General features: G+C 67.0%; 56 protein-coding genes and 1 tRNA gene (1 of these 57 cut by a window edge). 23 read left to right on the forward strand and 34 right to left on the reverse strand.

Features of this window, described 5'->3' with window-relative positions; genetic code table 11:
- Positions 1-43: 43 nt before the first annotated feature.
- From pyrF to mpl, 17 genes are all read right to left on the reverse strand, one after another.
- A complete protein-coding gene (gene pyrF, locus PL79_RS29490; RefSeq protein ID WP_044844182.1) occupies positions 44-871 on the reverse strand; it encodes an orotidine-5'-phosphate decarboxylase in 828 nt (275 codons plus the stop codon).
- Between the two features lie 39 nt (positions 872-910).
- A complete protein-coding gene (locus PL79_RS29495) occupies positions 911-1,975 on the reverse strand; it encodes an aldose 1-epimerase (RefSeq protein ID WP_044844183.1) in 1,065 nt (354 codons plus the stop codon).
- Positions 1,976-2,049: 74 nt separating this feature from the next.
- Complete coding sequence (locus PL79_RS29500) at positions 2,050-2,865, reverse strand: SDR family NAD(P)-dependent oxidoreductase (protein WP_044844184.1); 816 nt, start codon at positions 2,863-2,865, stop codon at positions 2,050-2,052.
- A 23-nt stretch (positions 2,866-2,888) separates the two neighbouring features.
- Positions 2,889-3,905, reverse strand: coding sequence for an L-arabinose ABC transporter permease AraH (gene araH, locus PL79_RS29505; RefSeq protein ID WP_044844185.1), 1,017 nt, complete (start codon positions 3,903-3,905; stop codon positions 2,889-2,891).
- 80 nt (positions 3,906-3,985) lie between these two features.
- On the reverse strand, positions 3,986-5,506 hold the full coding sequence (gene araG / locus PL79_RS29510) for an L-arabinose ABC transporter ATP-binding protein AraG (RefSeq protein WP_044844186.1): 1,521 nt from the start codon (positions 5,504-5,506) through the stop codon (positions 3,986-3,988).
- A gap of 67 nt (positions 5,507-5,573) precedes the next feature.
- Entirely contained in the window at positions 5,574-6,569 is a 996-nt protein-coding gene (locus PL79_RS29515) for an arabinose ABC transporter substrate-binding protein (RefSeq protein ID WP_044844187.1), read from the reverse strand.
- A 102-nt stretch (positions 6,570-6,671) separates the two neighbouring features.
- Complete coding sequence (locus PL79_RS29520; protein WP_044844248.1) at positions 6,672-7,451, reverse strand: SDR family oxidoreductase; 780 nt, start codon at positions 7,449-7,451, stop codon at positions 6,672-6,674.
- Positions 7,451-8,128, reverse strand: coding sequence for a 2-dehydro-3-deoxy-6-phosphogalactonate aldolase (locus PL79_RS29525; RefSeq protein ID WP_044844188.1), 678 nt, complete (start codon positions 8,126-8,128; stop codon positions 7,451-7,453). Before PL79_RS29525 ends, PL79_RS29520 begins: the two co-directional genes overlap by 1 nt.
- Before the next feature lie 22 nt (positions 8,129-8,150).
- Entirely contained in the window at positions 8,151-9,176 is a 1,026-nt protein-coding gene (locus PL79_RS29530) for a 2-dehydro-3-deoxygalactonokinase (RefSeq protein WP_044844189.1), read from the reverse strand.
- Entirely contained in the window at positions 9,173-10,072 is a 900-nt protein-coding gene (locus PL79_RS29535) for an IclR family transcriptional regulator (protein ID WP_044844190.1), read from the reverse strand. Before PL79_RS29535 ends, PL79_RS29530 begins: the two co-directional genes overlap by 4 nt.
- A 347-nt stretch (positions 10,073-10,419) precedes the next feature.
- Entirely contained in the window at positions 10,420-10,824 is a 405-nt protein-coding gene (locus PL79_RS29545; RefSeq protein ID WP_044844191.1) for a hypothetical protein, read from the reverse strand.
- A gap of 84 nt (positions 10,825-10,908) precedes the next feature.
- The gene (locus PL79_RS29550; protein WP_044844192.1) at positions 10,909-12,519 is read right to left on the reverse strand and encodes a S10 family peptidase; all 1,611 of its coding nucleotides are present in this window, start codon (positions 12,517-12,519) and stop codon (positions 10,909-10,911) included.
- A gap of 428 nt (positions 12,520-12,947) precedes the next feature.
- On the reverse strand, positions 12,948-13,685 hold the full coding sequence (mtgA, locus tag PL79_RS29555) for a monofunctional biosynthetic peptidoglycan transglycosylase (RefSeq protein WP_044844193.1): 738 nt from the start codon (positions 13,683-13,685) through the stop codon (positions 12,948-12,950).
- A gap of 14 nt (positions 13,686-13,699) precedes the next feature.
- Positions 13,700-14,566, reverse strand: a complete 867-nt coding sequence (gene aroE, locus PL79_RS29560) for a shikimate dehydrogenase (protein WP_044844194.1) — start codon at positions 14,564-14,566, stop codon at positions 13,700-13,702.
- On the reverse strand, positions 14,563-16,662 hold the full coding sequence (locus PL79_RS29565; protein WP_044844195.1) for an RNB domain-containing ribonuclease: 2,100 nt from the start codon (positions 16,660-16,662) through the stop codon (positions 14,563-14,565). The genes aroE and PL79_RS29565 overlap by 4 nt, the downstream gene beginning before the upstream one ends.
- An 81-nt stretch (positions 16,663-16,743) precedes the next feature.
- A complete protein-coding gene (locus PL79_RS29570; RefSeq protein ID WP_044844196.1) occupies positions 16,744-17,313 on the reverse strand; it encodes a YqiA/YcfP family alpha/beta fold hydrolase in 570 nt (189 codons plus the stop codon).
- Positions 17,310-18,695 carry a UDP-N-acetylmuramate:L-alanyl-gamma-D-glutamyl-meso-diaminopimelate ligase gene (gene mpl, locus PL79_RS29575; RefSeq protein ID WP_044844197.1) on the reverse strand — a complete coding sequence of 462 codons (1,386 nt, stop codon included), beginning with the start codon at positions 18,693-18,695 and terminating at the stop codon, positions 17,310-17,312. Before mpl ends, PL79_RS29570 begins: the two co-directional genes overlap by 4 nt.
- Before the next feature lie 232 nt (positions 18,696-18,927).
- On the opposite strand from mpl, the gene PL79_RS29580 reads away from it, so the two are divergent.
- From PL79_RS29580 to PL79_RS29625, 10 genes are all read left to right on the forward strand, one after another.
- Positions 18,928-19,572, forward strand: a complete 645-nt coding sequence (locus PL79_RS29580) for a hypothetical protein (RefSeq protein WP_044844249.1) — start codon at positions 18,928-18,930, stop codon at positions 19,570-19,572.
- Positions 19,573-19,579: 7 nt separating this feature from the next.
- Complete coding sequence (locus PL79_RS29585) at positions 19,580-20,131, forward strand: TlpA family protein disulfide reductase (RefSeq protein WP_044844198.1); 552 nt, start codon at positions 19,580-19,582, stop codon at positions 20,129-20,131.
- 194 nt (positions 20,132-20,325) lie between these two features.
- Positions 20,326-20,778: a type II 3-dehydroquinate dehydratase gene (gene aroQ, locus PL79_RS29590; protein ID WP_040143361.1), complete on the forward strand. Its 453-nt coding sequence runs from the start codon at positions 20,326-20,328 to the stop codon at positions 20,776-20,778.
- Positions 20,779-20,842: 64 nt separating this feature from the next.
- Entirely contained in the window at positions 20,843-21,316 is a 474-nt protein-coding gene (gene accB / locus PL79_RS29595) for an acetyl-CoA carboxylase biotin carboxyl carrier protein (RefSeq protein ID WP_044844199.1), read from the forward strand.
- Between the two features lie 85 nt (positions 21,317-21,401).
- Positions 21,402-22,769 carry an acetyl-CoA carboxylase biotin carboxylase subunit gene (accC, locus tag PL79_RS29600; RefSeq protein ID WP_044844200.1) on the forward strand — a complete coding sequence of 456 codons (1,368 nt, stop codon included), beginning with the start codon at positions 21,402-21,404 and terminating at the stop codon, positions 22,767-22,769.
- 2 nt (positions 22,770-22,771) lie between these two features.
- Complete coding sequence (gene prmA / locus PL79_RS29605; RefSeq protein WP_044844201.1) at positions 22,772-23,674, forward strand: 50S ribosomal protein L11 methyltransferase; 903 nt, start codon at positions 22,772-22,774, stop codon at positions 23,672-23,674.
- A 45-nt stretch (positions 23,675-23,719) separates the two neighbouring features.
- Positions 23,720-25,090 carry a DUF3426 domain-containing protein gene (locus tag PL79_RS29610; RefSeq protein WP_044844202.1) on the forward strand — a complete coding sequence of 457 codons (1,371 nt, stop codon included), beginning with the start codon at positions 23,720-23,722 and terminating at the stop codon, positions 25,088-25,090.
- 72 nt (positions 25,091-25,162) lie between these two features.
- A complete protein-coding gene (gene tpx, locus PL79_RS29615) occupies positions 25,163-25,666 on the forward strand; it encodes a thiol peroxidase (protein WP_044844203.1) in 504 nt (167 codons plus the stop codon).
- Positions 25,667-25,760: 94 nt separating this feature from the next.
- A complete protein-coding gene (locus PL79_RS29620) occupies positions 25,761-26,699 on the forward strand; it encodes a carbohydrate kinase family protein (RefSeq protein WP_044844204.1) in 939 nt (312 codons plus the stop codon).
- 19 nt (positions 26,700-26,718) lie between these two features.
- Positions 26,719-27,192 (forward strand): glycine zipper 2TM domain-containing protein, encoded by a 474-nt coding sequence (locus PL79_RS29625; RefSeq protein WP_011883213.1) that lies wholly within the window; start codon positions 26,719-26,721, stop codon positions 27,190-27,192.
- A gap of 215 nt (positions 27,193-27,407) precedes the next feature.
- On the opposite strand, the gene PL79_RS29635 is transcribed toward PL79_RS29625, so the two are convergent.
- From PL79_RS29635 to PL79_RS29670, 7 genes are all read right to left on the reverse strand, one after another.
- Positions 27,408-28,115 (reverse strand): histone H1-like DNA-binding protein, encoded by a 708-nt coding sequence (locus tag PL79_RS29635; protein WP_044844205.1) that lies wholly within the window; start codon positions 28,113-28,115, stop codon positions 27,408-27,410.
- A gap of 28 nt (positions 28,116-28,143) precedes the next feature.
- Positions 28,144-28,470, reverse strand: coding sequence for a hypothetical protein (locus tag PL79_RS29640; protein ID WP_082088468.1), 327 nt, complete (start codon positions 28,468-28,470; stop codon positions 28,144-28,146).
- An 83-nt stretch (positions 28,471-28,553) separates the two neighbouring features.
- Positions 28,554-29,765: a ribonucleotide-diphosphate reductase subunit beta gene (locus PL79_RS29645; protein ID WP_044844206.1), complete on the reverse strand. Its 1,212-nt coding sequence runs from the start codon at positions 29,763-29,765 to the stop codon at positions 28,554-28,556.
- Positions 29,766-30,128: 363 nt separating this feature from the next.
- Positions 30,129-33,125, reverse strand: a complete 2,997-nt coding sequence (locus tag PL79_RS29655) for a ribonucleoside-diphosphate reductase subunit alpha (protein ID WP_044844207.1) — start codon at positions 33,123-33,125, stop codon at positions 30,129-30,131.
- Between the two features lie 463 nt (positions 33,126-33,588).
- Positions 33,589-34,179, reverse strand: a complete 591-nt coding sequence (gene ampD, locus PL79_RS29660) for a 1,6-anhydro-N-acetylmuramyl-L-alanine amidase AmpD (RefSeq protein WP_044844208.1) — start codon at positions 34,177-34,179, stop codon at positions 33,589-33,591.
- Entirely contained in the window at positions 34,176-34,490 is a 315-nt protein-coding gene (locus tag PL79_RS29665; protein WP_044844209.1) for a PP0621 family protein, read from the reverse strand. The genes ampD and PL79_RS29665 overlap by 4 nt, the downstream gene beginning before the upstream one ends.
- Before the next feature lie 13 nt (positions 34,491-34,503).
- Positions 34,504-35,397: a cytochrome C assembly family protein gene (locus PL79_RS29670; RefSeq protein WP_044844210.1), complete on the reverse strand. Its 894-nt coding sequence runs from the start codon at positions 35,395-35,397 to the stop codon at positions 34,504-34,506.
- A gap of 90 nt (positions 35,398-35,487) precedes the next feature.
- On the opposite strand from PL79_RS29670, the gene ffh reads away from it, so the two are divergent.
- Both ffh and PL79_RS29680 read left to right on the forward strand, forming a co-directional pair.
- Entirely contained in the window at positions 35,488-36,855 is a 1,368-nt protein-coding gene (gene ffh, locus PL79_RS29675; RefSeq protein ID WP_039317379.1) for a signal recognition particle protein, read from the forward strand.
- Between the two features lie 94 nt (positions 36,856-36,949).
- Entirely contained in the window at positions 36,950-37,501 is a 552-nt protein-coding gene (locus PL79_RS29680) for a hypoxanthine-guanine phosphoribosyltransferase (protein ID WP_044844211.1), read from the forward strand.
- Positions 37,502-37,586: 85 nt separating this feature from the next.
- Here PL79_RS29680 and PL79_RS29685 read toward each other — a convergent pair whose 3' ends face one another.
- A complete protein-coding gene (locus PL79_RS29685; RefSeq protein WP_044844212.1) occupies positions 37,587-38,195 on the reverse strand; it encodes a MarC family protein in 609 nt (202 codons plus the stop codon).
- A 21-nt stretch (positions 38,196-38,216) separates the two neighbouring features.
- Positions 38,217-39,953 (reverse strand): proline--tRNA ligase, encoded by a 1,737-nt coding sequence (locus tag PL79_RS29690; RefSeq protein WP_044844213.1) that lies wholly within the window; start codon positions 39,951-39,953, stop codon positions 38,217-38,219.
- A gap of 218 nt (positions 39,954-40,171) precedes the next feature.
- Between PL79_RS29690 and PL79_RS29700 the strand changes: the two genes are divergently transcribed.
- Positions 40,172-40,819, forward strand: coding sequence for an RNA pyrophosphohydrolase (locus PL79_RS29700; RefSeq protein WP_044844214.1), 648 nt, complete (start codon positions 40,172-40,174; stop codon positions 40,817-40,819).
- Between the two features lie 13 nt (positions 40,820-40,832).
- The gene (locus PL79_RS29705) at positions 40,833-41,441 is read left to right on the forward strand and encodes a CNP1-like family protein (protein WP_044844215.1); all 609 of its coding nucleotides are present in this window, start codon (positions 40,833-40,835) and stop codon (positions 41,439-41,441) included.
- Positions 41,442-41,543: 102 nt separating this feature from the next.
- Here PL79_RS29705 and proB read toward each other — a convergent pair whose 3' ends face one another.
- The 4 genes from proB to rplU all read right to left on the reverse strand — a co-directional run bounded on the left by proB (position 41,544) and on the right by rplU (position 44,653).
- Positions 41,544-42,662 carry a glutamate 5-kinase gene (gene proB / locus PL79_RS29710; protein WP_044844216.1) on the reverse strand — a complete coding sequence of 373 codons (1,119 nt, stop codon included), beginning with the start codon at positions 42,660-42,662 and terminating at the stop codon, positions 41,544-41,546.
- Between the two features lie 90 nt (positions 42,663-42,752).
- Positions 42,753-43,865 carry an Obg family GTPase CgtA gene (gene cgtA / locus PL79_RS29715; protein ID WP_044844217.1) on the reverse strand — a complete coding sequence of 371 codons (1,113 nt, stop codon included), beginning with the start codon at positions 43,863-43,865 and terminating at the stop codon, positions 42,753-42,755.
- 188 nt (positions 43,866-44,053) lie between these two features.
- The gene (gene rpmA, locus PL79_RS29720) at positions 44,054-44,317 is read right to left on the reverse strand and encodes a 50S ribosomal protein L27 (RefSeq protein ID WP_006476999.1); all 264 of its coding nucleotides are present in this window, start codon (positions 44,315-44,317) and stop codon (positions 44,054-44,056) included.
- Positions 44,318-44,341: 24 nt separating this feature from the next.
- Entirely contained in the window at positions 44,342-44,653 is a 312-nt protein-coding gene (gene rplU, locus PL79_RS29725; RefSeq protein ID WP_006025184.1) for a 50S ribosomal protein L21, read from the reverse strand.
- A gap of 210 nt (positions 44,654-44,863) precedes the next feature.
- Between rplU and PL79_RS29730 the strand changes: the two genes are divergently transcribed.
- The 9 genes from PL79_RS29730 (at position 44,864) to PL79_RS29770 (ending at position 52,835) form a co-directional block, all read left to right on the forward strand.
- Positions 44,864-45,859: a polyprenyl synthetase family protein gene (locus tag PL79_RS29730; RefSeq protein ID WP_044844218.1), complete on the forward strand. Its 996-nt coding sequence runs from the start codon at positions 44,864-44,866 to the stop codon at positions 45,857-45,859.
- A 148-nt stretch (positions 45,860-46,007) separates the two neighbouring features.
- A tRNA-Pro gene (locus PL79_RS29735) sits at positions 46,008-46,084 on the forward strand.
- Between the two features lie 149 nt (positions 46,085-46,233).
- Positions 46,234-47,520 (forward strand): HlyC/CorC family transporter, encoded by a 1,287-nt coding sequence (locus PL79_RS29740; protein ID WP_082088470.1) that lies wholly within the window; start codon positions 46,234-46,236, stop codon positions 47,518-47,520.
- A gap of 82 nt (positions 47,521-47,602) precedes the next feature.
- Entirely contained in the window at positions 47,603-48,880 is a 1,278-nt protein-coding gene (locus PL79_RS29745; RefSeq protein WP_044844220.1) for a GspE/PulE family protein, read from the forward strand.
- 5 nt (positions 48,881-48,885) lie between these two features.
- Positions 48,886-50,091, forward strand: a complete 1,206-nt coding sequence (locus tag PL79_RS29750) for a type II secretion system F family protein (protein ID WP_044844250.1) — start codon at positions 48,886-48,888, stop codon at positions 50,089-50,091.
- Positions 50,092-50,136: 45 nt separating this feature from the next.
- Positions 50,137-51,048, forward strand: coding sequence for a prepilin peptidase (locus PL79_RS29755; RefSeq protein WP_044844221.1), 912 nt, complete (start codon positions 50,137-50,139; stop codon positions 51,046-51,048).
- Positions 51,049-51,132: 84 nt separating this feature from the next.
- Entirely contained in the window at positions 51,133-51,741 is a 609-nt protein-coding gene (gene coaE / locus PL79_RS29760; protein ID WP_044844222.1) for a dephospho-CoA kinase, read from the forward strand.
- Between the two features lie 109 nt (positions 51,742-51,850).
- Entirely contained in the window at positions 51,851-52,606 is a 756-nt protein-coding gene (zapD, locus tag PL79_RS29765; protein ID WP_044844223.1) for a cell division protein ZapD, read from the forward strand.
- A gap of 28 nt (positions 52,607-52,634) precedes the next feature.
- A complete protein-coding gene (locus tag PL79_RS29770; protein WP_039317342.1) occupies positions 52,635-52,835 on the forward strand; it encodes a DNA gyrase inhibitor YacG in 201 nt (66 codons plus the stop codon).
- 61 nt (positions 52,836-52,896) lie between these two features.
- Here the strand turns inward: PL79_RS29770 and PL79_RS29775 are convergent, their stop codons facing one another.
- The 4 genes from PL79_RS29775 to secA form a co-directional block, all read right to left on the reverse strand.
- Positions 52,897-53,340, reverse strand: a complete 444-nt coding sequence (locus PL79_RS29775) for an NUDIX domain-containing protein (protein ID WP_044844224.1) — start codon at positions 53,338-53,340, stop codon at positions 52,897-52,899.
- Positions 53,337-54,206 (reverse strand): ATP-binding protein, encoded by an 870-nt coding sequence (locus PL79_RS29780; protein WP_044844225.1) that lies wholly within the window; start codon positions 54,204-54,206, stop codon positions 53,337-53,339. Before PL79_RS29780 ends, PL79_RS29775 begins: the two co-directional genes overlap by 4 nt.
- A gap of 19 nt (positions 54,207-54,225) precedes the next feature.
- On the reverse strand, positions 54,226-55,467 hold the full coding sequence (argJ, locus tag PL79_RS29785) for a bifunctional glutamate N-acetyltransferase/amino-acid acetyltransferase ArgJ (protein ID WP_044844226.1): 1,242 nt from the start codon (positions 55,465-55,467) through the stop codon (positions 54,226-54,228).
- A 143-nt stretch (positions 55,468-55,610) separates the two neighbouring features.
- Positions 55,611-56,109: the end of a preprotein translocase subunit SecA gene (gene secA, locus PL79_RS29790; protein WP_135801176.1), read on the reverse strand. The gene runs 2,300 nt beyond the window's last position; the window shows 499 of its 2,799 coding nt (coding positions 2,301-2,799); its start codon lies off the right edge, out of view — the gene reads right to left on this strand; the stop codon is at positions 55,611-55,613.

Genomic DNA, 56,109 nt, shown 5'->3' on the forward strand with positions numbered 1-56,109 from the left:
TTGAAAGGCCGCCCGGGCGGACGGCCTGTGACTCAGCGATATTTCAGCGATGCGCGTTGATCGTATCGCGCGTCTTCTGCGCGGCGAGCGCGGCGGCTTCGGCGAAATCCTCGCCCTTGCTCGCGTACAGGATCGCGCGCGACGAGTTGATCATCATCCCGGTGCCGTCGGCGGTGCGGCCCGCGTTGACGGTCGCCTGCACGTCGCCGCCCTGCGCGCCGATGCCGGGGATCAGGAGCGGCATGTCGCCGACGATCCCGCGCACGATCTCGATCTCCTTCGGGAACGTCGCGCCGACCACGAGGCCGAGCTGGCCGTTCTTCGCATTCCACTTGTTCGCCGCGAGGTCGGCCACGACCTGGTACAGCGGCCGGCCACCCGTTTCGAGGAACTGCAGGTCCGACCCGCCCGGGTTCGACGTGCGGCACAGCACGATCACGCCCTTGCCTTCATGCTCGAAGTACGGCTCGACCGAGTCGTAGCCCATGTACGGGTTCACGGTGACCGCGTCCGCGCGATAGCGCTCGAACGCTTCGCGCGCGTACTGCTCGGCGGTGCTGCCGATGTCGCCGCGCTTCGCGTCGAGGATCACGGGCAGGCCCGGGTGCTGGAGGTGGATGTGCGCGATCAGCCGCTCGAGCTGATCTTCCGCGCGATGCGCGGCGAAGTACGCGATCTGCGGCTTGAACGCGCTCGCATACTGCGCGGTCGCGTCGACGATCTGCCGGCAGAATTCGAAGATCGCGTCGGGCTGGCCGTCGAACTGCACGGGAAAACGCGACGGCTCGGGATCGAGGCCGACGCACAGCAGCGAATTCGTGCGCTGCCACGCGGCGCGCAGCGATTCGATGAAAGTAAGCGGGGAAGACATGGCGGATACTCGCGGCAAACCGTTGGTAGACCGCGTATTTTACCCGCGTCGCCGGCGTCCTTCGCGCACGGCGGCGTCGACCCGTGCATCGGCCCGCTCGACGGTGAACGCGAAACGCCGCGTGAGCCGCTCGCCCGGCGCGAGCAGCGTCATCCCGTGCGCGGCCGCGCCGCCCGGCAGGTTCACCGCATTGATCGGATGATCGACCGGCTCGAAGCAGAAGAACGGCTCGCCGGGCGGCGTATAGAGCACGTACGCATCGGCGTCGGCCGCGATCGTCAGCAACAGCCCGCGGCGCGGCCAGCTCACCGTCGCGTGGCCGCCCCAGCCGGTGAACGCGTGATTGACGAGCGTCGCCGGCAACGGATACGCGACGCCGAACTGCCAGGCCGGCGGCACGCACACGTGCCGCACCGGCAGGAAATCCGCGCCCGACAGCCACAGGCCACCCGCGGCCGCGGCCAGCTCGGTCGCGTCGTCGCGCACCAGGAACGGGTGCAAGCCGAGCCCGAACGGCAGCCGTGCGCGCCCCACGTTCTCGATCGTCAGCGCGATCGACAGCGTCGTGTCGTCGAGCGCGAACGACTGGATCGCACGAAACGCGTACGGCGCGCCGCTCGCGCGATCGAGCGACAGCTGCAGCGTGGTGTCGGTCGCGTCGTCCACCTGCCACGGCGCGAGCCAGCCGTCGCCGTGGATCGGCAGCGGCTCGTCGCGGCGGTTGCGCGGCACCGCGACGCTGCGCCCGTCGCATTCGAAGCGGCCGTTGCCGATCCGGTTCGAATACGGCAGCAGCGGATAGCACGCGAGTGCGTTCGGGTCCGTCGCCGTCTCCGGGTGTTCGCAACGTCGGAACACCGGCACCAGCGCACCGTGGTCGCCGCGCCAGTCGAAGCGCGCGATGCCGCCGCCGAGGTGGGGCAGCACGTCGAGCCGCAGCGCCGCGTTCGACAGCGTGACGGCCGCCGCATGCGCGGCGCCGACACCCTGCGCGAACGTGGCGGTCTGCGGGCCGGCGCTGACCGGCTGCGCGGCGGCAGCCAGGCGCGCACGGCGCGACTGGCTCGTGGACGACGACGCTGCGCGCGAGGACGTGGCGGTCATGGTGAACTCCTTTGCTTCGTCGATGAAGCGATACGGATCGTCGCGCGGTGCCGCGCGAACACGGACATCGGCAATCAGGCCCAGCCGCCGTCGACCACCACGTCCTGCGCGGTGATCATCCGGCTGTCGTCGGCCGCGAGAAACAGCGCCATCCGGGCGAGATCGTCCGGCAGCAGCTCGGCGTCGATGCACTGGCCGGCCTTGATCGCCGCCCGGCCCGCGTCGTCGAGCCACAGCCTGCGCTGCTTGTCGGTCATCACCCAGCCGGGCACCAGCGAATTAACGCGGATCCCGAACGGGCCGAGATCGCGCGCGAGCCCGCGGGTGAGGCCCTGCACGGCCGCCTTCGCCATCACGTAGACGGGATAACCGCCGTTCTTCAGCATCCAGCTGATCGAGCCGAGATTGATGATCGCGCCGCCGCCGCGCTGCTTCATGTCGTCGATCACCGCCTGTGCGGCGAAGAACTGGTGGCGCAGGTTCACCGCGATGCCCGCGTCGAACGACGCAGGCGTCACGTCGCCGATCGCGTGGCGCGTGTCGTTCGCCGCGTTGTTCACGAGCACCGCGATCGCGCCGATCCGTGCGCGGATCGTGTCGATCGCATGGCGCAGCGCGTCGATGTCGGTGAGGTCGCACGGGAGGAACAGCGGCGCGTGACGTACGTCAGGCGCCTGCGCGAGGCTTTCCGCGAGCGCCTGGCCCGCCTGTGCGTCGAGATCGACGAACGCCACGCGCGCGCCCTGCCGCGCGAAGTGCTCGACGAACGCCGCGCCGATGCCGGTCGCGCCGCCCGTGATCAGCACCGCGCGATCCTCGAGGCTCGGGTAGCGCGCATAACGCGCGTCGCTCGCGGCGCGCGGATCCGGCGCGGAAGTTTCGATGGTCATGCGAATCGTCTCCGTGGAATCGGTCAGTCGCGTACGCCGCGGTTCTTCAGCTGGTCGAGCAGCACGGCCGCGAGCAGGATCGCGCCGCGCACCAGGTACTGGTAGAACGCGTCGATGTTCAGCAGGTTCATCACGTTCTCGACGGTGCCCATGATCAGCACGCCGATCACGACGCCCGAGATCGTCGCGCGGCCGCCCATCAGCGACACGCCGCCGAGCACGCACGCGGAGATCACGTTCAGCTCGAAGCCCTGCGCGGCGTTCGGCTGGCCCGACGTGATGCGCGATGCGAGGATCACGCCTGCGAGCGCCGTCACCGCGCCCTGGATCAGGAAGATGTACACGCGCGTGCGTTCGACGTTGATCCCCGCGAGACGCGACGCCTCGGGGTTGCCGCCGATCGCGAGCGTGTTGCGGCCGTACACGGTCTGGTTCAGCAGCACGCCGAACACGATGAAGCACAGCAGCGTGACCCAGATCGGCAGCGACACGCCGAAGAGCGTGAGCCCGCCGAGCGCGATGAAGGTATCCGACGACACGCCGACCGCCTGCCCCTTCGACACGATGAAGCCGAGCCCCCGCACGATTTCCATCGTCGCGAGCGTCGTGATCAGCGCGTTGATGCGCAGGTACGCAATCACCGCGCCGTTCACGAAGCCGATCGCGGCGCCTGCCGCGACCGCCGCGACGATCGCGACGAACGTGTTGTCGGTCGCGTTCAGCACCATCGCGCACAGCACGCCCGAGAATGCGACAGTCGAGCCGATCGACAGGTCGAAGTCGCGCGAGGCCAGACAGAACATCATCGTGCACGCGACCATCCCGATCTGCGAGATCGACAGCGCGAGGCCGAGCATGTTGTCGATCGAGAAGAAGTGATCGACCGTCAGCGACATCGTCAAGAACATCACCGCGAAGATCGCAATGAGGCTGTATTCGGTGAGGTGCTGCCACCACTTCTGGCGGTCGCTCTGCTGTGGAACCAGCGCGTCGGCCGACGGCTTCACGGCTGCGCTGGCGAGGTTTTCCCTGACTTGCATGGTTGTGTCTCCTGCTCCTGCGTCGCGCGGCCCGCGCCGCGCGTGATCGATTCGAATGTCCTGCGTCGCCCGCGGCGACCTCACACTGCGTCAGCCGCCTCGACGACGCTCGTCTGCGGCAGCGCGAGGCTCAGCACCGCATGCTCGTTCGCCCGTTCGCGCGGCAGCTCGCCTGCGATCCGCCCTTCGCGCATCACGACGATGCGGTCGGACACGCCGAGCACTTCCGGCAGCTCCGACGACACCATCACGATCGCGCAGCCGCGCTCCGCGAGCCGGTAGATCACGTCGTAGATCTCGTGCTTCGCACCGACGTCGATGCCGCGCGTCGGCTCGTCGAGGATCACGACCTTCAGGTCGGGCTCCGCGAGCCAGCGCGACAGGATCGCCTTCTGCTGGTTGCCGCCCGACAGGAAGCGGATCTTCTGCCGCCGGTTCGGCGTCTTGATCTTCAGCCGCTGGATGAAGCGGTCGGCCGTTTCGCTTTCGGTCTTGCGGTCGATGAACAGGCCCGCGCGCAGCGAATGACGGCGGCAGCTGATGTTGATGTTCTCCGCGACCGACGCCATCGCGATGATCCCTTCCTCCTTGCGGTCTTCCGGACACAGCACGATGCCGTGACGGATCGCGTCGCCGGTGCGCTTCACGTCGATACGCCGGCCGTCGAGCGTCAGCGTGCCCGCGCGCCGGCGGTCGGCGCCGTACACGAGCCGCATCAGTTCGCTGCGGCCCGCGCCGACGAGGCCGAAGAACCCGACGATCTCGCCCGCGCGCACCGAGAAGCTCGCGGGTTCGCGCAGCGCCGGGCCATCGACGCCTTCGGCCGACAACCGCACGTCGCCGAGCGCGCGCGGCGCGTAATGGTAGATATCCGAAATTTCACGCCCGACCATCTCGGCGACCAGCCGCTCGCGCGGCACGTCGGCGAGCGATTCGTGCGACGCGATCTTGCGCCCGTCGCGAAAGATCGTGCACGCATCGCACAGCCGGTAGATCTCGTCCATCCGGTGCGAGATGTAGATCAGCGCGCGGCCCTGCGCGCGCAGGTCGTCGACGAGCTTGAACAGCACCTCGGTCTCGCGATGCGACAGCGAGCTCGTCGGCTCGTCGAGCGCGATCACGCGCGCATTGCGCATCAGCGCCTTGCAGATCTCGACCATCTGCCGCTGCGCGATCGACAGCCGGCCGAGCTTCGCATCCGGATCGAGATCGACGCCCATCGCCGCGAGCCGCTCGCGCACGTGGCGCTTCGCCTCGCCCTTCCTCACCCAGCCGAGCGCATTCGGCAGGCGGCCGAGCAGCAGGTTCTCCGCGACCGTCAGGTCCGGCACGTACTGCAGCTCCTGGTGAATCACCGCGATGCCGGCCGCGATCGACGCGGCCGCACTCGAGAAATGCACGGGCTGGCCGTCGACCAGCACGCTGCCCGCATCGGGCTGGTATTCGCCGCCGAGAATCTTCAGCAGCGTCGACTTGCCCGCGCCGTTCTCGCCCATCAGGCCATGCACCTCGCCCGCGTGCACGTCGAACGAGATGCCGTCGAGTGCGCGCACGCCGGGAAATACCTTGCCGATATTGTCAAAACGCAGTGCCGCTGACACGTCGTCTCCCTACTTGCAGATCCATCGATCGCCGGCCGCCGCATCACCGCGGCGGCCGGCGTGCCGCTTACTTCGAGGCAAGCCCCATCTCCTCGCGTACCTTCGACACGTTGTCGCGCGTCGCGAGCATGCCGGTGGTCAGCGTGAGCGGCGCCGGCGCCTTGCCCTGCGTGATCCACGTGTACATCAGCTCGGAGGTTTCCTCGCCGTGGCGCTTCGGGCTGATGATCACGGTGCCGTAGAAGCCCGTCGGCTGCGGCTTCTTGAACTCGTTCAACGCCGAATCGGAACCGCCGATGCCGATGCCGATCATGTTGTCCGCCTTGAAGCCGCGCCCTTCGGCCGCGCGCACCGCGCCGAGCACGGCCTCGTCGTTCAGGCCGTAGGCGACCCAGTGCTTGAACTGCGGGTTCTTGGTGAGCGCGATGTTCGCCGCGTTGAACGCGTTCTCGGTATCGGTCTTCGCCTGCGGCGCCGCGATCACGTTCGCCTTCGGAAAGCCCGCGGCCACCAGCGCATCGGTCGCGCCGCTCGTGCGGTCGTGCGCGGTCGGCAGTTGCTCGTAGGTGATGTCGATCGCGCCGACGTCCTTCATGTTCCAGCCGCGCTTCTTGATCTCGGCCGCGATGCCGTCGCCGACCTGCTTGCCGATGTTGTACGCGGAGATCCCCATGTGCGGCACCGCCTCGATCGGCTTGCCCGCGCCGTCGACGAGGCGGTCGTCGACCGTCATCATCTTCAGGTTGTGCGACTTCGCCTTCGCGACGATGCCCGGCCCGAGCTTCACGTCGGGCGTGCAGATGATGAAGCCCTGCGCCTTCTGCGCGGACAGGTTGTCGATCGCGCTCATCACCTTCTCGCCCGACGGCGCACCGATCTTCACGAGCGTGAAGCCCTTGTCCTTCGCGGCGATCTCGGCGAACTTCCATTCGTCCTGGAACCACGGCTCTTCCGGCTGCTTCACGAGGAAGCCGATCTTGACCGGGTCGGCCGCGTGCGCCACCGGGCTTCCCATCACCACCGCGGCCGCGGCGGCCAGCGTTACGAACGTTCTGCGTTTCATCTCCAGTGTCTCCTTGTCTTCATCGAACGGAATGCAGCCGCTTGTTGGTTTCGACGCAGCGTGCGCGCGGCCGTCGCACGTGCGGTCTGTCGAATCGTTGCGTCAGTCGTGGTACAGCGCCGCGCGCCCGCCGTCGACGGTGATGCACGCGGCATTGATGAACGGCGCCTCGTCGGACGCGAGGAACACGGCCGTCATCGCGACTTCCTCCGGTTTGCCGATCCGCTTCATCGGCTGCAGCGCGAGCGTCCCGGCGCGCGCCGCGGCCGGGTCGGCCTGCGCATCCCACCAGTCGCGCGTGAGCTGCGTCTCGATGTAGCCGGGCGCGATCGCGTTCACGCGCACGTTGCGCGCCGCGTATTCGATGCCGAGCGCACGCGTGAGGCCCAGCACGCCGTGTTTCGCGACCGGGTACGGAAAGCAGCCCGGGATGATCCGGAACGCATGCGTCGACGCGATGTTGACGATGCTGCCGCGGCCGCGCTCGACCATGCCCGGCAGCGCCGCGCGGCAGCCGTGCCACACGCCGTCGAGGTCGACCGCGAAGCAGCGGCGCCAGTCGTCGTCCGTCATCGTCAGCGGATCGGCGAACACGTTGATGCCCGCGTTGTTCACCAGCACGTCGAGCGGGCCGAAAGCCGCTTCGGTCTGCGCGAGCGCGTCGCGTACCGAGTCCTGCCGCGCGACGTCCGCATGCAGCGCCAGCACGCGCGCGCCGTCGATGTCGTCGGTGATCGCCGCGGCCGTGCGCTGCGCCTGCGCGAAGTCGAGGTCGACGAGCGCGACGGCCGCGCCCTCGCGCGCGAACGCCTGCGCGATCGCGGCGCCGATCCCGCGGCCCGCGCCCGTCACCATCGCGACCTTGCCCGCGAGGCGTTCCATCATGCGGCTCCGCCGCGCGCCGCGCGCAGGCCGGCCTGGAACGCGCGTGCGTTCGCCGCGGTCGTGTCCGCCGACTGGCCGGGCCGGTACAGCGCCGAACCCAGGCCGAAGCCGTTGGCGCCTGCCGCGAGGAACGGCTGCATGTTGTCCGGCGTAATCCCGCCGACCGGAAGCAGCGGCACCGCGCGGTCGATCACCGCGCGCCACGCCTTCACGACGGGTACGCCGAGCTGCTCGGCCGGGAACATCTTCAGCACGTCGGCGCCGTTCGCGAGCGCGGCGAACGCCTCGGTCGGCGTCGCGACGCCCGGTGCGCTCGCGAGCCCGCGCTCGCGTGCGCGGCGGATCACCGCCGCGTCGCTGTGCGGCATCACGATCAGCGTGCCGCCCGCGTCCTGCACGCGGTCGACGAATTCGGCGCGCAGCACGGTGCCCGCGCCGACGATCATGTCGTCGGGCAGCGCGCGGCGCAGCGCCGCGATGCTGCCGAACGGATCGGGCGAGTTCAGCGGCACCTCGACGATCCGGAAGCCGGCTTCATGCAGCGCAAGGCCGTGGTCGACAGCTTCCGCGGGCGCGATGCCGCGCATGATCGCGATCAGCGGGCACGCGTCGAACGCGCGCATCAGCGCGGCGTGCGGCGTGTACGGCGCGGGCAGCGTAAGGTCGGACGACATTGGCGGTTCCTCTTCAATCGGTTCATTGGTCGGCGCAGACGGGTTCGCCATCCGCGCGCACGAGTCCGGCACGCGACGCGATCCACCACAAGCCGCGCTCGGTCGCCTGTGCGACGACGCGTGCATGCGTGCAGCCGAATACGCTCAGCGCGTCGACGTAGCGCGCGCACAATCCGTCGTCGCCGATCAGCAGCAGCGGCTGGTTCGCGAGCGCGACCCCGCGCTCCGCGAGCATCGCGTCGAGCGCGTTCAGCTCATGGCCGATCAGCAGCCCGGACAGATAGTCGCCCTGCGCATCGGGCGCGAGCCGGTCGGTCAGGCCGAGCGTGCGCGTGCTGAAGATCGTCGCGAGCAGCCCCGCGCGCTGCGCGCCGCGGGCCACCGCGACACCGCGCGCGAACGCCGCGCGGTCGGGCGACGCGCTCGCGCGCATCGTGCGGCCGAGGATCGTGTGATCGCGCAGCGCCGCGAACAGCTCGCCCGTCATGAAAGTCTGGAAGCGCTCGATGAGCCCGTCCTTCACCCATGCCCACTTCGCATGCGTGCCCGGCAAGCCGATCAGTACCCCTGAACGATCGGCATCAAGCATGGGATCGTTCGCGAGTGCGCCGAATATCTGCGTTTCTTCGCCGCGCATCACATCGGGCAATTCGCCCGTCGCGATCACGCCCGGCACGATCGACACAGTCGTGCCGCGCGCCGTCGTCACCGTGACGAGCCCCGCGACGAGCGCGTCGGCGCCGGCCGGCACCGCTACGTACGGCGCCTCGCGCCAGCCCTGCGCGCTGCCGACCATCCCGGCCGCCAGCACCGGCACGCCCGGCGCGCGGTCGAGCCAGTCGCCGCATGCTTCCTCGAACACGACGTCGAAGGCACGCGCGCCGCCGGCCGGCACGTGCATCACGCCTGCCGCGCGGCTGCGCGTGTCGAGCAGCGCGCCGTGCGCGTCGAACAGATACGCGCGCAGCGACGTCGTGCCCCAGTCGAGCGCGATCAGCGACGGGGCGGCGGAGTTGGCGTCCGGAGCGGTCCGGGTCGAATGGGTCATCGTTTGATCCTGCGGGTACCCTGCGGCGGGCTCCAGCCCAGTTCCGCGGAAATGGCTCGCGCTTCGCGCTGCACGAGCGGAATCAGTTCGTCCATCCGGTCGTGCGGCATGTACGGGATCGTGCTCGCGACCGATACGGCGGCGACGATCGCACCCGACGCGTCGCGGATCGGCGCGGCCACGCAGCGGATCGACGCTTCGTTTTCCTCGAGGTCGAACGTGTAGCCACCGGCCGCGTAATGCGCCATGCGCTGCAGGAACGCGCTCGTCTCGGGCCGGTTGTCCGGCTTGAAATTGACGCCGGCCAGCGCGCGCCGCGCGGCTTCGAACAGCGAGCGCCACCGGTCCGGATCGAGGTCGAGCATCATCGCCTTGCCGATGCCGGTCGACGCGAGCGGCATCCGGTGGCCGACGCGCGAACGCATCTCGAGGCCGCGCGTGCCGGGAATCTTGTCGATGTACAGCACGTCGTCGCCGTCGCGCACGCCGAGGTGGATCGTGTCGAGCGTCGCTTCGGCGAGCGCCTCGAGGTGCGGCCGTGCAACCGCCGTGAGCGGCATCTGCTCGAGCGCGATCGTGCCGAGTTCGATCAGCTTCGGGCCGAGCAGGTAGCCGCCCTGCACCTGGCGCAGGTAGCGCGCCTGCACGAGGCTGCTGACGAGACGGTGCGTCGTGCTGCGCGTCGTGCCGAGCGCGGCGCCGATCGCACGCATGTCGCGCGCGCCGTTCGCGATCGCTTCGAGGATCGCGAGGCCGCGCAGCAGCGTCTGCGTGCCGGCCTGCTGCGCGGCGAGGTCGAGCGGCGTGCTGGTCGCGCCGATGCTGTCGGTCAGCGGCGCATCGTCCGGCGTCGCGCGCCGGGCGTCGAGAGCAAGGGTATCGGGCATCTTGGTCATGGAACGGGCTTCTTCAGCGGAATCGGTCTAGCCGCTGTCGCGAGGCCGGAACGAAGTCCGGCGTAGCGGCAACGCGGCGGTCGATGCACCGAGGAAAGCGCCCGGCGAACGTCATGGAAGGTGTCTCCGTGTGCGTCGGGCGCCGCGCGATGCGTGGGTCCGAAGCTGTCGATGTGCTTCGGATTGTAGGAGCGCACGCACTCGCCTCCAATATTTGAGTGCGTTGTCCAGATAATGAGAAATGCGACGGAAGCCGCGGCATTCGGCGCGGAACCGCCGCGCCATGCGCACGGGGGCGGAACCCGACACGTTGCGGGTCCCGCCCCCGTTATCCGCGCGCGGCGCGCTTACTGCTGGTTCGTGCTGCGCGCCTGCATGTAGCGCTGCACGTCGGAGAACGACACGCGGCCGCTACCGTTCGCGTCGATCTGCCGGAAGTGGTTCGCGACGTAGCCGAGGCCGGCCGCGCGCGCCTGCGCTTCGGTGATCGAGCCGGTGTTCTGCGTGTCGGCCGCGCCGAACTGCCGCGCGAGCTTGCGCACCACCTGCGCGTGCAGCGCGGCGCCCGTCGTCTGCGTGCCGGCGGTCGGCTTGCGCGCGGCCGGCGGCACGTACGGATCGCCAAGCTGCGCCTGGCGCGCGCGCGCCGGGGTGGCGGCGTCGCTCGCCTGCGCGAACGCGGACACCGATGCGGATGCTGCAACGCCGGCGCATGCGAGCGCCGCGGCAACGACGATGAAACGTTTCTTCATGTCAGGCTCCAGTCTGGAATGAGGTCGTCGACGGCCGGCGAACGGCGCCGCCGCGGGCGCGCGTCGCCAGGCCCGCACATCGCATCAGTGCGCGGCCGCGTTGTAGAAAGTCACGAGGTCGGCTTTCTCCTGCGGACGCGACGTATCGTCGAGATAGACCATGTGTCCACCCTGATAGTCCTTGATCGTCAGGTTCGGTTGCGTGCCGAGCCGCGCGAGGTCGAGCTCGGTCTGGTAGAACGGCGTCGCGATGTCGTGATACCCGTTCAGCGACAGCACCTTCAGCGACGGATTCAGCGTCAGCGCAGCCGCGAGATCGGGAATCGTGTCGGGCATCGCGAGGCCGTCGTGCGTCCAGTCCCAGGTCTCGATCGCATTGCTGCTGAGCGAATACGCCGACTGCGCGCTGTACTTCAACACGTTCGGCAGGTAGCTGCCGATCGTGTCGGTGAACGGCTTCGTGATGAACGTGCTCGACGGGTCCCCGTCCGCCGCGAGCGGGCTCGACGACGGCACGTTCACGCGTGCGTCGTAGCGGCCGATCAGCGTGCCCGGGATCAGCGCCACCTGGAAGCTGTTGTCGAAGAAGGTCGGGACCACGTTGAAGTCAGCATTCCACAGCGACTGCTTCACGCCGGTCGAATTCACCATCGTCGTGACGAGCGCAGGCGGAGGCGGCGTGTGGCTCGCGAGATAGGCGTTCACGGCGGGCGTGTAGCTGCCGGCCGTCAACTGGCGCATCTGGTCCGCGTACTGCGGCAGGCTCGACGGGTTCGGATTGTCGAGCTGGTAGTACGCGCCGACGGTGCCGTAGGACGGCACGAAGCCCGCGCAGCTCACCGGGCTCGCCCCGTTGTTCGAGTTGCCGACATAGTCGCTCGCCATGTCGCAGTTCGCGTTGTAGTTCAGGATCGACGACTGCAGCACGATGCCGTCGAGCTTCACGCCGGCCGTCTCGAGCAGGTTCGCGAGCACGTCGGTGCGCGGCGTGCCGTACGACTCGCCGAACAGGTATTTCGGCGAATCGTTGCGCCGGTTCACGGCGATATAGCGCGTCACGAAGTCGCGGAACGCGCCGCCGTCCTGGTCGACACCCCAGAACGTCTGGTTCGTGTTCGGCGCGATCGCCTCCGAGAAACCGGTGCCGATCGCATCGACGAACACGAGGTCGGTCGTGTCGAGCAGGCTTTCCGCGTTGTCGACGAACGGGAACGTCGAGGCATTCGCGTTCGGGTCGCCCGTCTGGATCCGCTTCGGACCGAACGAGCCGAGATGCAGCCACACCGATGCGGAACCGGGGCCGCCGTTGTACAGGAACGTGACGGGCCGCTTCGCCGCGGGCTGGTTGTCCGCGGTGTACGCGATGTAGAAGAACGAGGCTTCGGGCGCGCCCGTCTGCGGATTGCGCGCGACGAGATGGCCGGCGGTGGCCGTGTAGCGAATCGTCTTGCCGTTCAGCGTGATCTGGTGATGGGTGACGGCGGCCTTTTCGACCGCGGCGGACGCGTCGAGCGACGCGGTCGCGCTCGATGAATAACTGTTGGGATCGTTGTACGGCCTGTCCACCTGAGCGGCGGGATCGGCTGAATTGTCGGTACCTGCTGCCGAGGACGGGGTCACGTCGTCGTTGCAGGCCGTCAGAATCAGCGAAGAGAACACAACTCCCAACCACAGCTTCGCTTTGCTCGCTGGCATCGTTGCTTTCCTTCTCTCGAATGTTTTTTTGTGTCGAGCAGCCGGGTGAGCCGCCCCCCGCCTCGATTGCGGCCGATAAGCCGAGGCGCCGGCCAATATACGCGAGCGGGTCGGCTTTGAAAAATTTGGAAATATTCGATCGGCGGGCGGTGCAGTGCACACCTTTCAGGAATGCTTCGATTCGCGAACCGTCGCTTTTCAGTCGCCTTTCGATTGCTTTCGTGTTTACTCCGGAGCACTAAAAATCACACGGATTTCGTGCCATATCGGCAAACAAAATTCCGCGCGTGCGAGCATTGCTCAGCAAAGCGAAATAGATGAATTCGTCTAATGGATGCGGCCCGAAATGCGGGCATCACGAATGCGCTGCAGTGCACCAATGGCGCAGCGGCGACGGAACGGACAATGCGACGGCGCGGGTGCGCCGCTCACTGCGATTGCGGAAGTTCGGCCGCGCCCATCCGGCGGGCAATGACGGCCGCGCGCTGCGCCTGGTAGGCCGAGCCGCGGTGCGCGTCGAACCAGCGCGGCTTGGGCAGCATCACCGCGAGGCGCGCCGACTGCCACGCGCCGAGCCGGCTCGCGGGAATCTTGTAGTAATAACGGGCGGCGGCCTCGGCGCCGTACACGCCGCGGCCCCATTCGACCGAATTCAGGTAGATCTCGAAGATCCGCTCCTTGTCGAGCACCGTCTCGAGCATCCACGTGATGATCAGCTCCTGCCCCTTGCGGATGTAGCTCTTCTCGCGCGACAGGAACAGGTTGCGCGCGAGCTGCTGGGTGATCGTCGAACCGCCCGCGACGATCCGGCCGCGCGCCTTGTTCTTCTCCCATGCCTGCAGGATCGCGTCGACGTCGTAGCCGTTGTTGGTCGCGAAGGTCGAATCCTCCGACGCGATCAGCGCGCGCTTCAGGTTGCGCGAGATCTGGTCGTATGGCACCCACTGATGCTGGATCCGCGCGGGCGGGTTGTCGCGCGACAGCCACCATGCGTCGGTCCGCATGAACGCGGTCGAGCCGGGATTGATGAACGACCACGCGGCGATCTGCACGAGATAGAACAGCTGCGTCGCGAGCCATGCGCCCGCGAACACCGAACCCGCATAGACGAGCCAGCGCGTCGCGCCGACCGTGCGCGTGCGCTGCGTGCCGCTGACCGCCACCACGTGCCGCGCCCTGCTCAGGCCGCCGCGAGCGCCTGGCGCAGCGCGGCCAGCACCGGTGCGCCGTCCGGCCGCACGCCGCGCCAGATGAAGAACGATTCGGCCGCCTGCTCGACCAGCATCCCGAGCCCGTCGGCCGTGCGCGCGCCGAGCGACGCCGCATGCTGCATGAACACCGTCGGCTGCGCGCCGTACATCATGTCGTACGCGAGCGTGCCCGCGCCGAACGCGGCCGCGTCGCACGCCGGCAGCGCCGCATCGAGGCTGCCTGCCGTCGCGTTGACGATCACGTCGTACGGCTCGGGCCGCACGGCGTCCGGGCCGCCGCCCGACAGTACGCAGCCCGCATCGTGCGCGGCCTGCGTGAACTGGCCGACGAGCGCCTCGGCCTTGCTCGCGGTGCGGTTCACGATCGTGATCGACAGCGGCGCGCGCTCGAGCATCGGCAGCACGACGCCACGCGCCGCGCCGCCCGCGCCGAGCAGCAGGATGCGCGTGCCCGCGAGCGACACGCCGAGATTCGATTCGATGTCGCGCACGAGGCCGACGCCGTCCGTGTTGTCGCCGTAGATGCCGCCGTCGGCATCGATGCGCAGCGTGTTCACCGCGCCCGCCGCCGCCGCGCGCGGCGACAGCGTGTCGGCGAGCGCGTGCGCGTCGAGCTTGAACGGCACCGTCACGTTCGCACCGCGTCCGCCTTCGGCGATGAACGCGCGCACGGCGGCCTCGAAGCCGTCGACCGGCGCGAGCCGGTGTTCGTAGACGATCGCCTCGCCCGTCTGCGCGGCGAACTGCGCGTGGATGAACGGCGACTTGCTGTGCGCCACCGGGTTGCCGAACACCACATAGCGGTCGGCGCCGCTCGTCGACGCGGCTGCGTTCACGATGCGCGCCCCTCTTCGCTTGCCGCGCTTTCCTGGCCGTTGGCGGTCGCGGCCTCGTCGCCCGCGGCCGTCGCGCCGTCCGCTTCGGCCAGTGCTTCGGCCTCGGCTTGCGCCGACGCGTCCTGCGCATCGACCAGCGTGTCGTCGCCGCCCTCGTTCTCGTCTTCGTCGTCGGCCGCGTCGCCGCTCGTCACGGTCGGCGCGTCGAGCACGTTAAGCAGCCGCACCGACGCCTCGATCGTCAGCTCGTCGAGCGACATCACGTCGAGCAGCACGCGCGTGCCGCGCGCATGCACGCCGAGCCCCGGCACGTGCAGCAGCAGCGGAATTTCCTCGAGGCGCACCAGGTCGCCCTTCACGACGCTCGCGACGACCTGCTTCTTCTGCTCCTGCGCGAGCCAGCGCAGGCACCAGAAGTACTCCATCCGGCGCTGGTAGTCGGCGTACGCGGTATAGGTGTCGTCGAAGCCCTGCACGACCGCGTACAGGTCGGCGTCCTTCGGCTTGAACGGCGCGGCGAGCTTCGCGGTGACGCCGTGCTGCACGCATGCCAGCAGTTGCCACTGGTTCACGAGGTCGACGTAACGGCGCAGCGGCGACGTGCTCCACGCGTATTGCGCGACACCGAGGCCTTCGTGCGGCGCGGCCGTCGTCTGCATCCGCGTGCGCTTCGGGCCCGGCGCGCCGAAGCCGCGCTGCGAGCGATAGATGCCGGGCACCGTGTGATCGTGCAGGAACGCGCCCCACGTCGAGTTCGCGAGGATCGCGAGCTCCGACACGATCAGGTCGAGCGGCGAGCCGCGGCGGCGCGGCGTGATCGTCACGTGCTCGCCTTCGACGTAGAAGTTGTAGTCGGTGTTGCGCTGCACTTCGCGCTTCAGGCCGTAGCCCGCGCGCGCGACCTGGCGCTTCTCGAACAGCGCCTGCGCGAGCGGCCACAGCACGGCGATGTCGTCCTTGTGCGGATAGTCGCCGGTGCCGGCGGCGAGCGTCTCTTCGTTGACGAGCTCGTCGAGCGTGTTGTGGCGCAGGTTGTTCTTCACGAACACCAGTTCGGCGCGCGTCTCGTTCGCGACGATCTCCTGCGTCTCGCGGTTGACGATGATGTACAGCGACAGCGCCGGGCGGTAGTCGCCTTCCTTCAGCGTGAACACGTCGACCACGTCGTCCGGCAGCATCGTGATCTTGTCGCCCGGCATGTAGACGGTCGACAGGCGCGCGCGCGCGATCGCGTCGACCGCGTCGCCGCGCACGATGCCGAGCGCCGGCGCCGCGATGTGCACGCCGATCCGCACGCGACCGTCGGACAGGTGCTCGACCGAAAACGCGTCGTCGATTTCGGTCGTCGTGATGTCGTCGATCGAGAACGCCTCGACGTCCGCGCGCGGCAGGTCGTCCGGCAGCGGGCCGACCGTGACGGCCGGGAAGCCGGTGCCGTGCGGGAAGAATTCCGCGAGGAAGCGCGCCTCGTGCAGCGCACGCGGCGACGCGATGCCGCCGCAGTCGAGCATCAGCCGCGCCGGCGACACGCCGCGCGCGCCGGCCGCCGCTTCCATCGCCTTGTATTCGATCGCGTTCTTGTCCGGCCGCGTCAGCAGCCCGAGCACCTTGCCCGCGAACGCTTCCGGCAGCTTGCCGGCCTTCAGCTCCTCTTCGTACTGCGCCTGGACGAGCGCCTGCTGGCGCTTGCGCTCGAGCGACGCGAGCGCCATCTTGAGCTGCTCTTCCGGCGCGCGCTGATACTGGCCGCGCCCCTTGCGGCGGAAGTAGACGGGCGAGCCGTGCAGCCGCAGCACCAGCGCCGCGCGCTCGACCGGACCGTAGGTCGCGCCGAAGTATTCCGCGGCCAGCGCCGTATACGCGAATTCGTCGGCCGGCGCGCATTCCCACAGGAAATCCAGGTCGATCTGCTGCGCGGCCGTGTCGGCTTCCTGCATCAGCTCGCTCGCGGCCGGCTTCTCGAATTCGATCAGCACGTCTTTCGCGCGCACCTTCGCCCGCCGCCCGCCGGGCAACTCGACCTGAAACGCGTCGCCCTGGCGCGACAGCACGCTGCCCGCCTTGAAACTGCCCGATTCCTCGAAGAAAACGTTCACTCAGTACTCTCGTTCAGACTGCCGGGCGCCGCATCGACGGCGCCGCATGATGATGGGAATTCGATCGGCATGACGCCGGGTTCATGACGTTCGGTCGTCGCAAAAAGCGAGAACGTCGTCGACATAGTCGGCAAATTCGCTGATTCCGTGGTCGCTGCCTTCGATCACGCGCGTTTTCGCGCCCGGGTAGTGGGCGAGCATCTCGCGGTAGTCCAGCACTTCGTCGCCCGTCGCCGCGAACAGATAGTAGCGTTCGGGCCGCGAAATCGCCGGCACGCGCAGCGCATCGAGCTCCTGCAGGTGATGGCGTTCGACGACGATCGAGCCGCCGCCGTGCCACAGCGGCTGTTCGCCCAGATGCTGCTCGAGGTCGCGCTGCGGCACGATCGCCGGATTCAGCAGCACCGCCTTCCAGCCGTGCTTTTCGGCGAGCCAGGTCGCGTAGTAGCCGCCGAGCGAGCTGCCGATCACCGTCACGTCGCGCACCCCGGCCACCGCGGCTTCCGCGACGGCGATCGCCTCGAGCGGCGACACCGACAGCGACGGACAGCGCCATTCGGGCGTGCGGCCGAGCTCGGCCATGCGCGCGGCGAGGAGGCGCGACTTCTGCGACTCCGGCGACGACCGGAACCCGTGCAGGTACAGGATCACGCGCGGCTCCCGAGCGCGTCGAGCAGCTTCTGGTGCACGCCGCCGAAGCCGCCGTTGCTCATCACGAGTACGTGGTCGCCCGGGCGCGCGGCCTCGACGACCGACTTCACCAGGAGATGGAGATCGTCGAACGCGCGGGCCTTGTCGCCGAGCGGCGCGAGCGCGTCGCCGAGATTCCAGCCGAGCGCGTCGCGCCCGGTCGGCGCGCCGTAGCCGAACACCAGGTCGGCGTCGGCGAGACTGGCCGGCAGTTGCGCCTTCATCACGCCGAGCTTCATCGTGTTCGAACGCGGCTCGAGCACAGCGAGAATACGGGAGTTTTGGCGGCCGACGCGTGCACGAAGGCCGGCGATCGTGGTTTCGATCGCGGTCGGATGGTGCGCGAAGTCGTCGTAGACGGTTACCCCATCCACGCTGCCGCGCACTTCCATGCGCCGCTTCACGTTGCGAAACGATGCGAGCGATTCGGCCGCCTGCGCGGGCGGCACGCCGACGTGGCGGGCGGCCGCGATCGCCGCGAGCGCGTTCATCCGGTTGTGGTCGCCCTGCACCTGCCACGCGACCTCACCGACACGCTCGGCCTGCGAATACACGGCGAAGCGTTCGTCGACCGGCACGCCGTCCTCGGCCGGCAGCGCCTGCCAGCCGCCATCGACGCCGAAGCGCTCGACCTCGCTCCAGCAGCCGCGCGCGAGCACGCGCTCCAGCGCGTCCGAACGGCCGTTGGTCACGATCCGGCCGACGCCCGGCACGGTGCGCACGAGATGATGGAATTGCGTTTCGATCGCGGCGAGATCCGGGAAGATGTCGGCGTGATCGAATTCGAGATTGTTGAGCACCGCGGTGCGCGGCCGGTAATGGACGAACTTCGAGCGCTTGTCGAAGAACGCCGTGTCGTATTCGTCGGCCTCGATCACGAAGAAACTCGAATCGGTCAGCCGCGCCGATACGCCGAAGTTCAGCGGCACGCCGCCGATCAGGAAGCCCGGGTTCAGGCCGGCATCTTCCAGCAGCCACGCGAGCATCGACGACGTGGTCGTCTTGCCGTGCGTGCCCGCGACCGCCAGCACCCACTTGCCTGCCAGCACGTGTTCGCCGAGCCATTGCGGGCCGGATACATAAGGCAGGCCGCGATCGAGGATCGCCTCCATCAGCGGGTTGCCGCGCGTGACGACGTTGCCGATCACGAACAGGTCGGGCTTCAGGTCGATCTGCTCGGCGCCGTAGCCCTCGATCAGCGTGATGCCCTGCGCCTCGAGCTGCGTGCTCATCGGCGGATAGACGCCCGCGTCGCAACCCGTCACCGTGTGGCCGGCCTCGCGCGCGAGCACGGCGAGACCGCCCATGAAGGTGCCGCAGATGCCAAGAATGTGGATGTGCATAGATGAATGCTTTCGCGCCGCCGGGCGCCGTCGATTCGGAAAGATGGTCTGCGGCACGCCGGACAGGCCGCCCGGCCAACGACTTTCGCCGCGACACAAAGACCGTCATTGTAACTGACGGCCCGCCGTGCCCGGCGGCCCGAACGACGGATCCGGATGCCGCGCGGCACGGCAGGCGACGCGCGGCCGCACCGCGTTCGGCCGCCGCGCGATCGAGTATGATTGCCGGATCATGTCTCGCAAACCTCTTGTCGACCCGCGGCGCGCCCGCGAGGAAATCGCCCAGTCCGCCGCCCGCCTGATCGCGGAGGACGGCCTCGATTACGCCAGCGCGAAACGCAAGGCCGCGCGCCAGCTGTTCGGCGATACGCGCGTTGCCGGCGAATGGCTGCCGGATAACGACCTGATCGAGGAAGAACTGCGCGAGTACCTCGCCCTGTTCCAGAGCGACACGCAGCCGGACGAACTGCGCCGCCTGCGCGAGATCGCGCTCGACTGGATGCGCCGGCTCGCCGAGTTCAATCCGTATGTGACGGGCGCGGTGCTGAACGGCACCGCGAACGGGCATTCGGACATCCATTTGCAGATCTTCACCGACAACCCGAAGGACGTCGCGATCTACCTGCTGAACCAGAACGTTCAGTACGACGTGTCCGAGACGCGGCATTTCGCCGGTCGCGCCGACGTCGAGACGCTCAGCTTCCTGTGGCGCCCGCGGCGCGACGTGGACGCGATCGGCATTCATGTCGCGCTCTACGCGAGCGACGACCTGCGCGGCGCGGTCAAGGCCGACGCGCGCGGCCGGGTCGCCCGCGCGGATGCCGTCGCATTGCGTGCGCTCGTCGAAGCCAGCAACGCCCCTTCCGAACCGGAATGATTCAACGATGATGAAACGCATGTTGCCGCTCGCGGTGGTCGCGGCTGCCGCCGTCGCCGGCGGGCTCGCCGCCGGCCACTGGTTCCGCGGCGGCAGCGCCGATGACGGCGTCGCCGTCGCCGCGCCCGCTGCGCAGGGCAGCCCGGTCGACCAGCTGTGGGCCGCGTCGCTGACCGGCGTCGACGGCAAGCCGGCGTCGCTCGCCTCCTTCAAGGGCCAGAAGGTCGTGGTCAATTTCTGGGCGTCGTGGTGCGGCCCGTGCGTCGAGGAGATGCCGGAGCTCGTCGCGCTGTCGCACCAATACAAGCAGAAAGGCATCCGCTTCATCGGGATCGGCGTCGATTCCGACCAGAACGTGAAGAACTTTCTGCAGAAGGTGAAGGTCGACTATCCGGTTTTCGTCAGCGGTTATGCGGGCGCCGATCTGGCCCGTAATTTTGGAAATACCGCGGGCGCGCTGCCGTTTACGGTCGTCATCGACGAAACCGGCAAGATTCGCGAGACAAAATTAGGACAAATCCAACCGGCCGAGCTGAAAAAGACCCTCGACGCGTTGTGATCGCCCTGAACGGCGGCCAGCACGTTGGCGGCGATTTGTACGTCGATCGCCGCAATTTCACGTGAATTCGCTGATACTTTGCAGCCGCACCGGTAATTCTTGCAGGTCCGGCGCGCTCGGCCGTTCGGCAAAACTAGACAAATTTCTCTAAATAGCGCTAAAGTTCGCGCAATTCCGCAGAAATAGAAGCGACCATGACACGATTGCTGGTGCTGCACGGCCCCAACCTGAACCTTCTCGGCACCCGGGAACCGGAGGTGTACGGCCGCGTCACGCTCGCGCAGATCGATCAGGCGCTTGCCGCGCGAGCCCAGGAAGCCGGCGCCGAACTGTCGTCGTTCCAGAGCAACCATGAAGGCGCGCTCGTCGACCGCATTCAGGCCGCGCGGGAGGAACAGACCGATTTCATCCTGATCAATCCCGCCGCGTATACGCACACGAGCGTCGCGATCCGGGACGCGATCGCCGGCGTCGGCATCCCGTTCGTCGAGGTTCATCTGTCGAACGTGCACCGCCGCGAAGCGTTCAGGCATCACTCCTACTTTTCCGACCAGGCCGAAGGCGTGATCTGCGGGCTCGGCTGGAAAGGTTATCTGTACGCGCTCGAGTACGCGCTGGACAAGCTGCAAGGCGCGTCGCGCGGCTGATTTCGCGATCTAGATTCAGCGCCGGTCCCACCGGCGCTTTCACGTATTGAAAGGGGAATTCCCGATGGATCTTCGTAAGCTGAAAACTCTGATCGACCTCGTTTCCGAATCCGGCATCTCCGAGCTGGAAGTCACGGAAGGCGAAGGCAAGGTGCGTATCGTCAAGAACGCGCCGCCGGTCTACGTGCAGCCGACGGCTGGGTATGCCCCGCAAGTCAGCGCGCCCGCTCCGTCGGTCGCGCTGCCGACCGAAGGCGCTGCCGCGCCGGCAGCAGGCGCCGCCGCCGCACCGGCCGCCCCGCAAGGCCACGTCGTGACGTCGCCGATGGTCGGCACGTTCTATCGCGCGCCGTCGCCGGGCGCGGACCCGTTCGTCCAGGTGGGCGACACGGTCAAGGAAGGCCAGACGATCTGCATCATCGAAGCGATGAAGCTGCTCAACGAGATCGAGTCGGACAAGGCCGGCGTGATCAAGGAAATCCTCGTCGAGAACGGCCAGGCCGTCGAATACGGCCAGCCGCTTTTCGTGATCGGCTAAGTCCGCCGCGCGGCCCGTCCGGCCGCGCGCCGCCGATGCTCGCCAGGCGCCGTTCGCGCGCCCCTCGAAGAGACGAATACTCGCTATGTTTGAAAAAATCCTCATTGCCAACCGCGGTGAAATCGCGCTGCGCATCCAGCGCGCGTGCCGCGAACTCGGCGTCAAGACGGTGGTCGTCTACTCGGAAGCCGACAAGGAAGCCAAGTACGTGCGCCTCGCGGACGAAGCCGTCTGTATCGGCCCGGCCCCGTCGAACCTGAGCTACCTGAACATGCCGGCGCTGATCAGCGCCGCGGAAGTCACCGATGCCGAGGCGATCCACCCCGGCTACGGCTTCCTGTCCGAGAACGCCGACTTCGCGGAACGCGTCGAGCAGTCGGGCTTCACGTTCATCGGCCCGCGCCCGGAAACGATCCGGATGATGGGCGACAAGGTCACCGCGAAGCAGACGATGATCAAGACCGGCGTGCCGTGCGTGCCGGGCTCGGAAGGCGCGTTGCCGGACGATCCGAAGGAGATCGTGAAGATTGCGCGCGCGATCGGCTATCCGGTCATCATCAAGGCAGCGGGCGGCGGCGGCGGGCGCGGGATGCGCGTCGTACACACCGAAGCCGCGCTCGTGAACGCGGTCAACATGACCCGCGAGGAAGCCGGCCGTGCATTCGGCAACCCGCAGGTGTACATGGAGAAGTTCCTCGAGAACCCGCGCCACATCGAAATCCAGGTGCTGTCGGACGCGCACAAGAACGCGATCTGGCTCGGCGAGCGCGACTGCTCGATGCAGCGCCGTCACCAGAAGGTGATCGAGGAAGCGCCGGCGCCCGGCATTCCGCGCCGCCTGATCGAGCGCATCGGCGACCGCTGCGCGGACGCGTGCAAGAAGATGGGCTATCTCGGCGCGGGCACGTTCGAATTCCTGTACGAGAACAACGAGTTCTACTTCATCGAGATGAACACGCGTGTGCAGGTCGAGCACCCGGTGTCGGAGATGATCACGGGCGTCGACATCGTGCAGGAACAGATCCGCATCGCGGCCGGCGAGAAGCTCGCGCTGCGCCAGCGCGACATCGAGTTCCGCGGACATGCGATCGAATGCCGGATCAACGCGGAAGATCCGTTCAAGTTCACGCCGTCGCCGGGCCGGATCACGTCGTGGCATACGCCGGGCGGCCCCGGCGTGCGCGTCGACTCGCATGCGTACAATGGCTATTTCGTACCGCCGAACTATGATTCGATGATCGGCAAGCTGATCACCTACGGCGCGACGCGCGACCAGGCGATCCGCCGGATGCGCATCGCGCTGTCGGAAATGGTCGTCGAAGGCATCCAGACCAACATCCCGCTGCACCGCGAGCTGATGATCGACTCGAAGTTCGTCGAAGGCGGCACCAGCATCCACTATCTCGAACACCGGCTCGCCCAGAAGCAGCAGGTCGCACCGGAAGAAGCGTAAGCATGAGCTATCGCGAACTCGTCGTCGAACTGGCCCGTGAGCATGCGGAGGCGCTGTCCGACGCGCTGCTCGACCTCGGCGCGCTGTCGGTGTCCGTCGAGGACGCCGACGCCGACACGCCCGACGAACAGCCGCTCTTCGGCGAGCCCGGCCTCGTTCCCGAACGCACCGCGTGGCAGCACTCGCGCGTGATCGCGCTGCTGTCGCCCGATCACGACCCGGCCGTGCTGCTCGCGGCGGCCGCGAACGAGATCGGCGTCGCCGAGACGCCGAAGTTCGACGTGCGCGAAGTCGAGGAACAGGACTGGGTGCGGCTCACGCAGTCGCAGTTCGAGCCGATTCCGATCGGCGAGCGGATCTGGGTCGTGCCGTCGTGGCACGACGCGCCCGACCCCGACGCGCTGATCCTCGAACTCGACCCCGGTCTCGCGTTCGGCACCGGCAGCCACCCGACCACGCGTCTGTGCATGGAATGGCTCGAACAATCGGTGAAGCCTGGCCTGTCGGTGCTCGACTACGGCTGCGGCTCGGGCATTCTCGCGATCCTCGCGCGGAAATGCGGGGCGAACCCCGTGGTCGGCATCGACATCGATCCGCAGGCGGTCGAATCGGCGCGCCAGAACAGCGAACGCAACCATGCGGAAGTCACATACGGGCTGCCCGATGCGTGCCCGGCCGGCGAATTCGACATCGTCGTCGCCAACATCCTGTCGAACCCGCTGAAACTGATGGCGTCGATGCTCGCATCGAAGGTGAAACCGGGCGGGCGCATCGCGCTGTCGGGCGTGCTCGCGCGCCAGGCGGACGAAGTCGCGGCCGTCTATGCGCGCTACGTCGACATCTCGGTCTGGCGCGAACACGAAGGTTGGGTATGCCTCGCCGGAACCCGGCGGGAAAGCCATTAGAATAGCGCTGTCCTTCACTCTGGCCAGCAGGCCGCCCGGCTCGACATGCTTCTTGCGACGCGCTGCCCTCATTGCGAAACCGTCTTCCGGCTGCAGCAGGAACAGCTCTCGCTGCATGACGGGCTCGTGCGTTGCGGACACTGTCAGCAGGTCTTCGACGCATCGCAGTCGCTCGTGCCCGATCCGGCACCGCCGGAATCCGCGCTGACCGAAGCGGCGCCGGTCGAGCCGGCCGCCGCCAACCCGCAGCACGACGCCGCGCCCGCGCGGCTCTTCACCACCGACGCACCGGTCGAACCGGCGGCCGGTTCCGATTACCAGCCGGAAGGCTGGGACATGTGGGCGCCGTGGCTCGATGCCGGCGTCGACCCGTCCCTGCAGCACAGTGTCGAGACCGTGCGCGCCGAGCCGCTGATCCCGCTTGCGCTGCCGTCGACGGAATCCGGTGTGGTTCACCTGTCCGGCACGCCGGCACCGATCGCATCGCAGCCGGCCGAGTTGCACGCCGTCGCCGCGCGATCGGCCGGACCGGATGCAGTGCCGCCCGAAACCGACGAACCGCTCACGCCGCTCACCGAACCCGACCTGCGCGAACCGCGCTTCGTCGCGCCCGCGCCATCGGTCGAACCCGCCGCAGCAGCGCCCGTCGAACCGGTCGGCAACGCGCGCTTCGCCGTGCCCGACGACGAGCACGCGCCACGCGAACCGCGCTTCGCGTTCAGGCCGGTACAAGCCGAGCCCGGACTCGAACCGAAACCCGAACCCGACACCCACGCCGAACGTGCCGCCGCACCGGCCGCAGCCGCCAGCGAATCGGGTGCCGAACCGGACGTACAACCGGCCGTCCAATCAGCGGCCCCCTTCCCCGCCGCACTGTCCGACGACGATCGCCCGCCCTTCGCCGTGACGCGCGAGCCGCGCGCGCAGCAGCGACGTGGAACGCTCGGCGGCTTTTTCGGCGGCCTCGTCGCGGCCGTGCTCGCGGTGCTGCTCGTCGCGCAGCTCGCGTGGTGGCAGCGCGAAACCGTGATGATCTACTGGCCCGTCACGCAGGGCTGGTTCCGGCAGGCGTGCGCGCCGCTCGGCTGCAAGGTGACGCCGCCGCGCGCGATCGACGGCCTGCGGCTCGACGCGGCCGACCTGCGCCAGATCGACGGCCCGCGCGTGCTGGAGTTGAAGGTGCCGCTGACGAACCGCTACCGCGTCGCGCTCGCCTACCCGTCGCTCGAGCTGACGCTGCTCGACGACACGAATCACGTGACCGTGCGCCGCGTGCTCGCGCCGCGCGACTACGTGCGCCCGGGCATGCCGATCGACGCCGGGCTGCCGCCCGGCACGACACAGACGATGGTCGTCCGTCTCGACACGAACGGCGCGCCCGCCTCGAATTTCCGCGTCCAGATCTTCTATCCGTGACGCCCCGCGGCGCGCGCATGCGCGCCGTCTCAACCCGCGCGCCGCTGCGGCGCGCTATTTCGGAGCACGAACATGAGCAAAGTTACGCTGGGTGGCAACCCGATCGATCTCGCCGGCACGTTCCCGGCCGTCGGCTCGCAAGCCCCCGACTTCAAGCTGGTCGGCAAGGACCTCGCCGACCTGTCGCTCGCCAGCTTCGCCGGCAAGCGCAAGGTGCTGAACATCGTCCCGAGCCTCGATACGCCCACCTGCGCGACGTCTACCCGCAAGTTCAACGAAGCCGCGTCGTCGCTCGACAACACGGTCGTGGTGGTCGTGTCCGGCGACCTGCCGTTCGCCGCCACGCGCTTCTGCACGACCGAAGGCCTCGCGAACGTCGTGACGGCTTCGACGTTCCGCGGCGGCCGCGCGTTCGCGAACGCATACGGCGTCGACGTGACGAGCGGCCCGCTGAACGGCCTGACGGCCCGCGCGGTCGTCGTGCTCGACGCGCAGGACAAGGTGCTCCACGCGGAACTCGTCGGCGAGATCAAGGACGAGCCGAACTACGACGCAGCGCTCGCCGCACTGAAGTAACCCGCAGCCGCCCGGCCCTGCCGCGCGAGGCCCGACGGCCTGCGCGCGCCGGCCGGGCAGCCGCCTCCCTTTGCTCTCTACAGGAACGCACGCCTTGACTACGCTGATTTGCGGCTCGCTCGCCTACGACAACATCATGACCTTCGAAGGCCGGTTTCGCGAGCACATCCTGCCCGACCAGGTTCACCTTCTGAACGTGAGCTTCCTCGTGCCGACGATGCGTCGCGAATTCGGCGGTTGCGCGGGGAACATCGCCTACGCGCTGCACATGCTCGGCGGCGACGCGCGCATCATGGCGACGGTCGGCGCGAACGACGCCGATCGCTATCTCGAGCGTCTCGACAGCCTCGGCCTGTCGAAGGCCAGCATACGCGTGGTGCCCGAAACGCACACCGCGCAGGCGATGATCACGACCGATCTCGAGAACAACCAGATCACCGCATTCCACCCGGGCGCGATGATGCAGTCGCACCTGAACCGCGCGGACGAAGTGTCGGGCGTGAAGCTCGGCATCGTCGCGCCGGATGGCTTCGACGGGATGGTCCAGCACGCCGAGCAATTCGCGAAAGCCGGCATCCCGTTCATCTTCGATCCGGGCCAGGGCCTGCCGCTGTTCGACGGTGCGACGCTGCGCCGCATCATTGAACTCGCCACCTTCGTTGCGGTCAACGACTACGAGGGCAAACTCGTCAGCGACAAGACGGGCTGGTCCGAACAGGAAATCGCCAGCCGGGTTCAGGCGTTGATCATCACGCGCGGCGAGCGCGGCGCCACCATTCTTCACAAAAACGGCGAAGAACAGATTCCGGTCGTGCAAGCCGAGCGTGTCGTCGATCCGACCGGCTGCGGCGACGCCTTCCGGGGCGGCCTGCTGTACGGCATCGAGAATGGCCTCGACTGGGCAACCACGGGCCGCCTCGCGAGCCTGATGGGCTCGATCAAGATCGCCCACCAGGGGCCTCAAACTTACGCACTGACGCGCGCCGAAATCGACGCGCGCTTCGAGGCTGCCTTCGGGTACAGTCTCAAATGAATATTGTGGGAGAGCAAAGATGTTGACCAAGAAAACCCTCACGCTCGCTGCCATGCTGACGGCCACGCTGACGCTCGCCGGCTGCTTCACGGCGCCGGGCTCGGCAGATGTCTATAGCGTCGGCCAGGCGCAGCGCGAGCAAACCGTGCGCATGGGCACCGTCGAAAGCGTCCGTGCGGTGCGCATCCAGTCCGATGGCGGCGGCAGCGCGATCGGCACGCTCGGCGGCGGCGCGCTCGGCGCAGTCGCGGGCAGCGCGATCGGCGGCGGCAAGGGATCGATCCTGACGGCCATCGCGGGCGGTCTCGTCGGCGCGGTCGCAGGCAACGCGGTCGGCGAAAACCTCAGCACGGCGAACGGCGTCGAAATCACCGTGCGCCTCGACAACGGCGACCTGCGCTCGATCACGCAGGCAGCGAGCGGCGAAGTGTTCCGCGCCGGCGAACGGGTGCGACTGCTGTCGAGCGGCGGCGTCACGCGCGTCACGCACTAACGAGCATCCTCAGCACGCGGCGCAAGCCGCGGTCGAACGCATGTGCGAAGCTGCACATGCGTTTTTTTTCGTCCGTGCCCGGCAGCCGGCCGGCCCATCGATGCAGGCGGACGAAAAAAATCCCGCCACCTGAGCCAGATGGCGGGATCGATTGAGTAGCGCTACTCAACCCGCGGACACCGCGTGAGTGTCCGGGTAGTGCTGGTCAGCCGCGATTACGGACGGCTGCCGGTCGGGAACGGCCATGCCGCTGCCGGGTTGAGCGCGGTCTTCACGCCCGATGCCGGCGCGACCGATGCGGTCGACGCGGTGGTTGCCGGTGCAGCCTTCTTCACGACGGCCTTCTTCGGAGCAGCAGCCTTCTTCGGTGCAGCGGCCTTCTTCGCCGGTGCGGCAGCCTTCGGAGCAGCGGCAGCCTTCGGTGCAGCAGCAGCCTTCGGTGCAGCGGCAGCCTTCTTCGCAGGGGCAGCCTTCTTGGCAGGCGCAGCCTTCTTCGCAGCAGCCTTCTTCGCAGGCGCAGCCTTCTTGGCGGCAGCCTTCTTCGCCGGCGCGGCCTTCTTGGCAGCAGCCTTCTTCGCCGGTGCTGCCTTCTTCGCAGCAACCTTCTTCACCGCGACTTTCTTCGCAGCAACCTTCTTCGCAGCGGCCTTCTTCGCCGGTGCTGCCTTCTTCGCGGCAACCTTCTTCACCGCGACTTTCTTCGCAGCAACCTTCTTCGTTGCGACCTTCTTTGCCGCGACCTTCTTCGCAGCAGCCTTCTTCGCCGGTGCTGCCTTCTTCGCGGCAACCTTCTTCACCGCGACCTTCTTCGCAGCAACCTTCTTCACCGCAGCGGCCTTCTTCGCCGGAGCAGCAGCCTTCTTCGCAACGGTCTTCTTGGCAGCAACCTTCTTAGCAGCCGGTTTCTTCTTGGCAGTAGCCATGTTGTTCTCCTTCAGGTTCAGATGAGAGTCAGTTCAAACTACACCCTTCGTCAAAACCCGCTTCCCGCGGACGCTGTTCAGGACGTGCGCTTCGAAGCGGGCTATTCATCGGCGTACGCGGATACCACGCGCTTACGCTAATGAATACGGTATGGCGCGCGTGACCCCATGGCCTCGCGCGCCAAATCAAGTCGGTAGCCGGCGCGCCTCGCGCCGCCACCCCTAATCGCTTGATCAAGCGGACCGCCACACGGCCGTCCGCTTTTTCCGGAGGGAAGTTTGCCCATCCCACTGAAGGGTTCGCAAAGTGCCGATCATGTCGTTGGGCCGTTAAGGCACCGGGCATGCTTTGCATCAGGCGTTCTTGCTCCTAAACCTTGGGCCGGGGCCGAGAGGCCGCCGGCTGCTCACATCATGTGACGGGTTCGCTGCTGCGGGTTATTCCCAGGACAGCGCGCCGCCCGTCTGATACTCGATCACACGCGTCTCGAAGAAGTTGCGTTCCTTCTTCAGGTCGATCATCTCGCTCATCCACGGGAACGGGTTTTCCTCGTTCGGGAACAGCGGGTCGAGGCCGATCTGCTGGCAACGGCGGTTGCTGATGAAGCGCAGATAGCTCTTGAACATCGACGCGTTCAAACCCAGCACGCCGCGCGGCATCGTGTCCTCAGCGTAGCGGTATTCGAGTTCGACAGCCTGCTTGAACAGCTCGCGGATCTCGGCGCGGAATTCCGCGGTCCAGAGATGCGGGTTCTCGAGCTTGATCTGGTTGATCAGGTCGATGCCGAAATTGCAGTGCATCGACTCGTCACGCAGGATGTACTGATATTGCTCTGCAGCACCCGTCATCTTGTTCTGGCGGCCGAGCGCGAGAATCTGCGTGAAGCCGACATAGAAGAACAGGCCTTCCATGATGCAGGCGAACACGATCAGCGACTTCAGCAGCTTCTGATCCGCTTCGAGCGTGCCGGTCTTGAAGGCCGGGTCCGTCAGCGTGTGGATGAACGGGATCAGGAATTCGTCCTTCGCGCGGATCGACGTGACCTCGTGGTACGCGTTGAAGATCTCGCCTTCGTCGAGACCGAGCGATTCGACGATGTATTGGTACGCGTGCGTGTGGATCGCCTCTTCGAACGCCTGGCGCAGCAGGAACTGCCGGCACTCGGGCGCCGTGATGTGGCGGTACGTGCCGAGCACGATGTTGTTCGCGGCGAGCGAATCGGCCGTCACGAAGAAGCCGAGGTTGCGCTTGACGATACGGCGCTCGTCCTCGGTCAGACCGTTCGGATCCTTCCACAGGGCGATGTCGCGGGACATGTTGATTTCCTGCGGCATCCAGTGGTTCGCGCAACCTGCCAGATACTTTTCCCACGCCCACTTGTACTTGAACGGCACCAGCTGATTGACGTCAGTCTGGCCGTTGATGATGCGCTTGTCTGCAACGTTGACCCGCGCTTCCGAACCGCCGGCGGGAACAGCCGATGCTTGCGGCGGCACCGCAAGATCGCCTTCGAAAATGTCGCGGACCTGATGGGCGGCAGGCGTTGCAGCCTGCATTCCGACAGCCATCCCTGCGGAGGTGCGCAACGCGTTTTGCTGCGCTCCGCTCGCGGGGGTTACGGCAGTCTTCTCGTCATCCCAGTTGAGCATAAATTCTCACCATCAATTTAGAACGGTTTGTACCATCTTTTCCTGAGCGATAAAAGGGCTCGCTCACGAAAAATCCTTTTTTCGATTCGCGTTGCGACCTCGATACAACACTTTGAGCAACGCATCGTCGTTCATGCAGCGCGCGACGTGTGTCGCACGTGTATCGCGAGGTGCGCTCGACGCATCGAACGCTGATCGAAACGCGACGTCGTCGGGGATGTTTCGATCGCTTGTCACTGCCTGCAACGCGAGTGCCGCGTTACAGATTCCTTATCATTTTTTTAGTTGAGAGCGGCGCACACTTCAACCTCGATCGGTTGTCGTGCGCGCCGCCCGAACCTTCTTCAGGTCATGCGCGCCGCGTTACTGGCAGGCTTCGCACTCGTCGAAGCCGGGATCGCCCGGGCGCATCGTGCATACCGGACCGTCCGCTTCGACCGGTGCGAGTGCCGGTGCCGCGTCGACTGCGCCCGACGACGACGCTGCGCCGCCCGCTGCACCGAAGCCGCCTGCCGCGCCTTGCGCGCCGCCGCTGCTCGAGCCGCCGCTCGTCGGCACTGCGTTCAGCGCGCCGTGTGCGACCGTCGACTTCTCGACGTGCGTCGCCGCCATCGTGCGGAGGTAGTAGGTCGTCTTCAGACCGCGCAACCAGGCGAGCTTGTAGACCTCGTCGAGCTTCTTGCCCGACGCGCCGCCCATGTAGATGTTCAGCGACTGCGCCTGGTCGATCCACTTCTGGCGACGCGATGCCGCTTCGACCAGCCACGTCGGGTCGACTTCGAACGCGGTCGCGTAGATCGCGCGCAGGTCGGCCGGGATTCGGTCGATGCGCGACAGCATGCCGTCGAAGTACTTCAGGTCGGCGACCATCACTTCGTCCCACAGGCCGCGTTCCTTCAGGTCGCGGACGAGGTACTCGTTGACCACCGTGAATTCGCCCGACAGGTTCGACTTCACGTACAGGTTCTGGAAGGTCGGCTCGATGCATGCCGACACGCCGATGATGTTCGAGATCGTCGCCGTCGGCGCGATCGCGACGCAGTTCGAGTTGCGCATGCCGTGCGCCGCGATCCGCGAACGCAGCGTCGTCCAGTCGAGCGACTCGGACGTGTCGACCTCGACGTAGCCGCCACGCGCTTCCGTCAGCAGCTTCAGCGTGTCCTGCGGGAGGATGCCGCGATCCCAGAGCGAGCCGCGGTAGCTCGAGTAGCGGCCGCGTTCCTCGGCCAGCTCGGTCGACGCGTAGTACGCGTAGTAGCAGACCGCTTCCATCGAACGATCGGCGAACTCGACCGCCGCTTCCGACGCGTACGGCGTGCGCAGCAGGTGCAGGCAGTCCTGGAAGCCCATGATGCCCATGCCGACCGGACGGTGCTTCAGGTTCGAGTTACGCGCCTTCGGCACCGCGTAGTAGTTGATGTCGATCACGTTGTCGAGCATGCGCATCGCGACGCTGATCGTGCGCTTCAGCTTGTCGTGGTCGAGCGCGTAGCTGCCGTCGGCCTGCTTCACCAGGTGGGCGACGAGGTTCACGGAGCCGAGGTTGCACACCGCGATTTCGGTGTCGCTCGTGTTCAGCGTGATTTCCGTGCACAGGTTCGACGAGTGGACAACGCCGACGTGCTGCTGCGGCGAGCGCACGTTGCACGGATCCTTGAACGTGATCCACGGGTGGCCCGTCTCGAACAGCATGCCGAGCATCTTGCGCCAGAGCTGCTGCGCCGGGATCTTCTTGAACAGCTTGATCTCGCCGCGCGCAACCTTGTCTTCGTAAGCCGTGTAAGCCGCCTCGAACTCCGCGCCGAACTTGTCGTGCAGGTCCGGGCAGGTCGACGGCGAGAACAGCGTCCAGTCGGCGCCTTCCATCACGCGCTTCATGAACAGGTCGGGAATCCAGTTCGCCGTGTTCATGTCGTGCGTACGGCGGCGATCGTCGCCGGTGTTCTTGCGCAGCTCGAGGAACTCCTCGATGTCGAGGTGCCACGATTCGAGGTACGCGCACACCGCGCCCTTGCGCTTGCCGCCCTGGTTGACCGCGACGGCCGTGTCGTTGACGACCTTCAGGAACGGGACCACGCCTTGCGACTTGCCGTTCGTGCCCTTGATATGCGAGCCGAGTGCGCGCACGCGGGTCCAGTCGTTGCCGAGACCGCCGGCGAACTTCGACAGCAGCGCGTTTTCCTTCAGCGCTTCATAGATGCCGTCGAGATCGTCCGCGACCGTCGTCAGGTAGCACGACGACAGCTGCGAGCGGTGCGTGCCCGAGTTGAACAGCGTCGGCGTCGAGCTCATGAAGTCGAAGCTCGACAGCACGTTGTAGAACTCGATCGCGCGCGTTTCGCGGTCGATCTCGTTCAGCGACAGGCCCATCGCGACGCGCATGAAGAATGCCTGCGGCATTTCGATGCGGCTGCCGTCGACGTGCAGGAAGTAGCGGTCGTACAGCGTCTGCAGGCCGAGGTAGCCGAACTGCAGGTCGCGGTTCGCGTCGAGCGCTTCGCCCAGACGCTTCAGGTCGAACTGAAGCAGCTTGTCGTCGAGCAGGCCGGCGTCGACGCCGCGCTTCAGGAACTGCGGGAAGTATTCCGCGTAGCGGGCCGACATCTCGGCCTGGACCACTTCCTCGCCGAGGATCTCGCGACGGATCGTGTGCAGCAGGATGCGGGCCGTGACCTGGCTGTATGCCGGATCCTTTTCGATCATCGTGCGCGCAGCGAGGATCGCCGAGTCGTAGACCTGGCTCATCGGCACGCCGTCGTACAGGTTCTTCACCGTTTCCGCGACGATCGGGTCAGGGTTAACCGCAGCGCCGAGACCGTCGCATGCCGACACGATCAGCGCGCGCAGTGCGTTCAGGTCGAGCGGGCGCGTGACGCCGTTGTCGACGACGTTGATGCCGGTGCTCGACTCGCCGCCCGCTGCCGCTGCTTCCTCGCCCGCATGCTGGCGCTCGAGGTGACGCTTCTCGCGATACAGCACGTACGCACGCGCGACGTTGTGCTCGCCGCCGCGCATCAGCGCGAGTTCGACCTGGTCCTGGATGTCTTCGATATGGAACGTACCGCCGTTCGGACGGCTGCGCACGAGCGCGCGCACGACGTTGTGCGTGAGCTGCTCGACGAGTTCGCGTACGCGTGCCGATGCCGCGCCCTGCCCGCCATTGACGGCCAGGAAAGCCTTGGTCACCGCAATCGCGATCTTCGAAGGCTCGAACGACACCACGCTGCCGTTGCGGCGGATCACCTTGTAGTCGGCGAACGTGGCCTGCGGCGCGAGCGCCTGCGCGCCCTGTTCGGTCCCGCCGAGCGGACGGCTCGAGGCGCTCTCGTACTGGGACGTCGCGTTGTCGGTGGTTTGCATGTGCAAAGCTCCTGGTGTTGGATGGTGCGGAGAGAACCGCGGATTAAAACGAACGCTGCGCTATCGGATGCGCGAGCGGTAAGAGGCGAGCGATGCGTCGGGGAAGCCGGTTCGGTCGATGCGCGACAACCGATCCGGTCGTGTGCTTCGTCATGTGTACGCTGCCCCGTCGAAGTTCGCTGCGCTTGATTGCGACGCCCGGACCGCCCGGCCTGGCGCGCCGCACTGAGAACCCTGGCCGCCGGCGTTGCCCGCCGGCCGGTGCCGCTCGGGTTTCCCCTGCGACACACACTATATCTAGTACAGAACCGCTCAACTGGCACCAAGTATAGTGGACATTCCGGCGACATCAAAACGGAGAATTTTCGCCGGAGGTATTGACATCAACCCGGCCGCCCGGACGGGCAGACGCGACAAGGCATTGGTCGGAAAAAAAAATTTCGCCCGCTCAAAAACCCTGCGATCAGTGCTGACGGAAAGGAAAGTATTCGGCGGAAAACCCGGCATCGCTCGCGAAGCGTTGCCAATCGAAGTGCGGACCCGGGTCGGTCTTGCGGCCCGGCGCGAGGTCGGAATGCCCGGCCACCGCATCGATCGGGTAGCGCGCGGCGAGCGTGCGTGCGAGCACCCCGAGCGTCGCGTACTGCGCCGCGTCGAACGGCACGTCGTCCGCACCTTCGAGTTCGATGCCGATCGAGAAGTCGTTGCAGCGCGGCCGGCCGAAGAACTCGGACGCGCCCGCATGCCATGCACGCTCGTCGCACGACACGAACTGCACGAGTTCGCCGTCGCGGCGGATCAGGAAGTGCGCGGACACGCGCACGTCGCGCAGGTGACGCTGGTAATAGGGGTGCGTATCGCAATCGAGGCGATTCAGGAACAGCGCCTCGATCGCATCGCCGCCGAACTCGCCGGGCGGCAGGCTGATGTTGTGGACGACGACGAGCGTCGGCACCGCGCCCGCGGGCCGCGCCTCGAAATTCGGCGACGGCGCGTGGCGCGCTTCGCGCACCCAGCCGTTCGCGTCGACCGACAGCAGTGCTGCGTCGCTCATCGGGCGTCGTGGCCGCTCGCGTGTGCGTCGTGGCGCTGCGCGTGCTCGGTGCTGCAGAAGTATTCGCCGCCCGCGGCGACGGCGTCGCCCTGCGGCGTATGCACGCCGCACTCGGCGCAACGCACCATCGGTTCGGGCAGCGAGCGCGCGTCGCCGTTCGGGCGTGCCGCCCCGGCGCCGGGACCCGGTGCGCCGTCATTGCCGCCGCCGCGACCAGTGCGCGCCTGCGCGTGCTCCTGGGCCTGGCGCAGCTTGCGCGTGAGCCACGAACCCGCGAAGAAGAGAAGAATCAGGAGAAGAATCTGTCGCATCGGAAACCTGCGTTCAAACCACGGAGCGGTGCAGCAGCACCTCGAAAACGAACCGGCTGCCGACATACGCGAGCAGCAGCGCGGCAAACGACACGAGCACCCAGCGCGCCGCGCCGCGCCCGCGCCAGCCCGACGTCTTGTGGGCGACCAGCAGGCCGCCGAACATCAGCCACGACAGCACCGCGAACACGGTCTTGTGATCGAGCCGCAGCGCGCGTGCATCGACCTGCTCGCTGAACAGGATCCCCGACGCGAGCGTCAGCGTCAGCAGCACGAAGCCGGCGGCGATCAGGCGGAACAGCAGCTTCTCGAGCGTGAGCAGCGGCGGCAGCGTTTCGAGCCAGCTCGCGATCCAGCCGGTCGAGCCGTCGCGCCCGCCGCTCCTCAGCGACTGCAGGCGCCGCTCGACCATCAGCATCAGGACCGCGTGCAGCGCGGCGATCGCGAAAAGGCCGTACGCGATGTTCGCGATCAGGAAGTGCATCTTGAACAGCGGCGCTGCGGCATAAGGCAGCACCCGCACGCCGCCGAACACGAGCGGCAGCAGCGACGCGCCGCACGCGAGCGGCAGCACGAGCAGGCGCAGGCTGTCGAGCGGGAAGAAGAAGCTCTCGATCCAGTAGATGCCGGCGCCGAGCCAGAACATCGCGGACAGCGCGAACGCGAAGCCGAAGACCATCGCGTCGTGCGGGAAGATCGTCGTGTGCAGCAGCACGCCGTGCGCGACGAGCGCCGCGAACAGCAGCGCGCGGCCGGCGCCGCTCATTCCCGACGCGGCGGACGCCGGCACCGGCACGGCCGGCACGCTCGCGACGAGCGGCGTCGCACCCTGGCGGTGCGTGCGCCAGCCTGCGACGGCGAGGCCGCCGTACAGGAATGCGGTGAGGGCATACAGTACAATATCCATGTTCGAAGTTTACACTAGGCCCCCTTCCCGCGACGGCTCCCTTTTGTACGGTTCCGTTGCGCCTTCGGGCCCCACTGTCCATCGCTCCCCATGCTCGACAATCTCACTCAACGGATGGCGCGCGTCGTCAAGACGCTGCGCGGCGAGGCCCGGCTTACCGAGGCGAACACCCAGGAGATGCTCCGCGAGGTGCGTCTCGCGTTGCTGGAAGCCGACGTCGCGCTGCCGGTCGTCCGCGAATTCATCGCCAAGGTCAAGGAAAAGGCGCTCGGCGAGGAAGTGATCAGCAGCCTGTCGCCGGGCCAGGCGCTCGTCGGCGTGGTCCAGAAGGAACTGACCGCCGTGATCGGCGGCGACTACGAAGGCAAGGCCGCCGAGCTGAACCTCGCGGTCACGCCGCCCGCCGTGATCCTGATGGCCGGCCTGCAGGGCGCCGGCAAGACCACGACCGCCGGCAAGCTCGCGAAACTCTTGCGCGAGAAGTACAAGAAGAAGGTGCTGACGGTGTCGTGCGACGTGTATCGCCCGGCCGCCATCATGCAGCTGAAAACGGTGAGCGAACAGGTCGGCGCCGATTTCTTCCCGTCGACGCCGGACCAGAAGCCCGTCGACATCGCACTCGCGGCCGTCGACTGGGCGAAGCGCCACTACCATGACGTGCTGATCGTCGACACGGCCGGCCGCCTCGGTATCGACGAGGCGATGATGCAGGAAATCGCCGCGCTGCACGGCACGCTGAAGCCGGCCGAAACGCTGTTCGTCGTCGACGCGATGCTCGGCCAGGACGCGGTCAACACCGCGAAGGCGTTCAACGACACGCTGCCGCTCACCGGCGTCGTGCTGACCAAGCTCGACGGCGATTCGCGCGGCGGTGCCGCGCTGTCGGTGCGCCACATCACGGGCAAGCCGATCAAGTTCGTCGGCGTCGCCGAGAAGCTCGACGGCCTCGAGGTGTTCCACCCGGACCGGATGGCGAACCGGATCCTCGGCATGGGCGACATCCTCGCGCTCGTCGAGGAAGCGCAGCGCGGCGTCGACGTGCAGGCCGCGCAGAAGCTCGCCGACAAGGTCAAGAAAGGCGGCGACTTCGACCTGAACGATTTCCGCGCGCAGATCTCGCAGATGAAGAACATGGGCGGCCTGTCGTCGCTGATGGACAAGCTGCCCGCGCAGTTCCAGCAGGCGGCGGCCGGCGCCGACATGGGCCAGGCCGAGAAGTCGATCCGCCGGATGGAAGGCATCATCAGCTCGATGACGCCCGCCGAGCGCGCCAAACCCGAAATCATCAAGGCGACGCGCAAGCGCCGCATTGCAGCCGGCGCGGGCGTGCCGGTGCAGGAAGTCAACCGGATGCTGAACCAGTACGACCAGATGCGTACGATGATGAAGAAGCTGAAGGGCGGCAACATGCAGAAGATGATGCGCGGCCTGAAGGGCATGATGCCCGGCATGCGCTGATTCCGCCCGTCGGCCGGCGCGCGGGTTTTTGCCGTAGCGCGCGCCAGCCGTTCTGCTTCATTCTTATTTGTATACCGACTGCCCGCCAGAACTCATGAACCGCGAAGAAGCCCTCCACATTTTCGAACACTCCGAAGAGATCGTCTCGGCGGACGCCGTCAACGCGTCGATCGCCCGGATGGCCGAAGCGATCCGCGCCGAGATCGGCGACGCGTTCCCGCTCGTCCTCTCGGTGATGGGCGGCGCCGCGGTGTTTACCGGGATGCTGCTGCCGCATCTCGATTTCCCGCTGGAATTCGACTACATCCACCTGACCCGCTACCGCAACACGACGCAGGGCAGCCCGGAGATGCACTGGCGCGTCGCGCCGCGCGAATCGGTGAAGGACCGCATCGTGCTCGTGCTCGACGACATCCTCGACGAAGGCGAGACGATGGCCGCGATCCGCGACCGCATCCTCGACATGGGCGCGAAGCGCTTCATGTCCGCCGTGCTGTGCGAGAAGACGCTCACGAAAGCGAAACCGCTGCATCCCGACTTCTGCGGCTTCTCGGTGCCCGACCGCTACGTGTTCGGCTGCGGGATGGACGCCAAGGGCTACTGGCGCAACCTGCCGACGATCCGTGCGCTGACCGCGAACGTCTGATCGCCGCCCTGCCCGCTATATAAATGGAAAGCGGCGCTCCGGTTACCCGGAGCGCCGCTTTTTTTCGTCGGTACGCACCGATGCGTTACATCTGCAGCTGGTGCACGAACGCCTTGATGCCGGCGAGCAGCATCTCGACCGAGATCGCGACGAGCACGAGACCCATCAGCCGCTCGAACGCGGCGACGGTCCGCTCGCCGAGCCACTGCTGGATCCGTTCGGCCAGCACCAGCGTGATCGCGCAGACGATCATCGTGACCGTCAGCGCGCCGACCCACTCGAACATCTTGCCCGGCGCCTGCGACGTCAGCAGCATCACCGTCGCGAGCGCGGACGGCCCGGCCAGCGCGGGAATCGCGAGCGGCACGATGAACGGTTCACCGCCGGCGCGCGGATCGCTGCCGAGCGCGCCGTCCGGATGCGGGAAGATCATCCGCAGCGCGATCAGGAACAGCACGATCCCGCCGCCGAGCCGCAGCGACAGGTCGGTGAGGTTCATCATCCGCAGGAAGCGGTCGCCGACCACCATGAAGAACAGCAGGATCACGAACGCGATCCCGACTTCACGCAGGATCAGCTTCACGCGCCGCTCGCGCGGCACGTCCCGCATTGCCGTGATGAACAGCGGGATGTTGCCGAGCGGATCCGTGATCAGCACGAGGAGCACGGTGGCCGACAGGAAGGTGTATTCCACCGTGTCCTCCGGTCGAAGCGCTTAGCGCGCGAGCGCGGCGCGGATCTTCTCCGTCACCGTCGCCGCGGCCGCGTCGGCCGGCAGCAGCGTCGCCTCGGCGTCGCGGCGGCCCTGATACTCGATCTTGCCTTCCTTCAGGCCGCGCTCGCCGATCACCAGGCGATGCGGCACGCCGATCAATTCCCAGTCGGCAAACATCACGCCCGGGCGCTCGCCGCGATCGTCGAGGATCACGTCGATGCCGGCCGCGGCCAGTTCCGCGTACAGCTTGTCGGCGGCCTCGCGGACCATGTCGCTGCGATCGTAGCCCATCGGGCACAGCACGACTTCGAACGGCGCGATCGACTCGGGCCAGATGATGCCGCGCTCGTCGAAGTTCTGTTCGATCGCCGCGCCGAGAATGCGCGTGACGCCGACGCCGTAGCAGCCCATCAGCATCGGCTGCGGCTTGCCCGACTCGTCGAGGAAGGTCGCGCCCATCGCTTCCGAGTACTTCGTGCCGAGCTGGAACACGTGGCCGACTTCGATGCCGCGGCAGATGTCGATCTCACCCTTGCCGTCCGGCGACGGATCGCCCTTCTTCACGTTGCGCACGTCGGCGACGTCCGGCTCCGGCAGGTCGCGGCCCCAGTTCACGCCGGCGATGTGATAGTCGACCTCGTTCGCGCCGACGACGAAATCGCTCATGTTCGCGACCGTGCGATCGGCGATCACCTTCACCGGCTTCTTCGTGCCGACCGGGCCGAGGTAGCCCGGCGGCGTGCCGAACCACTCGACGATTTCCTGCTCGGTCGCGAAGCGGTGGTTCTTCAGCCCCGGCAGCTTCGACACCTTGATCTCGTTCAGGTCGTGGTCGCCGCGCAGCATCACGAGCCAGATGGTCGGCTCGGCGCCTTCGTTGTCGGTGGCGAGCACGATCGACTTGATCGTGCGCTCGAGCGGGATCGACAGCAGTTCGGCGACGGCCTCGCACTTCGCCTTGCCGGGCGTCGCGACCTTTTCCATCGCTTCGGCGGGTGCCGCGCGTTCGGCGATCAGCGGCAGCGCTTCGGCCGCCTCGACGTTCGCCGCGAAGTCGGACGTCGGGCAGTAGGCGATCGCATCCTCGCCGGTATCGGCGATCACGTGGAACTCGTGCGAAAAGTTGCCGCCGATCGAGCCGCTGTCGGCCGCAACCGCGCGGAACTCGAGGCCGAGGCGCGTGAAGATGCGCACGTATGCGTCGTACATCTTGCGATACGACTCGTTCAGGCCGGCCGCGTCCTTGTCGAACGAATACGCGTCCTTCATGATGAACTCGCGGCCGCGCATCACGCCGAAGCGCGGACGGATCTCGTCGCGGAACTTCGTCTGGATCTGGTAGAAGTTCACCGGCATCTGCCGGTAGCTCTTGATCTGGTTGCGCGCGATGTCGGTGATGACTTCCTCGTGCGTCGGCCCGATCACGAAGTCGTTGTCCTTGCGGTCCTTGAAGCGCAGCAGCTCGGGGCCGTACTGCTCCCAGCGGCCCGATTCCTGCCACAGCTCGGCCGGTTGCACGGCCGGCATCAGCAGCTCGATGGCGCCTGCCCGGTTCATTTCCTCGCGCACGATCGCCTCGACCTTGCGAATCGAACGCAGGCCGACCGGCAGGTAGTTGTAGATGCCGCCGGCGACGCGACGGATCATGCCGGCGCGCACCATCAGCTTGTGGCTGACGATCTCTGCGTCGGCCGGTGCTTCTTTGAGGGTGCCGATAAAGAAACGGGAAGCTTTCATGCGGACGGTTCCAAATACGGCGCCCCCAGGCGGGGCGCCCGAAAAAGTTTCAAGGTGAAAAAGCTGCGCGCGACGAACGACGATGGCGCAGATGACTTAGCAGACAAATCAGGGACAATTCAGCCGGTGTACCCCGCGCGGTTTCGCTCCGTCACGGTGCGCAGCGCCCGTTATCTGTTTATAATCAAAGCAATTTTAAAGGATTCGAAGGTGGTTGTATGCTGGATCGTGAAGGCTTTCGCCCGAACGTCGGCATCATCCTCTTGAACGCGCGCAACGAGGTGTTTTGGGGCAAGCGGCTCCGCGAGCATTCCTGGCAGTTTCCTCAAGGTGGGATCAAGTACGGCGAGACCCCCATGCAGGCGATGTACCGGGAACTGCACGAGGAGACGGGCCTGCACCCGGAACACGTCAAGATAATCGGCCGCACTCGCGACTGGTTGCGTTACGAGGTGCCTGACAAGTTCATCAAACGCGAAGTACGCGGACATTACCGCGGCCAGAAGCAGATCTGGTTCCTTCTGCGGATGGTCGGACGCGATTGCGACATTTGCTTGCGCGCGACCGACCACCCGGAGTTCGATGCGTGGCGCTGGAACGAGTACTGGGTGCCGCTCGATGCGGTGATCGAGTTCAAGCGGGATGTCTATCAGTTGGCGCTGACGGAACTGTCGCGCTTCCTGCGCCGCCCGGCGCAGCGAGCCGAAAAGCCGCGTGGGCCGCGTCTGTCGCGCTATCCGCGCGTCATCGGCGCGCAGGCCCAGCAGACGCTGACGATTGTCGACACATCGGTGGTCTGTTCGGAGATCGAAGTGGAGGCGAGCACGCTCGACGAGATGCCGCCCCGCGTGATCGTCGGCAAATGACGAGTCGGACTGCATGACCGGGCGCGACCTTGGTGTCGCGCCCTTTTTTTACGAGGAATGCATATTGAAAGCGATTGCTCTCGCGCTCGCATCGATCGTCGCGGCGGCCACGCTGGCCGGTTGCGCGAATTCGAAGACGCCGACCAACAAGGATGACAGCGAGTTCGTGTATCTGCTGGACCGCCAGGGCAACTGGAAGGAAAACCCGGTCGACACGCTGCCGCCGCTGCCGCAAGCGGGCGATCTGCTGCCGTTCAACGTGTCGCAGAACACGCCGCTCAAGTTCTCCGTCGATGCGAAGTCGCTCGCGGTCGGCAGCGACGGCGTCGTGCGCTACGCAGTCGTCATCACGAGCCCGGCCGGCGCGCGCAACGTGAACTACGAAGGCATCCGTTGCGACACCTACGAATGGCGTCAGTATGCAGGCCTGAATTCGGATCACGACGGCTGGGACCGCACGGTCGAGAACGACTGGCGTCGCATCGAGAACGGCGAGCTGAACGCGTACCACTCGGCGCTGTACCAGGACTATTTCTGCGCGAACAAGATGCCGCAGGGCACGACCCAGCAGATCCTCGAGAACATCAAGTTCCATCGCACCGCGATGAGCCAGCTGCGCTGACCGCGCAACCGAGGCCGGCTGCCCGGCCTCGTTTCGCTTCGTCACAACAAAAAGCCCGCGCGATGCGGGCTTTTTGTTGTCTCGCGGCGCCTGGCCGAACGGTCACACGAGCACGAGGTTGTCGCGGTGAATCAGCTCCGGCTCCAGCATGTAGCCGAGCACCGTCTCGATCTCGCCGCTCGGCTTGCGGTGAATCAGCTTCGTTTCCGCGCTGCTGTAGTTCGTGAGGCCGCGCGCCACTTCACGCCCGTCGGGGCCGACACACGCGATCACCTCGCCGCGAGCAAACGCGCCCTGCACGCCAGTCACGCCGATCGGCAGCAGGCTCTTGCCGCCGGCCGTCAGCTTCTCGACCGCGCCCGCGTCGATCACGACGTGCCCGCGCACCTGCAGGTGATCGGCCATCCATTGCTTGCGCGCGGCCATCCGCGCGGTGCGCGCGATCAGCTGCGTGCCGATCGCCTCGCCCGCCGCCAGCCGCACCAGCACGTCGGCTTCGCGGCCGCTCGCGATCACGGTGTTCGCGCCGCTGTGCGCCGCGCGCTTCGCCGCGAGGATCTTCGTCAGCATCCCGCCGCGGCCGAGGCTCGAGCCTGCGCCGCCGGCCATCGCCTCGAGCTCCGGCGCGCCCGCGCTGGCTTCCGCGACCAGCGTCGCATTCGGATCCTTGCGCGGATCGGCGGTGAACAAGCCCGTCTGGTCGGTCAGGATGATCAGCGCATCGCCTTCGATCAGGTTCGCGACGAGCGCGCCGAGCGTGTCGTTGTCGCCAAACTTGATTTCGTCGGTGACGACCGTGTCGTTCTCGTTGATGATCGGCACGACGCCGAGCCGCAGCAGCGTGAGCAGCGTCGAGCGCGCATTCAGGTAGCGCTCGCGATCGGCCAGGTCGGCGTGCGTCAGCAGGATCTGCGCGGTGCGGATATCGTGCTCGGTAAAGCGGCTTTCATAGACTTGCGCGAGCCCCATCTGGCCGACCGCGGCGGCAGCCTGCAGCTCGTCGATCTCGCGCGGACGCTTGCTCCAGCCGAGCCGCTGCATCCCTTCGGCAATCGCGCCCGAACTGACGAGCACCACTTCCTTGCCCTGCGCGCGCAGCGCGGCGATCTGGGCCGCCCAGCGGCCGATTGCAGCATGATCGAGCCCCTTGCCGTCGTTGGTCACGAGGCTGGAGCCCACCTTCACCACCAATCGCTTCGAATCCGCGATGATCGAACGCATCGTGCGCCGTCTCCTGTATCTGATGCCTGCCCGGCCGGGCGCAATTGAATTCAGGCACCGGACGCGATGCCCGGTGCGTGTCGGGCGCGCTCAGGCGTCGTCGCCGGGCGTCGCGCCGCCATCGGCTTGCGGCGCATCGCGGAACCGCACGTCCGCGGCCAGATCTTCCTCTTCCGCCGCACGATGCGCGTCCGAATGCTCGGCGAGGTAATCGTAGATCGCGTAGCACAGCGCTTCGCAGCCCTGGCCCGTGAGCGCCGAAATCTCGAACACCGGGCCGTCCCAGCCGAAACGGTCGAGGAAATCGGCGACGCGCGCCTCGCGCTCGTCTTCCGGCACCATGTCGAGCTTGTTGAGGACGAGCCAGCGCGGCTTCTCGTACAACGCCTCGTCGTACTTGCGCAGCTCGCCGACGATCGCGGTCGCTTCCGCGACCGGATCGACGCTTTCGTCGAACGGAGCCAGATCGACGAGATGCAGCAGCACGCCGGTGCGCTGCAGGTGTCGCAGGAACTGGTGGCCGAGGCCCGCGCCTTCGGCGGCGCCCTCGATCAGCCCCGGAATATCGGCGATCACGAAGCTCTTGCTCGGGCCGACCCGCACGACGCCAAGGTTCGGCGCGAGCGTCGTGAACGGATAGTCGGCGATCTTCGGCTTCGCGTTCGACACCGACGAGATGAAGGTCGACTTGCCGGCGTTCGGCATGCCGAGCAGACCGACGTCGGCGAGCACCTTCAGCTCGAGCCGCAGCATGCGCCGTTCGCCGGGCTTGCCGTCGGTTTTCTGGCGCGGCGCGCGGTTCGTGCTCGACTTGAAATGCAGGTTGCCGAGACCGCCTGCGCCGCCCTTCGCGAGCATCACCTGCTGATCGTGCTCGGTCAGGTCGGCGATCAGCTCGCCCGTATCCATGTCGGTCACGACCGTGCCGACCGGCATGCGCAGCGTGACGTCGTCCCCGCCCTTGCCGTAGCAATCCGAGCCGCGACCGTTTTCGCCGTTGCGCGCCAGGTGCTTCTTCGCGTAACGGTAGTCGATCAGCGTGTTGATGTTGCGGTCGGCGATCGCGTAGACGTTGCCGCCCCGGCCGCCGTCGCCGCCGTCCGGCCCGCCGAACGGAACGAATTTCTCGCGGCGCATCGACGCGCTGCCATCGCCTCCGTCGCCGGCGATGACTTCGATTCGTGCTTCGTCAATGAACTTCATTCGTCACTCCGACCAGTATTTCCGCTATTGTGCCGCGCGCCGGCGCGCTTGAACAATCTGCCGTTCGGCCGATTGCCCGCCAGTGTCGCGACAGCCGCCGGCACGCACATGCGCCCGGCGGCCAAATAAAAAAAGGCCCCGCGAAGACTGCGGGGCCTTTCGGCTACGAAGCCCGTGGGTGCCTGAACTTAGGCAGCCGCCGGGACAACGATGACCAGATGCTTCTTGTCCGCGCCCTTGGTCGCGAACTTGACGTGACCGTCGACCAGCGCGAACAGGGTGTGATCCTTGCCCATGCCGACGTTCTCGCCAGCGTGCATGCGCGTACCGCGCTGACGCACGATGATGCCGCCAGCGTTGATCGCCTGGCCGCCGTACACTTTCACGCCGAGACGTTTCGACTCGGAGTCGCGGCCGTTCCGGGAAGAGCCGCCTGCCTTTTTGTGTGCCATCTGATTGCTCCTTTACCGAGGCGCTTACGCGTTGATCGCGTCGATGCGCAGCTCAGTGTAGTTCTGGCGGTGGCCGCCGTGCTTTTGGTAGTGCTTCCGGCGACGCATCTTGAAGATGGTGACCTTGGCATGACGACCGTGCGACACAACGGTGGCCTTGACGGAAGCCCCACTGACCAGCGGCGTACCGAACTTAATCGATTCGCCTTCGCCCACTGCGAGAACCTGGTCGAGCGTGATTTCAGCGTCAATGTCAGCCGGTATCTGTTCTACTTTGAGTTTTTCGCCAACGGCAACCTTGTACTGCTTGCCGCCGGTTTTTATGACCGCGTACATTGAGAACCTCACTCTGGATCCAATTTTTCCGCACACCACGCGCGGAAAACACGTGATTATACATGGGCTTAGCACCCAAGTCAAAGCCGATCCACGATTGCCGCCCGCAAGCCCTGGCCGGACGGCCAAAATCACCGGGCAGACACGTCCGACAGACCGGCATATCGCGGATTCGACTTATAATCCGCGGCATCACCCATTTCGATCATCATGTCGTCGTCCACCGCCTCCCCCACCCTCAGCGCCGCCCACCTGCTCGCCCCGATCGCCAGCGACATGGAGCAGGTGAATCGCGTTATCCGGCAAAGCCTCGCGTCCGACGTGCTGCTGATCAACCAGATCGCCGAGTACATCATCGGCGCGGGCGGCAAGCGGCTGCGTCCGGCCCTGCTGCTGCTCGTCGCCGGCGCGCTCGGCGAGACGTCGCACCAGCGGCACGTGCTGGCCGCCGTCGTCGAGTTCATCCACACGGCCACGCTGCTGCATGACGACGTCGTCGACGAATCCGAACTGCGGCGCGGCCGCCAGACGGCCAACGCGCTGTTCGGCAACGCGGCGAGCGTGCTGGTCGGCGACTACCTCTATTCGCGTTCGTTCGAGATGATGGTCGGCGTCGGCAAGATGCGCGTGATGGAAATCCTGTCGGAAGCGACGACGATCATTTCCGAAGGCGAAGTGCTGCAGCTCCTGAACATGCACGACGCGGACGTCGACGAGACGCGCTACATGCAGGTGATCCGCTACAAGACGGCGAAGCTGTTCGAGGCATCGGCCCGCCTGGGCGCGGTGCTCGCCGGCGCCGATGCGCCGACCGAAGCCGCCGCCGCCGAATACGGCCGCCGGATCGGCACCGCATTCCAGATCATGGACGACTGGCTCGACTACGCGGGCACGGCCGAGGCGATGGGCAAGAATGCCGGCGACGACCTGCGTGAAGGCAAGCCGACGCTGCCGCTCATCTATCTGATCGAACGCGGCACGCCCGAGCAGTCGGCGCTCGCCCGCGAGGCGATCGAACAAGGCGGCACCGATCGCTTCGACACGATCTTCGACGCGATCACGCGTTCGGGCGCGCTCGACCATACGCTCGAATGCGCGCGCCAGGAAGCACAGGCCGCTGCGGCCGCGATCGCCGCGTTCCCGGATTCGATCTACAAGGAAAGCCTGCTCGCGCTGTGCTCGTACTCGACGTCGCGACAGTCGTAAGCGCGCGGCGATCACGACGCGAACCGCTTTTCGAAAAATTTCTTCATCAAGGTATTCCCTTTTCGAAAAAACATCGTTATAGTTACGTTCTTGCTTGTGACGACGCAGCGATCTGAACGAAAGCGGCGAAGTCGGAAGAGCAAAAAATCGGGGTGTAGCTTAGCCTGGTAGAGCGCTACGTTCGGGACGTAGAGGCCGGAGGTTCGAATCCTCTCACCCCGACCAGATTTTGAAAAAACCGTGCACCGTGTGCACGGTTTTTTTTTGCCTTCTTCTGCCTGGTCTCGCGAGCGCGCGTGTCGCGCACGACACATCCCGGCCGCCGGCCTCTGCTATATTCCCTCCATCCCTGTCCTTCACTGCCCTTCTGACGCGTGGACCAAATTCCCTTATGGGCGCAAATCGGCGCCGTCTTCCTGCTTCTCCTCTGCTCCAGCTTCTTTTCCATTTCCGAGACCGCGATGATGGCGCTCAACCGCCATCGGCTGAAGCATCTCGCCGGCCAGGGCGTGCTCGGCGCGAAAACCACGCAGGGTCTCCTCACGCGCACCGACCTGCTGCTCAGCGTGATCCTGATCGGCAACAACCTGTTCAACACGATCATCCCGGTCCTGACGACGTCGCTCGCGCTGCACACGTTCGGCCGTAACAACCTGGCGCTGTCGATCGCGACCGGCATCGTCGCGTTCCTGATCATCGTGTTCGCGGAAATCGCGCCGAAGATCGTCGGCGCGACCTTTCCCGAACGCATCGCGCTGCCCGCCAGTCTCGTGATCGCGCCGCTGATGCGCGTGTTCAAGCCGGTCGTCTGGTTCGTCAATGAACTGGCGAACGGCGTGCTCTGGATGCTGCGCATCAATACGAAGAAGGGCCGCGACCAGCGGATGTCCGCCGACGAGCTGCGCGCGATCGTGCTCGAGTCGAGCAGCTTCATGCCGACCAAGCACCGCAGCATCCTGCTCAACCTGTTCGACCTCGAGAACATCACGGTCGACGACGTGATGGTGCCGCGCCGCCAGATCGAGTCGCTCAACTTCTACGCGCCGCTCGACGACATCCTGCATCAGCTCGAGACCTGCTATCACAACCGCCTCGTCGTCTACGAAGGCGACATCGACAAGGTGCTCGGCGTGCTGCACGTCCGCAAGACGCTCACCGGGCTGCACAATCAGGATTTCGACCGCGAAACGTTGCGCACGCTGCTCGCCGAGCCGTACTACGTGCCGTCGGGCACGCCGGTCGTCCAGCAGCTGCAGTATTTCCAGGAAAGCCGCCAGCGGACCGCGCTCGTCGTCAACGAGTACGGCGAACTCGAGGGGCTCGTCACGCCCGAGGACATCATCGAGGAACTGATCGGCGAATTCACGACGTCGATGCCGCGCGGCGAACGCGCGGGCGGCTGGAACGAGAACGGCGAATGCATCGTCGCCGCCAGCATGCCGCTGCGCGAACTGAACCGCTGGCTGCACCTGCAACTGCCGACCGACGGACCGAAGACGCTCAATGGCCTGATCCTCGAAATCCTCGAGGAAATCCCCGAAGGCGACGTGTGCCTGAAGATCCGCGACGTGATGCTCGAGGTCATGCGCAGCGACGACCAGGCCGTGCGCACCGTCAAGCTCTTCAAGCCGCGCAGCACGCGCGCACGCGGCGCGCGCTAGCCGAACGGCCGACTGTCGGCGCCGCGCACGATACGCGACCATTTGCCGGTCACGATCAACAGGCGGCCGAGCGCCGGCTCACATGCACTTCCCACTTCCCGGGGCGCCGCTGCACACGCAGCGGCCGCCTGTCTCCACCGACGCATCGCCCGCCGAAACACCGCGGTCGCTCGATGCGGCGCAACTCGACGACTCGCCCGCCGTACGGCTGCTGACCGACACACTGCACGCCGCCCGCGTGCGCGACGCGTCCGACATCCACGTCGAACCGTTCGAAGCAGGCTGGCGCATCCGCCTGCGCATCGATGGCGTCCTGCATGAACACGCGCGGCCGCCCGCTCATCTGCGCGACGCGCTCGTGACGCGGATCAAGGTGCTCGCCCGCATGGACATCGCCGAGCGCCGGCTTCCGCAGGACGGCCGGCTGCGCATCGCGGTCGACGGCGGCACGCGCGGCGACTACCGGGTCAGCTCGCTGCCCACGCTGTTCGGCGAGAAGCTCGTGTTGCGCCGCCTCGAAACGCTGCCGCCCGACCTCACGCTCGCGCGTCTCGGCTTCGACGCGCGGCAGGCCGCGGCGATGGAAGCCGCGATACGCGCGCCGCACGGTCTCGTGCTCGTCACCGGGCCGACCGGCAGCGGCAAGACGCTGTCGCTCTACTGCGCGCTGCAGATGCTCGACCGCGATGCGCACAACGTGTGCACGGTCGAGGATCCGGCCGAGATCCAGCTCGACGGCATCAACCAGGTCGGCGTCGCCGAAAAAGCCGGGCTGACGTTCGCCACTGCGCTGCGCGCGCTGCTGCGTCAGGACCCGGACGTCATCATGGTCGGCGAGATTCGCGATGCGGAGACGGCCGACGTCGCGATCAAGGCCGCACAGACCGGGCACCTCGTGCTGTCCACGCTGCATACGAACGACGCGCCGGCAGCCGTCGCGCGACTGCTCGACATCGGCGTCGCGCCATACAACCTCGCCGCCGCGTTGCGCCTCGTCACCGCGCAACGCCTCGTGCGGCGCCTGTGCCCCACCTGCCGCGTGCGTTCGGACGCGTCGGTGCGCGCGCTGCGCGAAGTAGGCTGCAATCCGGCAGCACTGGAATCCGGGTGGCGCCCGTTCGTCGCGCGCGGCTGTGCCGCCTGTCACGGCATCGGTTATCGAGGCCGCATCGGCCTGCATCAGACGATGCCGGTTTCACCGGAGATGGCGGAACGCATCGTCGCGCGCGCAAGCGTCGGTGTGCTCGCGCAATGCGCGGCAGCCGAGGGCGTACGCAGTCTGCGCGACGCGGCACTCGCGCACGTTCGCGACGGTACGACGAGCGTCGCGGAAGCGCTGGCCGCGACGCCCGACGCGTGATCGCGATGCCTGCACCGCCGCACGAGACGCGTTTCGCGTGGCGTGGCCGTCGTCGCGACGGCACGCGATGCCGCGGGAACGTCATCGCCTTCGATGCCGCCGCCGCACGTGCGGCGCTCGCGCGCGACGGCGTCACGGTGCTGTCGCTCGATGTCCGCGGCACGGCCCGGCCGCCGTCGGCCGGCGCGCGGGAAGTCACGCGCTTCACGCGTCAGCTCGCGAGCCTGCTGCAGGCCGGACTGCCGCTCGCACCGTCGCTCGAGATGCTCGCGCGCACCCGCACGCGTGACGGGCTGCCGCGCATCGCCGCCGGCCTCGCACGCGAGATCGTCGGCGGGCAACGCTTCGCCGCCGCGCTCGCACGCTACCCGTCCCAGTTCGGCACGCTGTATCGCCAGTTGATCGAGGTAGGCGAAGCATCGGGCGCGCTCGGCACCGTACTGACCCGCGTCGCGGAACACCGCGAACGCGCCGACGCGCAATGGCGCAAGCTGCGTGCCGCGCTCGCCTACCCGGTCGCCGTCATCGTGTTCGCGCTCGCGATCTCGGCCGCGCTGATGGTGTGGGTCGTGCCGACGTTCCGGCAGATCTTCGACGGCTTCGGCGCGGCCTTGCCGGCGCCGACCCGAGCCCTGCTCGCCCTCTCGTCCGCGACCTCGGCCTGGGGCGGCACGTTCGTCGCCGGGGCAGCGGTGGCGGGGCTCGCCGCACGTCACGCGCTGCGGCGCTCGCCATCGCTGCGCTACACGGCCGCGCGGCACGTGCTGGATGCGCCGCTCGTCGGCGGCGCGCTCACGCGGTTCGCGACCGCGCGCTGGTGCCGCTCGCTCGCAACGCTGCTCGGTGCGGGCGTCCCGCTCGCCGATGCATTCGCCACGCTCGAACGCACCGCCGGCCATCCGGTGTTCGAGCAGGCCACCGCGCAGATCGCGACGCACGTGCTGCGCGGCGCGCGTCTCGCCGATGCGATGCACGCGGCGGGCTGCTTCCCGGACGACGTCGTGCAGCCGATCGCCGTCGCCGAGGAAACCGGCGCACTCGACACGATGCTCGCCGATATCGCCGCGCTATGCGAGCGTCAGCTCGACGCACGGCTCGATGCGCTCGCCGCGCTCGGCGAGCCGCTGATCGTGATCGTCCTGGGTGCGCTCGTCGGCGGCCTCGTGATCGCGATGTATCTGCCCATCCTTCAGCTGGGCAACGTGGTGTAGCATCGCAACCGATTCTGTCGCCTTTCAAGCCCGAACCCGAGCCCCATGACGCCCGCGCCCCTGACCGCCGTTTTCGACTCGCCCGACAGCACGTTGCACGCGCTGGCGATGCTGCCGCTCGCGGTGCAGTATGCGTTCGCCGTCGTGCTCGGCCTGTGCGTCGGCAGCTTCGTGAACGTCGTCGTGCACCGGGTCCCGGTGATGATGCAGCGCGCGTGGCAGGCCGAAATCGCCGAAGCAACCGGCAGCGCAAGCTCGCCGCCGGACGACGGCTATCCGCCGCACTACGATCTGTGGCGCCCGCGCAGCGCCTGTCCGCATTGCGGTCACGTGCTGCGCGCGTGGGAAAACATCCCGCTCGTCAGCTACCTGCTGTTGCGCGGGCGCTGCCGTCAGTGCGGCCATGCGATCGGCGTGCGCTATCCGCTCGTCGAGCTCGCCGGTGCGCTGCTCGCCGCCGGTTCGCTCGCCGCGTTCGGCCCCACCGTTGCCGCACTCGCCGCGTTCGGACTGTGCGCCGCGCTGCTGGCGATGAGCGCGATCGATATCCAGACCGGCTACCTGCCCGATTCGATGACACTGCCGCTGCTGTGGGCCGGGCTCGCACTGAATCTCGGCGGCACGTTCACGTCGCTGCGTTCGGCCGTGGTCGGCGCGATGGCCGGCTACCTGTTCCTGTGGTCGGTCTACTGGCTGTTCAAGTGGCTGCGCGGCATCGAGGGCATCGGCTTCGGCGACCTGAAGTTGCTCGCCGCGCTCGGCGCGTGGATGGGCTGGGCCGCGCTGCCGCAGGTCGTGCTGTTCGCCGCGGTGACGGGTGCGCTCGTCGGGCTCGTCGCGACCTGGCGCGGGCGCATGCGCTTCGAGGAGCCGATTCCGTTCGGCCCGTTCCTCGCGGCAGGCGGCGTCGCCACGCTGTTTTTCGGTACCCCTTTCTATTCGGCGCTCGGCGGCTGACATGACACGCTGCCGGCGTCCGCCATGTTCGCTGCGTCGCGGGGAGGCGCTTCGCTTCCGCGCGGCGGCCCGGCGGAGGCTCACATGTTTGCAATAGGACTGACCGGCGGCATCGGCAGCGGCAAGACGACCGTCGCCGACCTGTTCGCCGCACGCGGTGCATCGCTCGTCGACACCGACCTGATCGCGCACCGCATCACCGCACCGGCCGGTCTCGCGATGCCCGCGATCGAACACGCATTCGGACCGGACTTCGTCGCGGCCGACGGCTCGCTCGATCGCGCGAAGATGCGCGCACTCATTTTCAGCGACGACGATGCACGCCGGCGCCTCGAGGCGATCACGCATCCGCTGATCCGCGCCGAAACCGATCGCGAAGCCCGCGCAGCGCAGGGCCCTTACGTGATCTTCGTCGTGCCGCTGCTCGTGGAGTCAGGTAACTGGAAGGCGCGCAGCGATCGTGTGCTCGTGGTCGACTGTCCGGTCGAAACGCAGATCGCACGTGTGATGCGACGCAATGATTTCACGCACGAACAGGTCGAAGCGATCATCGCGAGACAGGCAACCCGCGAAGCGCGTCTCGCAGCGGCCGACGACGTGATCGTCAACGACGCGACGACACCCGATGCGCTCGGCGCGCAGGTCGATGCACTGCACCAACGCTATCTCGCATTGGCGGCTGCCGCGCACTGATCGCGGCGTGCGATCGTGATGGTGTACGAAATTGGTGCGTTGCTAGGGTAGACAGTGAGCATTAGAATGTCCTGCATTGTTTCAATCCCTACCCTAGAGGCGAGCGCGCTTGATTCTTTACGAGTATCCGTTCAACGAGCGAATTCGCACGCTGTTGCGCCTCGAAGACCTGTTCGAGCGCTTCGCGTTCTTTTTGGCTCAGGAGGACCCGCGTGAGCATCACGTCGCGCTGACGACGCTGTTCGAAATCGCCGAGGTCACGGGCCGCGCGGACCTGAAATCGGATCTGATGAAAGAGCTCGAACGTCAACGCCAGACGCTCGCCCCCTTTCGCGGCAATCCGGGCATCGAACAGAATGCGCTCGAGTCCGTGCTCGGTGAAATCGAGCAGACGCTCGCCAATCTTGCGCAGATGCAGGGCAAGACCGGGCAGCATCTGGTCGACAACGAGTGGCTCGCCAGCATCCGCAGCCGCGCGGTGATTCCCGGCGGCACGTGCAAGTTCGACCTGCCGTCGTACTACGCGTGGCAGCAATGGCCCGCGGAACAGCGGCGCCAGGACATCGCGAAATGGATCCTGCCGCTGCTGCCGCTGCGCGATGCCGCGGCGATCGTGCTGCGGCTCGCGCGCGAATCGGGCCAGGCGTCGAAGGTGATGGCGATGCAGGGCAGCTACCAGCAGATGCTGTCGGGGCGCACCTATCAGCTGATGCAGGTGCGCGTGCCGCCGGAGCTGCGCGTGATTCCCGAAGCGAGCGCCAACAAATACATGTTGTGGGTACGGTTCACCATGCAGGACGGCGACGTGCGGCCGCGCGCGGTGGACATCGACGTGCCGTTCCATCTGACACTGTGCAATCTGTAACGGCCGTGTGCCGGTTCGACGCTTTCGTATGACTACCGTTGTGAAATGTCCTTCGTGCGGCGCAGAAGTGCGCTGGACGCCTGAAAACAAGTTCCGTCCCTTCTGTTCGGCCCGCTGCAAGCAGCTCGACCTCGGCGCATGGGCCGCGGAAAAGTACCGGATCGGCGGATCCTCCGACGAGGGTCCGTCTTCGGAGGAAGACGGCACCGACGGCCGCCGCGACAGCTGAGCGGCGCACGGCACCGCCCATGGGCGGATACGGCCCGCCTTTCAGGCGAGCCGTCACGGCGTCATTGCGACGCCGCTTCCTTCTCGAGCAGTTCCAGCACCGGCAGCGCCGCCGGCAACAGCGGCGCGACCTCGACCGGCAGTTGCTGCCATACGAACGCCTGCCCTTCCTTGCTGTGCGGCTCGCCCGTCCAGCCCGTCACCTTGCAGAAATAGAGCCGCACGTACGCGTGCGGATAATCGTGTTCGAGCGTATGCCAGCGGTGGCTGGCCGTGACTTCGATGCCGAGCTCCTCGTGCAGCTCACGCGCCAGCGCGTCCTCGACGCTCTCCCCGGCCTCCAGCTTGCCGCCCGGAAACTCCCAATAGCCTTCATACGGCTTGCCCTGCAGCCGCTGCGCGAGCAGGTAGCGACCGTCTGGCTGCACCATCACGCCGACCGCGACCTCCGTCACCTTCCGGCCGTCGGGCGCGCGCACGGCGCTCGTTACGGAATCCGTGCTCATGCCTGCTCCTTGCGGCCCGACCAGTCGCGCGCGAACTGCCATGCGACACGCCCCGAACGCGAACCGCGCTCGAGCGCCCAGACGAGCGCATCGCCGCGTGCCGTCTCGATCTCGGCGTCCGCGCAACCGAAATGGCGCAGCCAGTGCGCGACGATGTCGAGGTAGTCGTCCTGCTTGAACGGGTAGAAGCTGACCCACAGGCCGAAGCGCTCCGACAGCGAGATCTTTTCCTCGACGACTTCGCCGGGGTGGATCTCGCCGTCCGGCAGATGCTTGTACGACTCGTTGTCGCTCATGTACTCGGGCAGCAGATGGCGGCGATTCGACGTCGCGTAGATCAGCACGTTGTCGGACTGCGCGGCGATCGAGCCGTCGAGCGCGACCTTCAGCGCCTTGTAGCCCGATTCGCCATCCTCGAACGACAGGTCGTCGCAGAACACGATGAACCGCTCCGGACGCTGCGAGATCACCTCGACGATGTCGCCGAGATCGTGAAGATCGTCCTTGTCGACTTCGATCAGGCGCAGCCCGTCCTTCGCATAGGCGTTCAGGCACGCCTTGATCAGCGACGACTTGCCGGTGCCGCGGGCACCGGTCAGCAGCACGTTGTTCGCCGGCTTGCACTGCACGAACTGTCGCGTGTTCTGCTCGATCAGCCCTTTCTGCCGATCGATGTTGTGCAGGTCGTCGAGCGTGATCGTCGACGCTGCCGGCACCGGCTGCAGATAGCCGCGCCCCTGGCGCTTGCGCCAGCGGAACGCGGTGGCGGCGTTCCAGTCGACGGCCGCCGGCGCCGGGGGCAGCATCCCCTCGAGGCGGCCGAGCAGCGCTTCCGCGCGCGTCAGAAACTGTTCGAGCTTGTCCATGTCGTTCGAGCGCTCCCGATCAGGAGCGGTAGTCCGCGTTGATGCTCACGTAATCGTGCGACAGGTCGCACGTCCAGACCGTTGCCTGCGCGTCGCCGCGGCCGAGCAGCACGCGGATCGTGATTTCGCTCTGCTTCATCACGCGCTGGCCGTCCTCTTCCTGATAAGCCGGGTTGCGGCCGCCGGCCTTCGCGACGAGCACGTCGTCGAGATAGAGATCGATCTTGCCGACGTCGAGATCCGTGACGCCCGCGTAGCCGATCGCCGCGAGAATCCGGCCCAGGTTGGGGTCGGATGCATAGAAGGCCGTCTTCACCAGCGGCGAATGCCCGATCGCATACGCGATCTGGCGGCACTCGGCGACGCTCTTGCCGCCCTCGACCTGCACCGTCATGAATTTCGTCGCGCCTTCGCCGTCGCGCACGATCAGCTGCGACAGCTGCTGGGCAACCTGCGTCACTGCACCGCGCAGCGCCGCATAAGCCGGCGAGTCGGTCGACGTGATCGCGGGCAGCGTGCTCTTGCCCGACGCGATCAGGATGAACGAGTCGTTCGTCGACGTGTCGCCGTCGATCGTGATGCAGTTGAACGAGCGGTCGGCCACTTCCTTTACGAGCGTGTCGAGTACCGGCTGCGCGACGTTCGCATCGAACGCGAGGAAGCCGAGCATCGTCGCCATGTTCGGCTTGATCATGCCCGCGCCCTTGCTGATGCCCGTCAGCGTGACCGTATGGCCGTCGATCGTCACCTGGCGCGACGTGGCCTTCGGCAGCGTGTCAGTCGTCATGATCGCCTGCGCGGCGTCGTACCAGTTCGCGGCCTTGCGGTTCGCGAGCGCGGCCGGCAGCCCGGCCTTCAGGCGGTCGATCGGCAGCGGCTCGAGAATCACGCCGGTCGAGAACGGCAGCACCTGGGCGGCGTCGAGGCCCGCGAGGCGCGCGAGTTCCGCGCAGGTTTCGCGGGTGTTCGCGAGGCCCGGCTCGCCGGTGCCCGCATTCGCGTTGCCCGTGTTCACGACGAGCGCGCGGATGCCCGCGCCGCCCGCGCGCACCTTCGCGAGATGCTCGCGGCACACGATCACGGGCGCGGCGCAGAAGCGGTTCTCGGTGAATACGCCGGCGACCGTCGCCCCTTCGTCGACGGAGATGACCAGCACGTCCTTGCGATTCGGCTTGCGGATGTTCGCTTCCGCCCAGCCGAGCGTGACGCCGGCGACGGGATGGAGTTGGGCGGGATCGATCGACGGAAAATTGACAGCCATGGGGCACACCTGCCGGATGGAAAATGCCGGCACGCGCCGGCATCGATTGGAAGAACCGGCGGCCGCACGCGCGGGCCGCCGCAACTCACGTCACTGACTCGAAGCTGCGAACGAAGCGGCACGCGGATGCGCGCCGCCGCCGATCATGACAGCCTCCCGTGACATTGCTTGTACTTCTTGCCGCTGCCGCACGGGCACGGGTCGTTGCGGCCGACCTTCGGCATCTCGCCGCCGGGGCCGCTGTGGGTCATCGCGCTGCCGACCATGTCGGCCGTCGCCGTGGCCGCGGTGGCGGCTGCGACGTTCGCGACCGGCGCGCCGGATTCCGCGTAGTCGGCGTGCTGAAACTCGACGTTTTCGAGATGACCGCCGCGCTCCTCGATCTGCTCGGCGGCTTCCTCGAGCTGCTCCGGCGACTGGATCTGCACGTTCATCACGATGCGCGTGACTTCCTGCTTGATCGCGTCGAGCATCGCGGCGAACAGCTCGAACGCTTCGCGCTTGTATTCCTGCTTCGGGTTCTTCTGCGCATAGCCGCGCAGGTGGATGCCCTGGCGCAGGTGGTCGAGCGCCGCGAGGTGCTCGCGCCACAGCCGGTCGACCGTCTGCAGCATCACCGAACGCTCGAACGCGCTGAACGAT

Origin of the sequence: Burkholderia sp. USMB20 (assembly GCF_000949135.2) — a bacterium.
Lineage (GTDB): Bacteria > Pseudomonadota > Gammaproteobacteria > Burkholderiales > Burkholderiaceae > Burkholderia.

Excerpts from the sequence above, each read along its gene's own strand:
- PL79_RS29700 (WP_044844214.1), top strand. The coding sequence starts at position 40,172 with ATGCTGGATCGTGAAGGCTTTCGCCCGAACGTCGGCATCATCCTCTTG.
- PL79_RS29500 (WP_044844184.1), bottom strand. The coding sequence starts at position 2,865 with ATGACCATCGAAACTTCCGCGCCGGATCCGCGCGCCGCGAGCGACGCG.
- PL79_RS29580 (WP_044844249.1), top strand. The coding sequence starts at position 18,928 with ATGTCTCGCAAACCTCTTGTCGACCCGCGGCGCGCCCGCGAGGAAATC.
- PL79_RS29520 (WP_044844248.1), bottom strand. The coding sequence starts at position 7,451 with ATGGAACGCCTCGCGGGCAAGGTCGCGATGGTGACGGGCGCGGGCCGC.
- PL79_RS29655 (WP_044844207.1), bottom strand. The coding sequence starts at position 33,125 with ATGCAAACCACCGACAACGCGACGTCCCAGTACGAGAGCGCCTCGAGC.
- PL79_RS29585 (WP_044844198.1), top strand. The coding sequence starts at position 19,580 with ATGATGAAACGCATGTTGCCGCTCGCGGTGGTCGCGGCTGCCGCCGTC.
- PL79_RS29535 (WP_044844190.1), bottom strand. The coding sequence starts at position 10,072 with ATGACCAAGATGCCCGATACCCTTGCTCTCGACGCCCGGCGCGCGACG.
- PL79_RS29770 (WP_039317342.1), top strand. The coding sequence starts at position 52,635 with ATGACTACCGTTGTGAAATGTCCTTCGTGCGGCGCAGAAGTGCGCTGG.
- accC (WP_044844200.1), top strand. The coding sequence starts at position 21,402 with ATGTTTGAAAAAATCCTCATTGCCAACCGCGGTGAAATCGCGCTGCGC.
- PL79_RS29645 (WP_044844206.1), bottom strand. The coding sequence starts at position 29,765 with ATGCTCAACTGGGATGACGAGAAGACTGCCGTAACCCCCGCGAGCGGA.
- PL79_RS29670 (WP_044844210.1), bottom strand. The coding sequence starts at position 35,397 with ATGGATATTGTACTGTATGCCCTCACCGCATTCCTGTACGGCGGCCTC.
- PL79_RS29550 (WP_044844192.1), bottom strand. The coding sequence starts at position 12,519 with ATGCCAGCGAGCAAAGCGAAGCTGTGGTTGGGAGTTGTGTTCTCTTCG.
- PL79_RS29545 (WP_044844191.1), bottom strand. The coding sequence starts at position 10,824 with ATGAAGAAACGTTTCATCGTCGTTGCCGCGGCGCTCGCATGCGCCGGC.
- PL79_RS29515 (WP_044844187.1), bottom strand. The coding sequence starts at position 6,569 with ATGAAACGCAGAACGTTCGTAACGCTGGCCGCCGCGGCCGCGGTGGTG.
- PL79_RS29690 (WP_044844213.1), bottom strand. The coding sequence starts at position 39,953 with ATGAAAGCTTCCCGTTTCTTTATCGGCACCCTCAAAGAAGCACCGGCC.
- pyrF (WP_044844182.1), bottom strand. The coding sequence starts at position 871 with ATGTCTTCCCCGCTTACTTTCATCGAATCGCTGCGCGCCGCGTGGCAG.
- cgtA (WP_044844217.1), bottom strand. The coding sequence starts at position 43,865 with ATGAAGTTCATTGACGAAGCACGAATCGAAGTCATCGCCGGCGACGGA.
- ampD (WP_044844208.1), bottom strand. The coding sequence starts at position 34,179 with ATGAGCGACGCAGCACTGCTGTCGGTCGACGCGAACGGCTGGGTGCGC.
- PL79_RS29680 (WP_044844211.1), top strand. The coding sequence starts at position 36,950 with ATGAACCGCGAAGAAGCCCTCCACATTTTCGAACACTCCGAAGAGATC.
- PL79_RS29775 (WP_044844224.1), bottom strand. The coding sequence starts at position 53,340 with ATGAGCACGGATTCCGTAACGAGCGCCGTGCGCGCGCCCGACGGCCGG.
- PL79_RS29665 (WP_044844209.1), bottom strand. The coding sequence starts at position 34,490 with ATGCGACAGATTCTTCTCCTGATTCTTCTCTTCTTCGCGGGTTCGTGG.
- prmA (WP_044844201.1), top strand. The coding sequence starts at position 22,772 with ATGAGCTATCGCGAACTCGTCGTCGAACTGGCCCGTGAGCATGCGGAG.
- PL79_RS29530 (WP_044844189.1), bottom strand. The coding sequence starts at position 9,176 with ATGACCCATTCGACCCGGACCGCTCCGGACGCCAACTCCGCCGCCCCG.
- PL79_RS29640 (WP_082088468.1), bottom strand. The coding sequence starts at position 28,470 with ATGCAAAGCATGCCCGGTGCCTTAACGGCCCAACGACATGATCGGCAC.
- PL79_RS29625 (WP_011883213.1), top strand. The coding sequence starts at position 26,719 with ATGTTGACCAAGAAAACCCTCACGCTCGCTGCCATGCTGACGGCCACG.
- mpl (WP_044844197.1), bottom strand. The coding sequence starts at position 18,695 with ATGCACATCCACATTCTTGGCATCTGCGGCACCTTCATGGGCGGTCTC.
- PL79_RS29755 (WP_044844221.1), top strand. The coding sequence starts at position 50,137 with ATGACGCCCGCGCCCCTGACCGCCGTTTTCGACTCGCCCGACAGCACG.
- PL79_RS29610 (WP_044844202.1), top strand. The coding sequence starts at position 23,720 with ATGCTTCTTGCGACGCGCTGCCCTCATTGCGAAACCGTCTTCCGGCTG.
- proB (WP_044844216.1), bottom strand. The coding sequence starts at position 42,662 with ATGCGTTCGATCATCGCGGATTCGAAGCGATTGGTGGTGAAGGTGGGC.
- aroQ (WP_040143361.1), top strand. The coding sequence starts at position 20,326 with ATGACACGATTGCTGGTGCTGCACGGCCCCAACCTGAACCTTCTCGGC.
- ffh (WP_039317379.1), top strand. The coding sequence starts at position 35,488 with ATGCTCGACAATCTCACTCAACGGATGGCGCGCGTCGTCAAGACGCTG.
- PL79_RS29705 (WP_044844215.1), top strand. The coding sequence starts at position 40,833 with ATGACCGGGCGCGACCTTGGTGTCGCGCCCTTTTTTTACGAGGAATGC.
- PL79_RS29635 (WP_044844205.1), bottom strand. The coding sequence starts at position 28,115 with ATGGCTACTGCCAAGAAGAAACCGGCTGCTAAGAAGGTTGCTGCCAAG.
- PL79_RS29495 (WP_044844183.1), bottom strand. The coding sequence starts at position 1,975 with ATGACCGCCACGTCCTCGCGCGCAGCGTCGTCGTCCACGAGCCAGTCG.
- tpx (WP_044844203.1), top strand. The coding sequence starts at position 25,163 with ATGAGCAAAGTTACGCTGGGTGGCAACCCGATCGATCTCGCCGGCACG.
- PL79_RS29750 (WP_044844250.1), top strand. The coding sequence starts at position 48,886 with ATGCCTGCACCGCCGCACGAGACGCGTTTCGCGTGGCGTGGCCGTCGT.
- PL79_RS29525 (WP_044844188.1), bottom strand. The coding sequence starts at position 8,128 with ATGTCGTCCGACCTTACGCTGCCCGCGCCGTACACGCCGCACGCCGCG.
- PL79_RS29745 (WP_044844220.1), top strand. The coding sequence starts at position 47,603 with ATGCACTTCCCACTTCCCGGGGCGCCGCTGCACACGCAGCGGCCGCCT.
- coaE (WP_044844222.1), top strand. The coding sequence starts at position 51,133 with ATGTTTGCAATAGGACTGACCGGCGGCATCGGCAGCGGCAAGACGACC.
- araH (WP_044844185.1), bottom strand. The coding sequence starts at position 3,905 with ATGCAAGTCAGGGAAAACCTCGCCAGCGCAGCCGTGAAGCCGTCGGCC.
- PL79_RS29780 (WP_044844225.1), bottom strand. The coding sequence starts at position 54,206 with ATGGACAAGCTCGAACAGTTTCTGACGCGCGCGGAAGCGCTGCTCGGC.
- accB (WP_044844199.1), top strand. The coding sequence starts at position 20,843 with ATGGATCTTCGTAAGCTGAAAACTCTGATCGACCTCGTTTCCGAATCC.
- argJ (WP_044844226.1), bottom strand. The coding sequence starts at position 55,467 with ATGGCTGTCAATTTTCCGTCGATCGATCCCGCCCAACTCCATCCCGTC.
- rpmA (WP_006476999.1), bottom strand. The coding sequence starts at position 44,317 with ATGGCACACAAAAAGGCAGGCGGCTCTTCCCGGAACGGCCGCGACTCC.
- PL79_RS29730 (WP_044844218.1), top strand. The coding sequence starts at position 44,864 with ATGTCGTCGTCCACCGCCTCCCCCACCCTCAGCGCCGCCCACCTGCTC.
- rplU (WP_006025184.1), bottom strand. The coding sequence starts at position 44,653 with ATGTACGCGGTCATAAAAACCGGCGGCAAGCAGTACAAGGTTGCCGTT.